This is a genomic window from Vibrio sp. 10N.222.49.A3, assembly GCF_041475145.1.
GTDB classification, from domain to species: domain Bacteria; phylum Pseudomonadota; class Gammaproteobacteria; order Enterobacterales; family Vibrionaceae; genus Vibrio; species Vibrio tasmaniensis_A.
This window is the reverse complement of sequence record NZ_JBFRVM010000030.1, coordinates 1-44,167: the sequence shown is the minus strand read 5'-3', so window position 1 is coordinate 44,167 and position 44,167 is coordinate 1. Positions and strand designations below refer to the sequence as shown.

Genomic DNA, 44,167 nt, shown 5'->3' with positions numbered 1-44,167 from the left:
TTACACGTGTAAGCTTAAATTTTTATGACACCTTTTATGACATTAATGACGCCTGAAATATGTAATGAGGCTAAAACATCCAAAACTAAATAACCAAAGAGTTAATTAAAGGGTTATAGGAACTAAGAGGCGTTATCTAGATATTCAAGTACCATCTTGCCAGCATCTTGTGGTGAGGTATCCAGTGGCACACTCAATTGACGCTGTAGCTTACCAACGCCTAGCAAGCTAGCTAACATGCCTTTTGCACCATCGCGATTTCTATCAATCTCGAACCACAACTTCAGCTCTGTTTCATCACGATGAGCCACCACTTCCAATTCACGCCAACGGCCATGATAAGGACCCGTCGTCGGCACAAACTCAAACTCTTGTACAAACGGCAGTTCAAAGCCTTTGACCGCTTCACATTCCACTTGACGAATACGCAGGCCTTGAGCTTCAAGCTCGTTAAAAATACCATCGAGCAGTGGGTCGGGACGAACCGTTAAGGTGTCTTTATCCGATGGGTCAATCGCCATCGCAATATCCAACCCGGTTTCCAGCCATACCTTTGAATCACCAATCGTAACCGGTGTGTTCAGTGGCACATCAAACTCACATTCAAAGTCACGGGTTTCACCCGGTTGAATCACAAAGGCATACGGCAAGCTCCATTTTGCCAGCGAGTATGTCTGGTGCATTCGGCGTTTATGACCGCCCTCTTGCCCTTGCGAGTTCGCGGTAACTTCTTTGACGTAGCGACAGCATAAGTTGAGATCAATGTTATCGATCTCCTGCGGCTGAGCACCTCCGTAGACATGTACAATAATGCTCGCCTTCTTACCTGGATAAAGCACTTCCTGTTGCAATACAGAATCCACCTTGGCAGATCCAATTCCAAAACTTGCTAACGTTTTCTTTAAGAACGACATATGCACCTCCTTTAAAACATCATCTTAAGCCTGAAAGAGGTTCAAACTCAAATATACTGCTCACACTATTTTAGCTCTAATATCGTTTAATTATCACTCAGGCGTCGATCGATAACTTAGATAGTGATAATCTAACCCTTGATATGCATGCATATCATTATCCTGATTTATTTTTCGGATTGGCGAAAGCCAGACGAGTGACGCTTCAAGCAATTGAGGCGGAGCTCATGATAAATCAGGCCATTAGATTGGCAATGGATATGCCTGACCGTTAGGTAAATTAATGCGCCCAACAGCTGTCAGGTTCTCGCACACCAACCGTAGTGCGATGCGTCGTCGTAGTGGCTTTGTTGCTGCTCCAACGGCTAAGAAATTGGCTCCTACAATGACTCTCGTTGAGAAGGCTGCTTTATTAGCACCGGCTACAACAAAAGTGATTAAAGCCGCTTAACAAAAAGCGCAGTTTTTACTGCGCTTTTTTCTTGCCCGCTCCCATCTTGAAATGTGTTTACACATTGGTATTCCCTACCCGATTTGATACCTTAGCCACAAATCATTATAAAATTTGTGGAGAAATAAAGTATGAAGTGTCACCGCATTGAAGAACTGCTTGAACTGATGGAGCCTGAGTGGCAGAAAGATCAAGAGCTTAACCTGTTAGAGTTCATCATTAAGCTATCAAAAGAAGCGGGCTATCAAGGTAAGCTTGAAGAGCTCACTGACGATGTTCTTATCTACCATCTAAAAATGCGTAATAGCGAAAAAGATGAAATGATCCCAGGCCTTAAAAAAGACCAAGAAGATGATTTCAAAACCGCAATTCTAAAAGCGCGTGGCCTTCTTTAGTCGCCTATTTATTTAGAACTCAATTGCCGTATAGATAAAACACTCAATGTTTAAAAGCGACCACTCGGTCGCTTTTTTGTTTCTGTTCGCTATTTTTTCGTCACAACTGTTATGACTTTTGTTGTTAAAGGTTGATAGCGTTAAAGAAATGAGAACAAGATTGTCGCTATAATCGCCATCCATAAGAATCTTCTAAAATAATAAGAGTGAGTGCGATACCAACAAATGCACCAAGCTCAATTTCTACAGGTTCTCTAAACCATACTTTCAAGTAATGTCGTCATGCCCGAGTTAACCGGGCAAACAAGCCACAAAAAGGATAGTCCATGAGTCAGGATAAAATCGATATCAAAGATGTGACTCCTAAAACCTTTAACCCAAAAACACATAAAGGTAATGGAGATCGATTTAACCCAAGTAACCGAATCTATGTTCGAGAAAGCAAAGGTAAATTCCAACAACTGCGCCGTTATGGCGGTTGGTTCTTACTTTTACTTTTTGCGCTTATCCCATGGATCCCATTTGGTGAGCGACAAGCGATCTTGCTCGATATCGGCAGCCAACAGTTCAACTTCTTTGGTACAACCCTATACCCACAAGATCTAACGCTACTCGCCATCCTATTTATGATTGCTGCTTTTGGCTTATTCTTCATAACCACCTTCTTAGGGCGAGTCTGGTGTGGCTACCTGTGTCCACAAACCGTCTGGACCTTCATGTACATCTGGTTCGAAGAGAAACTGGAAGGTGCTGCCAATAAGCGAAGAAAGCAAGACTCAGGCAAACTGACGAGCAATTTAATTCTCAGAAAAACCATCAAGCACATCGCGTGGTGGGCGATTGCGATTGCGACGGGCTTAACCTTTGTCGGTTACTTCATCCCAATCAAAGAGCTGGTGGTTGGCTTCTTTACCTTTAACTCGACTTTCTGGCCGGTGTTTTGGGTATTGTTCTTTGCTGGGTGTACTTATGCGAATGCAGGATGGATGCGTTCTATTGTTTGTCTGCACATGTGTCCTTACGCGCGTTTCCAATCGGCAATGTTCGATAAAGATACCTTCATCGTGGGTTACGACACTGAACGAGGTGAAAGCCGCGGCCCTCGCTCTCGTAAAGCCGATCCAAAAGAACTTGGTCTAGGCGACTGTATTGACTGTAATTTATGTGTTCAAGTGTGCCCAACGGGTATCGATATCCGTGACGGCCTACAATACGAGTGTATTAACTGTGGCGCGTGTATTGATGCTTGTGACAACACCATGGAACGTATGGGTTATGAGAAAGGTCTGATCAACTACACCACCGAACATAGGCTTGAGGGGCACTCAACCAAGGTGATGCGTCCTAAGCTCTTGGGCTATGGCGTAATACTGATCGTTATGTTGGGGCTGTTTTTCGCACAAATCGCGAGTGTTGATCCTGCAGGCTTAAGCGTTCTGCGCGATAGAAACCAACTATTTAGAATCAATAGCCAAGGGCTTGTCGAAAATACTTACAACTTGAAAGTCATCAACAAGACTCAGCAAGAGCAAGAGTACAAACTTGATGTCAGCGGGCTACCGGATTCTATCTGGTACGGTAAACAAAAGATTACCGTAGACCCAGGTGAGGTTTTAAACCTTCCTATCAGTTTGGGCGTCGATCCAGAAAAACTGAGCTCACCAGTTTCGACAATTCAGTTTATACTCTCGGATAATGAAGAGTTTACGATGAAAGTCGAAAGCCGCTTTATCAAGAAGCTCTGATACCAGTCACCTTAGTGCTAGGTATAACAACCCAATAAATGGAAAAAGGCTCAGTAATGAGCCTTTTTTATTCTATGACGATGCAAGCCTTTAACTTTGATAACCTGACTCCCGACTTCATGTGGTACGCACTGGAGAGTATTGGAGTCCGTGCTGAATCCGGGCTTCTCGCTCTCAACAGTTACGAAAATCGAGTGTATCAATTCACCGATGAAGACCGTAAACGCTACGTCGTTAAGTTTTATCGTCCGCAGCGCTGGAACAAAGCACAGATCCAAGAAGAGCATGACTTCGCACTCGAGCTTATCGAACAAGAGATGCCAGTTGCACCTCCAATGCGAATCAATGGCGCAACCTTACATGAATATCAAGGCTACCTATTTGCCTTATTTGAAAGTGTTGGTGGCAGACAGTACGAAGTCGACAATCTAGACCAATTGGAAGGCGTTGGACGTTTTCTTGGGCGTATTCATAAAGCCAGCGCAGGAAGAACATTCCAGCATCGCCCGACCATCAGCTTAGACGAATACCTTTATCAACCACGTAAAATTCTAGAGAACTCTCAGTTTATCCCGACACACCTAGAGAACGCGTTCTTCAATGATGTCGACCTTCTGATCAAAGAGCTAGAGAGCCAGTGGCCAAGCAATATTGAAAATATCCGCCTGCATGGTGACTGCCACCCTGGCAATATCTTATGGCGTGACGGGCCAATGTTCGTCGATCTTGATGACGCACGTAACGGCCCTGCGATACAAGATTTGTGGATGCTGCTTAACGGCGAGCGTCAAGATAAGCTAATGCAACTGGATATTCTGCTAGAGAGCTATCAAGAATTTTGCGATTTTAATACCGCGCAACTGAAACTAATCGAACCACTACGCGGTCTACGTATGGTGCATTACATGGCATGGTTGGCGAAACGATGGAACGATCCTGCATTTCCTCTAGCCTTCCCATGGTTTAATGATCCAAAATATTGGGAGCAACAAGTACTTGCTTGTAAAGAGCAAATTGCTACCTTGCAAGAGCCACCACTTTCGTTAATGCCTCAGTGGTAACAGCAATCGCAACACAACTAGATAAAAATTCAAACATAATGGAGATTGGATAAATGAAAAAGCTATTCGCATTTTTCTCATTGATCATGTTGAGCCTTTCAGCTCACGCTGCGAAATTTAACGAAGGTGAACACTACAAAGTTCTCGATCTAGAAGCATCAAAAAAACCAATGGTGACAGAGTTCTTCTCTTTCTACTGCCCACACTGTAATAGCTTTGAACCAATCATCCAGCAGCTAAAACAACAGCTACCAAAAGACGCTAAGCTACAGAAGAACCATGTTTCATTCATGGGTGGCAACATGGGTCTGCCAATGAGCAAAGCTTACGCAACCATGATTGCCCTGAAAGTTGAAGATAAAATGGTGCCAGTGATGTTTAACCGTATCCACACCATGAACAAGCCACCACGCGATGAAGAAGAATTGCGTCAAATCTTTCTAGACGAAGGCGTTGATGCTAAGAAATTCGATGCGGCATACAACGGCTTTGCAGTCGACTCTATGGTTCGCCGCTTCGACAAAGCATTCAAAGACAGCGGTCTTTCTGGTGTTCCTGCGGTCGTCGTTAACAACCGCTACCTAGTCGACGCTCAAGGTATCAGCTCTCTCGATGAATACTTCGAGCTCGTTAACTTCCTACTTAAGAAGTAACGTATTGATTAAAGGAAGCTTCGGCTTCCTTTTTTGCACTAGTTCAAAAATATTCATTGATAAACAATCATCCTGAAAACGTTGTGCTTTACTGATATTAATATCCAGTCCTAAGAACTGGTAGGCAAGGAGCCTTTGAATGAAAATAAAAATAACGCTTTTGGCACTGAGCATTGCAGCCTCTCCTGCTTTTGCCAAGCTTGCAGACGAACAAGGTTTCAGTGGTGAAATATCGATTAATACAGGGGTTACCTCTTCCACCTCAAACTTTAATACCGATGCAGATAGCACCATTTCGTCCATTAACCAGAAAGCCTCATCTGAGAGCTCATTTCTTATCGCTCCTTTGGGTAGTATTGCTTACACCTTTGGCGAAAAATTAAATCACCAGGTATACACAGGTACCACTCGTGATGACGTAGCAACAGGTACTGTCGTGCTGGAGGTTGGTTATAAATACCAACTAGAGTCAGGCATGACCATCGACGCTTCACTTTTGCCGACTATCATGTCAGGTGAGACTTGGGCCGATCCGTACAACACCACTTCAGGTCGCACCAAAACGGATGAAACAGGCAATGCCTTTCGTGTGAAACTAAGTAGCATTGTGGGGTCTGCTTTCTCGTTAGACATGGCCTACGCCACCAAAGATGTGGAAGATGATCGGGTTAGAGAAGAATTACAGCGTGATGCCAATACTTTCTACCTGAAAGGTCAGTACCGTCAACCAATCAACCGCACCATGATGTTAGTACCATCATTGATTTACCAATCAAGTTCTGCCGATGGCAAAGCTGCCTCTTATGAACAGTTTGGCGGTGAAGTGAGTTTGTTTGGCGGTATGGGTCGTCACCAATACGCACTAACAGCGGGCTATAACCAACGCTCTTACGATGCAAGCAACCCTATCTACAGCAAGAAGCGCAGCGACGACAACATCAACCTATTTGCCGCGTATGAATATGATCAATTCATGGACTGGGAAAACTGGTCGTTTGTTTCGCTTGCGGGCTACGGCACCAGCGACTCGAACATTACCTTCTACGATGAATCACAATACATCGTCTCAGTTGGCTTGAACTACAAGTTCTAGTTAGGCATCACTGCTCGCTAATAACCATTAGTTCATAACAAGAAAGCCTGCGTAAAAAGCAGGCTTTCTTGTTTTTATACCAATCACAGTAAATAAATGACCCGTTGTTTACTACGATAGGTATGACTACACCGCTTGAGCCGAGAGTTGTTTCAACAGTCGATCCATCGCTCGATAACCAAGAGCCTCTGATAAATGCTTCTTTTCAATCTGCGCATTACCCTCTAGGTCCGCAATAGTTCGTGCTACCTTGATGATTCGATGATAAGCACGAATCGATAAGCCCAGTCGATGCAGTGCCGTTTCTAAAAACTCCGCATCCTCGCGTCGCAATGGGCAATACTTTTCAATTTCTCGGCTGCCTAACAGTGCGTTCGACTTATGGTTTCGAGATAACATCAACTGACGCGCTTGTTTGACTCTTTGCTTTACCACTTGAGTGGTTTCACCACGGTCACCACCTTCGGCTAACATCCCTTTAGGCAACAGAGGGATCTCTAACGACATATCAAATCTATCCAGTAATGGCCCCGATAATCGATTGAGATAGCGTAATATAATCTGCGGATTAGCGCGTGCTTGATTGCCTTCGTAATAGCCAGTCGGGCTTGGGTTCAGCGCACCCACTAATTGAAAGCGTGCTGGGAAACGAGTTTTGCCAGCCACGCGTGAAATAATGATCTCACCTGACTCTAGTGGCTCTCGTAGTGAATCAAGTACCTTACGCTCAAACTCTGGCATCTCATCAAGAAACAATAAGCCATTATGTGCTAAAGAGATCTCACCGGGGCGAGGTATCGAGCCACCACCGACCAATGCTGCCATCGAACTCGAATGGTGTGGAGAACGGAAAGGTCGTTGTTTCCAGTTGTATTGATTGATTTCTTGTTGCGTTAAAGAAGCCACCGAAGCGGTTTCCATCGCCTCGTCATCACTCATCTCAGGTAACAAATCGCGCAATCGAGACGCCAGCATGGTTTTTCCAGTTCCGGGTGGGCCAAGAAAAAGTAAGTTGTGATTGCCAGCTGCGGCGATCTCCAATGCGCGCTTACCTTGTTGCTGGCCAATAATATCTTGTAAGTCACGATTATCAGACACATCGACATGACGATGCTCGGTTCTATATAAACCAAGCTGAGCCTGGCCACACATATCAGCGCAAACCTCCAACAAGGTTTGTGCAGATTTATGCGCTCCCTTGCCAACTAAGGCTGCCTGATCACCATTGTGGTGTGGAACCACTAAGCATCGTTCGACACTATCGGCGGCTAACGTCGCTGGCAACACGCCCTTTACTGAACGCAACTCTCCAGACAACGCCAACTCACCGATAAATTCATGTTGAGCTATTTTTGATGTAGGAAGCTGATCTGACGCCACCAAGATTCCAAGCGCGATTGGCAGATCGAAACGTCCTCCCTCTTTGGGTAAATCTGCAGGCGCAAGGTTGACCGTGATTCTTTTCGATGGAAATTCAAAGCGAGAATTGATGATGGCACTCCTTACTCGATCTTTAGATTCCTTAACCGTCGTTTCAGGTAGACCCACCAGCGTAAAACCGGGCATTCCGTTACTAATATGCACTTCCACAGTCACTTCTGGTGCCTCTACACCCACACTAGCTCGGCTATGAATTATTGCGAGTCCCATAACTTTCCTTTGTCTTTGATTTAAAAGTATTCACTCTGGATATTCATTGCTCACCAAAGCGATAAGGTTGTTATATAGCGTGGTGGAATGGTGTTTTAATGTGAAAAAAGAATGACATTTTCCTTGTCATGCAGCAGATTTGTGTGATAACACTAGAGATGTAGACATTTACTTAAGACAATAAACGAGAAAACTCGAACTTTATGACATTTAACGCTCGCATTTACGCACTGATTAACCTGATTATCGTAGTCATTATTGAGACTGCGCGGGGGCGAGTGGGAAAAAAGTAACCACGAATTAGAAAAAACCCCCGCACTGAAAAGTCCGGGGGTTTTTTCTAATTTAGACATTCGATTTTATATTTTGAAACATTTTCGGCTTTGCCGATTTACAGGAAGAATGGGAGCACAAGATGTGCAGAGACAATGGAAACAATTACCAAAACAAAGGTAATACGGAGGAATTACGATGAAAGGCGCAGAACTGGTCGTATCCGCACTCAAGCAACAAGGCATTGAGACCGTATTTGGTTACCCTGGCGGTGCCATCATGCCAATCTACGATGCACTCTATGACGGCGGGGTTGAACATATCCTATGTCGCCATGAGCAAGGCGCTGCAATGGCCGCTATCGGTATGGCTCGAGCAACGCAAGACGTCGCTGTTTGTATGGCAACCTCAGGCCCGGGTGCAACTAACCTAGTCACAGGTCTTGCTGATGCTTTTATGGATTCCATCCCACTCGTAGCTATCACTGGTCAAGTTGCTAGTTCCCACATTGGTACCGATGCATTCCAAGAAATGGATGTGATTGGTATGTCTCTGTCATGTACTAAACACAGCTACCTTGTTACCGATATTGAAGATCTTGCGCCGACATTGGCTGAAGCATTTATCGTTGCAAAAGCAGGACGTCCCGGTCCGGTTATTGTCGATATCGCTAAAGATGTTCAATTAGCAGAGTCCCCTGTGAAAGTTCTTCCTGAATTTACACCACCAGCCATTCCCGTAGTGACAACGGATGCCATTGAGCAAGCTCAGTACTTCTTGTCTCAAGCGACTCGTCCTGTTTTATACGTAGGTGGTGGCGTTCAACTGGCGAAAGCAACCGATGCAGTTCGTGAGTTTTTACGTCTAAATCCAATGCCTGCAGTAAGCACACTAAAAGGCTTAGGCACCATTGAACGTGACGACCCACACTACCTGGGTATGCTGGGTATGCACGGCACCAAAGCCGCTAACCTAGTGGTTCAAGAAAGTGACCTGTTACTTGTTGTTGGCGCTCGTTTTGATGACCGAGTTACTGGTAAGCTCGACACCTTTGCACCGCACGCTAAAGTTATCCATATTGATATCGATGCGGCAGAGTTCAGTAAACTACGTCTTGCCGATGCACCAATTCGTGGTGACATCAACAAGATCATGCCTCAACTGGAGCTAAGCCAAGACATCTCTTCTTGGGTTCATCACTCCGAAGGCCTTCGTAGCTCATTCAAATGGCGTTACGACCACCCTGGCGACCTTATCTTCGCACCTCTGTTGTTGAAACAACTGTCAGACATGATGCCTGCGAGTTCTATGGTTTCGACCGATGTTGGCCAACATCAGATGTGGGCAGCTCAACACATTCAGCCACGCGATCCACAAAACTTCATCACTTCAGCGGGCTTAGGCACTATGGGCTTTGGCCTACCTGCAGCCATGGGTGCATCGGTTGGTCGTCCTAATGACCAATCTATACTTATCTCTGGTGACGGCTCGTTCATGATGAACATTCAAGAGCTTGGTACGCTGAAGCGTCGCCAAATCCCAGTAAAAATGGTGCTGCTTAACAACTCGCGCTTAGGCATGGTTCGCCAATGGCAATCGCTGTTCTTTGATGGCCGACACAGTGAAACCATCTTGGATGACAACCCGGATTTCGTCATGCTAGCGAAAGCATTTGATATCCCGGGCAAAACCATCACGCGTAAAGAAGAAGTAGAACCAGCACTGAAAGAGATGCTAGAGAGCAAAACCGCTTACCTACTTCATGTTCTTATCGATGAAGAAGAGAACGTATGGCCACTAGTACCGCCAGGTGCTTCAAACAGTGAGATGTTGGAGAACACATAACATGAAAAGATACCTATTAGACATCAAAGCCGATGATAAGCCTGTACTACTAGAGCGTGTTCTTCGTGTTATCCGCCACCGTGGCTTTATTGTTAAGCAAGTAGCTGGCACTCAAAACCACGAAAGCAAAGTGGCGAGTGTTGAGATCATTGTCGACAGTGAGCGTCCGATCTCTTTCTTGGTAAACCAAATCGAAAAGCTGTGGGATGTGCGTACCGTTGACGTTATCTCGATAAGCCGTAATGAATTGCCAAACAACAACTTACAACAAAAGATAAACGCATAAGGAACCGCTAACATGACAGCTAAAACAGCAGACTATATTTGGTTTAACGGTGAAATGGTTCCTTGGGCAGAGGCAAACGTTCACGTCCTGACTCACGCAATGCACTACGGTACTTCGGTGTTTGAAGGTGTTCGTTGTTACAACACGCCAAAGGGTCCGGTTATCTTCCGTCACCCAGAGCATGCAAGACGCCTAAAAGACTCAGCGAAAATCTACCGCTTCCCAATTCCTTACACAGAGGAAGAAATTATGGAAGCGACTCGCGAAACGCTACGCCAAAATAAGCTACAGTCTGCGTACATCCGCCCTCTAGGTTTCGTTGGTAACGTTGGTTTGGGTGTCTGCCCGCCAGAAAACACTGAGATGGATCTGATCATCGCTGCTTTCCCTTGGGGTTCTTACCTAGGCGAAGAAGCGCTAGAAAATGGCGTAGATGCGATGATATCAAGCTGGAATCGTGCAGCGCCAAATACCATCCCAACCGCAGCAAAAGCCGGTGGTAACTACCTATCTTCACTACTGGTTGGTGGTGAAGCTCGTCGTCATGGTTACGATGAAGGTATCGCACTGAGTGTCGATGGTTACCTTTCAGAAGGTGCGGGCGAGAACATCTTCGTGATTCGTAATGGCGTGCTATCAACACCACCAGCAACCAGCGCAATTCTGCCGGGTATTACTCGTGATTCGATCATGACGCTAGCAAAAGACATGGGTTACGAAATCCGTGAAGAGAACATTGCTCGTGAAGCGCTATACCTTGCCGATGAAGTATTCATGACAGGCACAGCAGCAGAAATCGTTCCAGTTCGCAGCGTAGACAAAATTACAGTAGGTGAAGGCAAACGCGGTCCTATCACTGAAAAAGTTCAAGCAGCTTACTTTGGTTTATTCAATGGAACCACTGAAGATAAATGGGGCTGGTTAGATTATGTTTACCCAGAACACCAAACTTCAGCAAACCAAACGCAAACAACTAAGTAAGCAACAGCCAAATATTTTATAAGGATTTAAGCAATGCCAATCTATCGTTCAGCAACGACTACCCACGGACGCAACATGGCTGGTGCGCGCGCTTTATGGCGTGCAACTGGCGTTAAAGATGATGATTTCGGTAAGCCAATCATCGCGGTTGTAAACTCTTTCACTCAATTTGTACCAGGCCATGTTCATCTTAAAGACATGGGTCAGCTGGTTGCGGGTGAAATCGAGAAAGCGGGCGGTATCGCTAAAGAATTCAACACCATCGCTGTGGATGATGGTATCGCAATGGGTCACGGCGGTATGCTGTACTCACTACCATCACGAGAGCTTATCGCAGACTCGGTAGAGTACATGGTCAATGCACACTGTGCAGATGCGATGGTGTGTATCTCTAACTGTGACAAAATCACTCCGGGAATGATGATGGCCGCAATGCGCCTTAACATCCCAGTGATCTTTGTATCAGGCGGCCCAATGGAAGCGGGTAAAACCAAGCTTTCAGATCAAATCATCAAGCTCGACCTTGTTGACGCGATGATTCAGGGTGCCGATCCAACCATTTCTGATGAGCAAAGTGAGCAAGTAGAACGTTCTGCATGTCCAACCTGTGGTTCATGTTCAGGTATGTTCACAGCAAACTCAATGAACTGTCTAACAGAAGCACTGGGTCTATCTCAGCCTGGTAACGGTTCTATGCTGGCGACACACGCAGACCGTGAAGAGCTGTTCATCAATGCCGGTAAGCGCATCGTTGATCTAACCAAGCGTTACTACGAGCAAGACGACGAGTCAGCACTGCCACGCAACATCGCAAACCGCGCTGCTTTCGATAATGCGATGGCGCTTGATATCGCAATGGGTGGTTCTAGTAACACCGTTCTTCACCTTTTAGCAGCCGCTCAAGAAGGCGACATTGATTTCGATATGGATGATATCGATGCGATGTCTCGCCGTGTACCACACCTATGTAAAGTGGCACCTTCAACACCGAAGTACCACATGGAAGACGTTCACCGTGCTGGTGGCGTAATGGCTATCCTTGGTGAACTTGACCGTGCAGGTCTATTGAACAACCAAACTCGCACTGTGCTTGGTCTAAGCATGCAAGAGCAACTTGCTCAGTACGACATCATGCAGACAGAAGACGAAGCCGTGCTTAAGTTCTTCCGTGCTGGTCCTGCGGGCATCCGTACAACTAAAGCTTTCTCACAAGATTGCCGTTGGGATCGCCTTGATGACGATCGCAAAGAAGGTTGTATTCGCACTAAAGAAAACGCATTCAGCCAAGAAGGCGGCCTAGCGGTACTTTCAGGTAACATCGCGGTTGATGGTTGTATCGTTAAGACCGCGGGTGTTGATGAAGAAAACCTTAAATTCCAAGGCCCTGCTATCGTATTCGAAAGCCAAGATACGGCAGTAGACGGCATCTTAGCGGGTAAAGTAAAAGCCGGCGAAGTCGTGGTTATTCGTTACGAAGGTCCTAAAGGTGGTCCGGGCATGCAAGAAATGCTCTACCCAACGACTTACTTGAAATCAATGGGCTTAGGCAAGTCATGTGCTCTACTGACTGATGGTCGCTTCTCTGGTGGTACATCAGGTCTGTCTATCGGTCACGCTTCTCCAGAAGCAGCAAGTGGCGGTGTGATTGGTCTAGTGAACACGGGCGATATTATCACTATCGACATCCCTAGCCGCTCAATCACACTTGATGTGCCAGAAGCAGAGCTTGAAGCACGTCGCGTTAAACAAGATGCACTAGGCTGGAAACCAGAAAACCGTCAGCGTGAAGTGTCTTTCGCACTGAAAGCTTATGCAAGCATGGCGACCAGTGCCGACAAAGGCGCTGTACGTGATAAGTCTAAACTTGAGGGCTAACTATGAGTGATGACACCTCCTGTCCCAAAAAACAAAGTGGCGCAGATTATCTGCGCCAGATCCTGAGAGCGCCGGTTTACGAAGCGGCGATTGTGACACCTCTGCAAGATATGCCACGCTTAAGCGCCCGTATCGGTAATCAGGTTCAGCTTAAACGAGAAGACCGTCAGCCGGTGCACTCGTTCAAGCTACGTGGTGCCTACAACATGGTATCAAGCCTTTCTGAACAACAGAAAGCCGCAGGTGTGATTGCTGCATCGGCAGGTAACCATGCTCAAGGTATGGCGCTGTCCGGTTCTAAGCTTGGTATTCAGACCACGATTGTGATGCCAAAAACGACGCCGGATATCAAGGTTGATGCGGTACGCGGATTTGGTGGTAATGTGGTTCTGCACGGCAGTAATTTCGATGAAGCAAAAGCGGAAGCGGAACGCCTATCGGCTGAACATGGCTTCACCTTTGTACCTCCTTTCGATCACCCACTGGTGATTGCAGGGCAAGGTACTATGGGCATGGAGATGCTGCAGCAAAACGGTCACATGGATTATATCTTTGTGCCGGTTGGTGGTGGTGGCTTAGCCGCTGGTGTTGCAGTGCTTATCAAACAACTGATGCCAGAGATTAAAGTGATTGCGGTAGAGCCTGAAGACTCAGCTTGCTTGAAAGCAGCACTGGATGCGGGTGAACCAGTGGTACTGGATCAGGTCAGCATGTTTGCTGATGGTGTTGCGGTTAAACGCATTGGTGAAGAAACCTTCCGTCTTTGCCAACAGTACATTGATGGTCATATTACAGTCTCTAGCGATGAAATCTGCTCTGCGGTAAAGGACATCTTTGAAGACACCCGTGCAATTGCTGAGCCTTCAGGAGCGCTTGCTCTGGCAGGCCTTAAGAAGTTTTCAGAACAAAACCAACTGCAAAATAAGCAACTAGCAACGGTATTGTCTGGTGCGAACACCAACTTCCACGGTCTGCGTTATGTCTCTGAACGTTGTGAATTGGGTGAGAAGCGAGAAGGTCTACTTGCGGTGACTATTCCAGAGCGACAAGGTGCGTTCCTAGAGTTCTGTAACATTATTGGTGGTCGAGCGGTGACTGAGTTTAACTACCGCCACAACGACGAAAGCCTGGCGAATATCTTCGTTGGTGTACGTCTACAAGGTGGACAAGAAGAACTCGAACACATCATCAATGACCTACGTGAGGGCGGCTACCCAGTTGTCGACTTGTCTGATGACGAGATGGCAAAGCTGCACATTCGTTACATGATTGGCGGCAAACCATCGAAACCATTGAAAGAGCGTCTGTACAGCTTTGAGTTCCCTGAATACCCAGGAGCATTGATTAAATTCCTTGATACCTTAGGGACTCACTGGAATATCAGCTTGTTCAACTATCGTAACCATGGTGCTGACTACGGTCGTGTGCTGTGTGGTTTTGAGCTGGGTGATGACGATTTGGCTCAGTTCTCTACGCATTTAGAAGAACTCGGCTACCAATGCAAAGATGAAACCGATAACCCTTCCTACAAGTTCTTCTTGTCTTAAGAGTTAACGACCGAATCAAAAAAGAGCGAGTATTTACTCGCTCTTTTTATTGGTGCTGATTCAGTTCAAGCTTGAAAAGGATCTTCTTGTAAATAGATCATTAGATCGCCTTGCGATGATCCAACCAATCTTGGTGAAGTTGCTCACTCGATCCTAGGTACTTCACCATCCATTCGATCAATTTATGGTTATCGTCTTTTCGCCATACCAAACAACAATGACTCTGCGGGCTTGGCTCGGGCAATATTTTTTCTACCAGCAAACCTTGCTCAATAATAGGTGCGGCGATATGCCTTGGCATGTAACCCACCCCAACACCATTTTTAAGACACTCTATTGCGCTGTACCAGTTAGGTAATAGAAGACGTCTCTGACTTGCATAATGGCCAGTGTGACGCTTAGGCAGCACACTAGAGGTATCATCTAAACAGATCGCTGGGTATTGACTAACAAAGGCTTCATTAAGGTTTTGCTCTCGCACACAAGGATGACTGGGTGACATGACAAATGCCCAATCTAACCGCCCCATATCTTTAACTTCAAAGTCACCACCAACCGGAATCGCCGAGGTTGCACCAATCACGACATCCGCCCTGCCCTGTGCAATGGCTTCCCAAGAGCCGTTAAACACTTCCATGTTAATCTGCAGTTCAGCGAACTCAAAGGTTTGATAAAACTCTTCAATCATCGGCTTCATCTTGTCGAGCTTAACCACGTTATCAAGCGTTAAGCGCAAGGTTTTCTTCCAACCACGCGCAGCTCGGCGAGTCTGGGCACTGAGTTCTTCCATCTGTCTCAGCAGTTGACGAGCCTCTTCAATAAACAACTCACCCGCAGGTGTCAGCTCTACTTTTCTTGGTAAGCGTCTGAAAAGTAGAACATCAAGCTCTTGCTCTACCTGCCTAACCCCATAGCTGATCGCTGAGGGCACTTTGTGCAATTGTTCTGCCGCCGCAGTAAAACTGCCTAAGCGAGCAACAGTATCGAGCATTTCTAAAGAGGATTTAGAGAACATAAGCCTTCAAATTTTTTGATTGATAACCACATATTTTAGCGTTTTATTTTATCAGGTCTGAAAAATAGAATGTCAGCACAAATAAACAGGGGCTTTCACTTCTGTATATCAAACAATTTTTTTGATGATAAAAACATCACTACCTTTAGCTTAATGGCATCTTATGAATATTTCTAAATTTCAATTGGTCTACCTTGCAGTACTTTCAATGCTTGGCTTTATTGCGACCGATATGTACCTTCCTGCATTTAAGGCAATGGAAGTTGATTTCGCAACCGGTCCAGAGCAGATTGCTCTGTCTCTAACTGTATTCCTTGGCGGTATGGCAATGGGTCAGCTTCTTTGGGGTCTGGCGAGTGACAAGTATGGTCACCGCAACACACTAGCGGTTGGTCTTGTTATCTTTACGGCAGCGTCATTCGGCTTGGCATTCAGCACCGAGGTATGGCACCTACTAACACTGCGCTTCATTCAAGCGATCGGTGTGTGTGCGCCTGCGGTAATCTGGCAAGCAATGGTTATCAAGCGTTACTCACAAAGCAGTAGCCAGCAAATTTTTGCTACTATCATGCCTCTAGTAGCGCTATCTCCAGCACTAGCACCTCAACTGGGTGTGTTGCTAGCAAACAGCTTTGGCTGGCACAGTATCTTCATTACATTGACTTTGATGGGCGCACTACTAATTGCAACAACAATGGCTCAACCAAAAGAAGCGCCTGAAGTAAAGCAGACATCGATTAAGACAGACATCAAGATGTTGATAAAATCAAAGCCTTACATGGGTAATGTTTTAATGTTTGCTTCGGCATCTGCAGCGTTCTTCGCTTACCTAACGGGTATGCCAGAGATAATGGCTCAGCTAGGTTATGAAGCAAAAGACATCGGCTTGAGCTTTATCCCACAGACAATCGCGTTCATGGCGGGTGGTTATTTCGGTAAGCAAGCGGTGAAGAAATATGGTGATGGCGTTGTACTAAGAAATCTTATCGGTTTGTTCAGCGTTGCAGCGATGCTTATCTTCATTGCATCACAGTGGGAACTGACGTCAATCTGGCCTCTGCTTGCGCCTTTCTGTTTGATTGCAGTAGCAAACGGTGCACTTTACCCAATAGTAGTAAACCGTGCTCTATCAAGTGCTAAGCAAAGCCCAGCAACAGCTGCTGGCCTACAAAACAGCCTGCAAATCAGTATCAGTGGCCTATCAAGTGCATTGGTCGCGGCAATGGCTAGCCAAGCACTAAGCGCAACGGGTATCGCGGTTGTGATTTGTTTGGGTGCATTGTGGGTTGGCTATATTGTTTCAAACAAAGAGCTTTCTGAACACTTCGCGACACCAGACAACTCTCGAGTGGTCGCTGACGAGAAACAAGACAAGTTTCTAGGTTAAAGAAAACAAAAAAGAGCGAGATTAATCGCTCTTTTTTTATATCTAGATATCTAAGAAAAACCAATAGCAGTGCTATTAGCTCTATCGCAGTCATCTGATTTATAGTTGAGACTACTTTTTCTTAGTCGGACGCTGCCAGTTGGCAATTTTACGTTCTTTCGCACGACTAATAACAAGCTCGTTCTCAGCAACATCACGAGTCACCGTTGAGCCCGCACCGACAGTTGCGCCGTTGCCAATAGTAACAGGTGCGATTAATTGGCTGTCTGAGCCAACAAATACGTCATCGCCAATGATGGTCTTAAACTTGTTCGCGCCATCGTAGTTACAAGTGATAGCACCCGCACCCACATTTACACGTTGACCGATCTCAGCATCACCTAGGTAAGTAAGGTGATTAGCTTTAGAACCCTCACCAAGACGAGTGTTCTTCACTTCAACAAAGTTACCTACATGCGAATTGTTACGCATGTCAGCTCCAGGACGTAAGCGAGTGAATGGACCAACCGTACAGTCTTCACCAATTGTCGCACCTTCGATTACGCTGTATGGGCGAACGATAGTGTTGTCATCAATCTCACAGTCTTTCAATACACAACCGGTGCCGATAACCACGTTATCACCAATGCTTACGCTGCCTTCGATGATAACGTTGGTATCAATCTCAACATCCATACCACACTGCAATTCACCACGTAGATCAAAGCGGCTTGGGTCGCGTAACATTACGCCTTGCTTCAATAGCTTGTCTGCTTGTTCAGCTTGGTAAGCGCGCTCTAGACGAGCCAGTTGTGAGCGGTCGTTCACGCCTTCAACTTCAATTGGACTTACTGGATGTACAGCCTCAACCGCACGCCCTTCATCGTGAGCCGCTGCAATAACGTCAGTCAGGTAGTATTCACCTTGTGCGTTATCGTTGCTTAAGCCAGACAACCAACGCTTCAGATCGCCACCAGTAGCCACCATAACGCCAGTATTAATCTCTTTGATAAGCTTCTGCTCATCGGTTGCATCTTTTTGCTCAACGATAGCGACAACCGGGCCATTGCGACGAATGATACGACCGTAGCCCATCGGGTTGTCTAACACGACCGTTAGTAGTGCGATACCACCGTTTGGTTGAGCGTCTAATAGGTTTTCAATGGTTTCTGGCGAGATAAGCGGAACATCACCGTATAGCACCAATACTTTTTCATCATCAGCAAAATGTGCAGATGCTTGATCTACAGCGTGACCAGTACCTAGCTGCTCAGCTTGCAGTGCCCAATTTACAGATTCTTCAGCTAGAGTAGCCTTCATCTGATCACCACCGTGGCCGTAAACCAGGTTGATATTTTGAGCGCCTAAACCATTACATGTATCGATAACATGCTTCACCATTGGCTTACCCGCAAGCGTGTGCAGAACCTTTGGTGTGTTTGAATACATGCGAGTGCCTTTGCCCGCCGCGAGAATCACTGCGCTAAACTTCATTGTAAACCTATCCAACAGTATTTTTATTAAGCCGATATTGTAACCGTTTTTGGCCAAAAAATTAAATCACAATAACCATTTAACCATTTAACCATTTAACCATTTAACCAGTAGTGATGCTTAAAAGATGCATTTTTCAGAACCTAAAAATGCAAAAAGGCGACCCTTAGGTCGCCTTTATCTCAGAGTCTATAATCTTAAAAAGATTAACGACGCTGCTTTGTCAGTTCGATAACTCGTAACTGAGCAATGGCTTTAGCCAGTTCACCGGCCGCTTGTGCGAAGTCTATGTCGCCATGCTGATTTTGGATATTCTCCACAGCCTTGCGTTTAGCTTCTTCCGCCTTTGCTGCGTCTAGCTCTTCACCACGGATAGCTGTATCAGCCAGTACAGTCGCTGTACCAGGCTGAACTTCTACCATACCACCAGAAACATAAATAATTTCTTCGTGGCCGTGCTGCTTAACAATACGCACCATACCAGGCTTGATAGCGGTCAGCAGTGGAGTGTGACCATGGAAAATACCAAGCTCACCCTCACTACCGGTCACCTGAAACGTCTCAACAAGACCAGAGAAAATTTGTTTCTCGGCACTTACAACGTCTAGGTGAAAGGTTATTGCTGCCATATCGCCTCCTAGTTAGCCTTATAGCTTCTTAGCATTCTCGATAGCTTCGTCAATTGCACCACAGTACATGAACGCTTGCTCTGGAATGTCATCGTATTCACCAGATAGAAGACCTTGGAAGCCACGTAGAGTCTCTTTAAGAGGTACGTAAACGCCTGGGTCACCTGTAAATACTTCCGCTACGTGGTAAGGCTGAGTTAGGAACTTCTCAATCTTACGAGCACGAGATACAACTTGCTTATCTTCTTCAGATAGCTCGTCCATACCTAGGATAGCAATGATATCTTTCAGCTCTTTATAGCGCTGAAGAGTAGACTGAACGCCACGAGCGATGTCGTAGTGTTCTTGTCCAACTACCAATGGATCCAGTTGACGTGAAGTAGAATCTAGCGGGTCGATCGCTGGGTATAGACCCATAGATGCGATGTTACGGTTAAGTACAACCGTTGCATCCAAGTGAGCGAACGTTGTTGCTGGAGACGGGTCAGTCAAGTCATCCGCAGGTACGTATACCGCCTGTACAGACGTGATAGAACCAGCTTTAGTTGACGTGATACGCTCTTGTAGAACACCCATTTCTTCAGCTAGTGTAGGTTGGTAACCTACCGCAGAAGGCATACGACCTAGAAGTGCTGATACTTCAGTACCTGCTAGTGTGTAACGGTAGATGTTATCAACAAACAGTAGAACGTCACGACCTTCGTCACGGAAACGCTCTGCCATTGTTAGACCAGTCAGTGCAACACGTAGACGGTTACCTGGTGGCTCGTTCATCTGGCCGTAAACCATCGCTACTTTTGATTCTTCAGGTTTTTCGATGTTTACAACACCTGCTTCCTGCATCTCAAAGTAGAAATCGTTACCTTCACGAGTACGCTCACCTACACCTGCAAATACAGATAGGCCTGAGTGTTGAAGTGCGATGTTGTTGATAAGTTCCATCATGTTAACGGTCTTACCTACACCAGCACCACCGAATAGACCGATTTTACCACCCTTAGCGAATGGACAAATCAAGTCGATTACTTTAACACCAGTTTCTAGAAGAGCTGTCTCGTTAGACTGCTCTTCGTAGCTTGGAGCTTCACGGTGAATGGCGTAATGCTCTTCAGCACCAATCTCGCCACACTCATCAATCGCGTCACCTAGGACATTCATGATACGACCCAATGTCTTAGTACCTACTGGTACTGAGATTGGAGCGCCAGTATTTTCAACTGTCAAACCACGACGTAAACCATCAGAGCTACCCATTACGATTGCGCGAACTACGCCACCGCCAAGTTGTTGCTGAACTTCAAGAACTAGACGCTCTTTCACTTCATTAACATTCAGAGCATCGTATACACGAGGTACTTCGCCCTGTGGGAACTCTACGTCGACTACCGCACCGATGATCTGTACGATCTTACCTGTAGCCATCGTTAATCCTCTAACTATTTAGTTTTACCTAAGCTTAAACCGCAGCTGCGCCTGAAACGATCTCAGAAAGTTCTTGTGTAATCGCCGATTGACGGGCTTTGTTATACACAAGTTCTAAGTCATCAATAATGTCACCAGCATTATCTGTTGCTGATTTCATTGCAATCATTCGAGCCGCTTGCTCACAAGCAAGGTTCTCGACCACACCTTGGTACACTTGAGATTCGACATAGCGAACCAATAGTGCATCTAGTAGTGGCTTTGGCTCGGGCTCATAAATGTAGTCCCAAGAATGACTGCGTTTCATTTCTTCGCTGTCTGATTTAGGCAAAGGAAGTAATTGATCGATCGTTGGTTCTTGAACCATAGTGTTTTCAAACTTGTTGAACACTACGAACAGGCGATCTAGTTCGCCTTCATCATATTTCTTCAGCATAACGCTCACAGAGCCAATCAAGTCTTCAAGGCTTGGACGATCGCCCAGACCAGAAACTTGAGCTGCTACTTTCGCGCCGCTGTTGTTGAAAAATGCTGTTGCTTTAGAGCCTACAATTGCAAGCTCAACATCAGCACCTTTCTCAGACCAATCTTTCATGTCGTTCATGGCTTTCTTGAACAAGTTAATGTTCAAACCACCACAAAGACCACGGTCTGTAGAAACGATGATGTAACCAACACGTTTGGCTTCACGTTCCTCAAGATAAGGATGCTTATACTCGAGGCTACCATTAGCCAAATGACCGATCACTTTACGCATTGTTTCTGCATATGGACGAGTAGCTTCCATTGCGTCTTGAGAACGACGCATTTTTGAAGCTGCTACCATTTCCATTGCTTTCGTAATCTTCTGTGTGCTTTTAACACTACCGATTTTATTACGTATCTCTTTTGCGCCGGCCATCGTTACTCTCCGTTAATGGTATGAGGTGGCCCTAAGACCACCTACCAATTACCAGGTCTGGGTTGCCTTGAAATCGTCAACAAGCTTCTTCAGCTCAGCTTCGATTTCTTTGTTGAAAGCACCCGTTGCGTCGATCTGTGTTACTAGATCAGCGTATTGACCACGAGCAAACGACAGTAAAGCAGCTTCAAAGTCTAGAACTTTAGAAAGTTCAACGTCTTGAAGGTATCCACGCTCTGCAGCGAAGATTACTAGAGCTTGGTCAAATACAGACATAGGAGCGTATTGCTTCTGCTTCATCAGTTCTGTAACTTTTTGACCGTGGTCTAGCTGCTTCTTAGTCGCTTCATCAAGATCCGAAGAGAACTGAGCAAATGCTGCAAGTTCACGGTATTGAGCTAGAGCAGTACGGATACCGCCAGATAGTTTCTTGATGATTTTAGTCTGCGCCGAACCACCTACACGAGAAACTGAGATACCTGGGTCAACAGCTGGACGTACGCCCGCGTTGAATAGCTCAGTTTGTAGGAAGATCTGACCATCAGTAATCGAGATTACGTTCGTTGGTACGAATGCAGATACGTCACCAGCTTGCGTTTCGATGATAGGAAGAGCTGTTAAAGAACCAGTCTTGCCTGTCACTTCGCCGTTAGTGAATTTTTCTACGTATGCTTCGCTTACACGAGCTGCACGCTCTAGTAGACGAGAGTGAAGGTAGAAAACATCACCTGGGAACGCTTCACGACCTGGTGGACGCTTAAGTAGTAGCGAGATTTGACGGTAAGCGACAGCTTGCTTAGATAGATCATCATAAACAATCAGTGCATCTTCACCGCGATCACGGAAGTATTCGCCCATCGCACATCCAGCATACGGTGCAAGGTATTGCAGCGCTGCAGATTCAGAAGCAGATGCAACAACAACAACAGTGTTTGCTAGTGCGCCGTGCTCTTCTAGTTTGCGAACTACGTTAGCAATAGTCGACGCTTTTTGGCCGATAGCTACGTAGATAGAGAAAATACCAGAATCTTTTTGGTTAATAATCGCATCGATCGCCATTGCTGTTTTACCAGTCTGACGGTCACCGATTACTAGCTCACGTTGACCACGACCGATAGGGATCATTGAGTCAACAGACTTGTAACCAGTTTGAACAGGTTGATCTACCGATTTACGGTCGATTACACCTGGTGCGATAATTTCTACAGGCGAAGTCAATTTAGCTTCGATTGGACCTTTACCATCAATTGGCTCACCTAGCGTGTTTACAACACGACCAAGCATTTCAGGACCTACTGGTACTTCTAGAATACGACCAGTACCTGTAACTTTCATGCCTTCCTGTAGGTCAGCATACGGGCCCATTACAACAGCACCAACCGAATCACGGTTCAAGTTTAGTGCTAGAGCGTAACGGCCACCCGGTAGTTCGATCATTTCACCTTGCATCACGTCCGCTAGGCCGTGGATGCTAAGGATGCCATCGCTTACAGAAACGATAGTACCTTCATTGCGAGCTTCACTAACAACGTCGAAAGATTCAATACGTTGTTTAATTAGATCGCTAATTTCAGTGGAATTAAGTTGCATGCTCCAATCCCCATTAAGACTGCAATGCATCGCTCAGGCGGTCTAAACGACTGCGCGCTGAGTTATCGATGACTAGGTCTCCGGCTCGAATAATAACTCCACTAAGTAGAGTCTCATCTATACTGCAATTCAGCTGAACTTTGCGCGCTAAGCGCTGTTCCAATTTGCTGCTGATCTCTGCACGTTGTTCTTCAGAAAGTTCTACCGCTGAAGTTACTTCAACGTCGATCTCTTTCTCATACTCTTTTTTGAGTATAAAGAACTCTTTACAAACATCAGGAAAAGCCATTAAGCGGCCATTCTCTGCCATCACTTTAATTAAGTTCTGACCGAATTCATCAAATTGTTCGCCACAAATTACAATGAATACTTCAGCTAATTTTTCAGCAGTCATAGAACCGCTTAATAAATTGTGAACATCATCATTTTGTGCCACTTCGGCAGCAAAAGTAAGCATTTGACCCCATTGGTCTAGCTCACCTTTATCTACCGCAAAGTCAAACGCTGCTTTAGCATAGGGGCGTGCGATTGTAGTCAAATCAGACATATACAGCCCCTTGCTTTAAAGTTTTGCAGTAATGTTGTTAAGAAGATCATCGTGTACATCTTTATCGATTGTACGTTCAAGGATTTTCTCAGCACCAGCTATAGCCAGAGTTGCGACTTGTTTGCGCAGGTCATCACGGGCACGTGTACGCTCTGCTTCAATTTCTGCTTCAGCTTGCGCTAAGATCTTCTGGCGTTCTGCCTGAGCCTCTTCGCGTGCTTCATCAATAATTTGAGCTTTACGTTTGTTTGCCTGATCAATAACCTCAGTTGCAGTGCGCTTTGCTTCTTTCATTTGCTCAGAAGCGTTGGCTTGTGCCAGGTTCAAGTCTTTAGCAGCGCGTTCAGCGGCTACTAGACCGTCAGCAATTTTTTTCTGACGTTCTTCAATTGCTTGCATGATTGGTGGCCATACATATTTCATGCAGAACCAAACAAACAGTGAAAAAGCAATTGCTTGACCTAGCAGAGTTGCGTTCATATTCACAACAGCTACCCCTCGTTAAGAATCAACTACAAAAATTTAATTAACTATTTAGAAGTTAATTAGCCTGCTAGTTGACCAACAAATGGGTTAGCAAACGTGAATAGTAGTGCGATTACGATACCGATCATTGGAACAGCATCCAATAGACCAGCGATGATGAACATCTTAACTTGTAGCATTGGAGCCATTTCAGGTTGACGCGCAGCGCCTTCTAGGAATTTACCACCAAGAATAGCAAAACCAATTGCAGTACCTACGGCACAAAGACCAACAATGATAGCAACAGCGATTGCTGAAAAACTTAGTACAGTTTCCATTTACGTTCTCCGATTAACATTAATAGTTAGAATAAAGCTTAAAAATTTTTTAGTGATCACTATCTTCATGAGCCATTGATAAGTAAACGATTGTCAACATCATGAAAACAAACGCTTGAATCAAAATAACCAAGATATGGAAGATAGCCCAAGGTAGTGCACCTACCCATTGTAAGTACCACGGTAGCATTGCCGCGATAAGAATAAACACCACCTCACCCGCAAACATATTACCAAATAAACGCATACCTAGAGATAGTGGCTTCGCTAATAACGAAATTACCTCAAGTACCAAGTTAAATGGAATCATGATTGGGTGATTAAATGGATGCAGTGCCAATTCTTTAGCAAATCCGCCTAGACCTTTCACTTTGATGCTGTAGTAGATCATCAGAGCAAAAACACCTAAAGCCATTGCCATTGTTATATTAACATCAGCTGTAGGAACCACTTTCAAGTAAGGGATACCTAGCCAATGCTCTGCAGGATATGGTAAGAAATCGATAGGCACTAAGTCCATCAAGTTCATAATGATAATCCAGCAGAATATAGTCAGTGCTAGTGGGGCAATCAGAGGGTTGCGGCCATGGAAAGTTTCTTTAACGTTGTCACCAACGAATTCCACTACCATTTCAACAAAACACTGAAGCTTACCAGGTACACCTACTGTTGCTTTCTTAGCGACTGAGCGAAAAACCCAAAGGAATAACATCCCTGTCAACACCGAAAAAAACAGACTGTCTATATGTACGTTCCAGAAACTTGTCTCCTCTACAAGACCAAACTTAGCTAAAGAAAGGTTTTGTAAATGGTGTTCAATGTATCCGGATGCTGTTGGCGCAGCCATAACTCATCCTATTTTTTATTGTTAATGAAAAGCACTGGCGCAAAGATATTAATACCTAGAACCAGTAAATAGGTCAGTTTGAGGGGAATTAATTCCACCTGCATATACATGTAGACGATAGAGAATAGTAGAACTGTGATTAAGATTTTGAGCGCTTCACCTGCATAGAACGACGCCGCAACTAACTTAGTTGCGCGAGCTCCACAAAATAGAAAAGCACACACACAAAAAACTACATTCGCGATGACAAAAATACCGCCACCGATTAATGCAGCAAAACCCCAATCAGGATTAACAGCTAAACCTAACCCTATCGCCACTAATATAACCGCGCTAAGCTCGATCAATAACATTTGCTTTGCAAGCACTCGTCCTGGTCTTGCTAACGCCGCTACCATGTATTCGTTCCTCTTTTAAGCCTACTTTGATACTCGCTTAAAAGCGTGCTGATAAATTGGCGAAAATTATACGTTCAGCCAAATTGATTGCAATAAGAATGCAGCAATCATTTACATTTTTGTATACAAACCGACAACTTTTGTACGAAATCACTTGTTCATTACATAATTGACCTAAATCAATTATCTCACTTAGTACTCTAATTTAGCAATAAGTTGATCTAATTTGTGAGGCTCATCAAGAGTAATTGTCACTTTTGACTTCCCACTAACAGAACGAGTAACTGAAACGTTTGCTTGCAATTTTTCCGTGAGTCTTCGTGAAAGTTCGATAGCTTCAGTGTCTTCTTGCTTCGATTCTGATTCAACGTCTGGCTTTAAGCACTTTTTAACAAGCTGCTCAGTTTGACGCACGGTCATTTTTTTGGTTGCTGCAGTGTTTGCTGCCTCAACCTGGGTATCGCCTTCGAGCGCAAGCAATGCTCTAGCATGCCCCATTTCCAGGTGTTTGTTGGAAACTAAACCTTTTACTTCATTTTCGAGCTGATTTAGACGTAATAAGTTACTAACCGTTGCTCTCGATTTACCGATCACTTCAGCAACTTGTTGATGTGTCAGCTCAAATTCGTTCTGCAAGCGCTCTAACGCTTGTGCTTCTTCGATAGCATTCAAGTCTTCACGCTGAATGTTCTCGATCAATGCCATCGCAATCGCGGCCTTGTCTTCGACTCTCTTAATTAGACATGGCACTTGCTTAAGGCCAGCTTGACGAGCAGCTCTCCAACGACGTTCGCCAGCAATAATCTCAAACTGGTCGTGTGCTAAGGGACGTACAACGATTGGCTGAATAATACCTTGAGATTGGATTGATGCTGCCAGCTCTTCTAGCGCTTCCGGCGCAATATCCTTACGCGGTTGATATACACCTGGCTTTAAGCAACCAACAGCCAATTCGATAAGCTCACCATCAGCCGACAACGCCTGACTATAAGAAGCAACTTGCTGCTTTTCACGAGCTAATGAGCTAGTTGCAAGCAATGCATCTAGCCCCTTTCCTAAACCACGCTTAGACATTGAGCGAATTCCTTTGGTTGGACCTATACTGGGACTTCTTCACGACGTAACATTTCGCCAGCAAGAGCAAGATATGCCTTAGCTCCTGCAGAATATTTGTCGTAGTACATTGCTGGCTTGCCATGACTCGGCGCTTCTGCCAGACGCACATTTCTAGGGATCACAGTTCGATAGACTTTGCTACCGAAGTGCTTTTTGAGTTGATCAGATACTTCGTTCGATAAGCGGTTACGAGGATCGTACATAGTACGCAGAAGACCTTCAATCTTCAGGTTCTCATTTACCACCGCAGCGAGCTTGCTAATGGTATCCATCAACGCAGTCAAACCTTCCAGAGCAAAGTATTCACATTGCATAGGAACCAATACGGAATCGGCCGCAGCCATCGCATTAATTGTAAGAAGATTTAATGACGGTGGGCAATCGATAAAGATGAAATCATAGTTATTACGAATGGATGCCAACGCGTTCTTTAGACGAACTTCACGAGCAAACACTTCCATCAATTTGATTTCTGCCGCTGTAACATCACCATTTGCGGCGATAAGGTCATAGTTGCCAGATGTACTTCGGCAAACTACCTCATCAAATGGGGTGTCTTCAACCAACAAATCGTAAGCAGTTGCTTCAACCTGATACTTGTCAACACCGCTCGCCATCGTGGCATTACCTTGAGGATCGAGGTCAACAACCAATATCTTGCGCTTTGTTGCCGCCATTGATGCTGCCAAGTTAATGCAAGTTGTTGTTTTTCCTACGCCACCCTTCTGGTTGGCAATTGCTACGATTTTACCCACTATGGCCTCGCTGATTATCCCTGACGCGATAAAGTAACTAGATGACGCTCTCCATCAAGCTCTGGCACTTGCAAAGCTTTAATGTCTGTCACTGAACACCATTCAGGTAACAGGTCGATTTCGTCTCTAGGGTGTTGTCCCTTAAGAGCCAAAAATACACCGGATTGCTCTTTAGGTAAATGATGACACCACTCTACCATGTCTGTCATTGATGCAAATGCGCGACTGAGCACGGCATCAAACTTTTCTTCTGGTTGAAATTCTTCAACGCGACTTTGAATCGGCACCACGTTGTCGATACCCAGCTCATGAATCACTTGCTTGATAAAACGAATACGCTTACCCAAGCTGTCTAGCAAGTAAAACTCGCAGTCAGGATTCATGATTGAGAGCGGAATCCCAGGAAGACCAGGGCCTGTGCCAACGTCAATAAAGCGCTTGCCTTGTAAGTGAGTGCTAACAATGATGCTATCTAAGATATGTTTCACCATCATTTCTTGCGGATCACGAACTGACGTCAGATTGTATGCTTTGTTCCACTTGTTTAGTAACTCAACGTAGCCAACCAATTGGCTGCGTTGCTTTTCAGATACTTCAAGTTCAGTCTGGCCAATCAGGTGATCCAGTTTTTCGCGTAATGCGCTCATTATGCTTCCTCACCTTTTTTCAACAGGCCGTGTTTTTTCAAGTAAACCAACAGAATTGAAATTGCAGCAGGTGTGATACCTGAGATTCGCGATGCAATACCAATTGAGTCTGGTTTAGCGGTAGTTAGTTTAAGAACCACTTCGTTAGAAAGCCCTTTTACCTTACTGTAATCGATGTCAGCCGGCAGTTTGGTGTTTTCATGACGCAGTGATTTTTCAATTTCATCTTGTTGACGTTGGATATAGCCATCGTACTTCACTTGGATCTCAACTTGCTCAGACGCTTGTTGATCTTCCAGTGCAGGACCAAAACGATCCAACGACGTTAGCTGTGAATAAGTCATTTCAGGACGACGAAGAAGATCTTCACCACTCGCTTCACGAGACATTGGTGTTTTCAGGATCTGGTTCAATTGATCAATATCTTCAGATTTTGGATTAATCCATGTTTCTTTAAGACGTTGACGCTCTTTCTCCATATTTTCCATCTTCTCGTTGAATCGCGTCCAACGAGCATCGTCGACCAAGCCAAGTTCACGAGACTTTTCAGTCAAACGGATATCAGCGTTGTCTTCACGAAGCAACAAGCGGTACTCCGCGCGAGATGTAAACATTCGGTACGGTTCTTTAGTACCCATCGTCGACAAGTCATCGATAAGTACACCCATGTAAGCTTGATCGCGGCGTGGGCTCCAGCCCTCTTTGCCTTGCGTAAACAAACTCGCATTCAAACCGGCCATTAAGCCTTGTGCTGCAGCTTCTTCGTAGCCAGTGGTGCCATTGATTTGCCCCGCAAAGAACAACCCCTTAATAAACTTGGTCTCGTAAGTCAGTTTAAGATCGCGAGGGTCAAAGAAGTCGTACTCAATCGCGTAGCCAGGACGGACGATGTGTGCGTTCTCAAAACCTTTCATTGAGTGAACGATTTTTACCTGAACATCAAACGGTAAACTGGTTGAAATACCATTCGGGTATAACTCGTGCGTCGTTAGGCCTTCAGGCTCAATGAAAATTTGGTGACTGTTTTTATCAGCAAAGCGCATCACTTTGTCTTCAATCGACGGACAGTAACGAGGGCCAATACCTTCAATCACACCAGCGTACATCGGGCTGCGATCGAGGTTGGCACGAATAACGTCATGCGTATTTTCGTTAGTGTGCGTGATGTAACATGGAATCTGACGCGGCTGCTGAGCTCGGTTACCCATGAATGAGAAAACCGGAGTCGGATTATCGCCGTGTTGAACCTCAAGCTCAGAAAAATCAACGCTGCGTGCATCGATGCGAGGAGGTGTACCCGTTTTTAGGCGATCAACACGAAATGGAAGATCACGAAGACGGTCAGCGAGCGCGATCGATGGTGGATCACCCGCACGTCCACCCGATGAACTTTCCATACCAATATGAATCTTACCGCCTAGGAATGTGCCTACCGTTAAGACCACAGCATTAGCGCGGAATTTGAGGCCCATTTGCGTAACCACACCCACCACTTGATCTTGTTCAACGATCAAGTCATCAACCGACTGTTGGAACAGAGTTAGGTTTGGTGTGTTTTCAAGAACATTACGGACAAAGGCTTTGTAAAGTGCGCGGTCAGCTTGTGCACGAGTTGCACGTACCGCAGGGCCTTTTGATGCGTTTAATGTTCTGAACTGAATACCTGCATGATCAATAGCTTGCGCCATTAATCCACCCATAGCATCGACCTCTTTTACCAAGTGGCCCTTACCGATCCCGCCAATGGCTGGGTTACAAGACATCTGTCCCAACGTATCGATATTATGAGTTAGTAATAACGTACTTTGACCAGTACGTGCAGATGCGAGTGCGGCTTCCGTTCCTGCATGGCCACCACCAACAACGATGACGTCAAATTTTTCGTGATAAAGCATGAACCGACCTCAGGTACTCAAACGTTTCTAGATTGATAAAAAGGAGCGATATTCTACCTGTTTTCATAGCTTGAGAAAACGTTTTTGGAATTTTTCGAAAAAGCTGTTTTTAATTAATATAGATAAGATCTTTAGAGAGATCTTTTATTAGATCTATTATTAGGATCGAGGGTGTCTGTGGATAAGTAGAAAATGATCAACAAGATCATGGATCTTTTTTGGATCAAAGGGTGTGATCTAACTTTGATCATAATGAGGATTAGCTGGGATCAAAATGGCTACTTATACACAAGGGGGAATTACCTAGAAAGTTGTTATTTGGATAACTATAGGTTGATCACCGTATATGTATGATCTTATCCACAGAGAAAATTGAAAAAAGGACATGTATTTCGATTTATTTTCAAAAAAGTTATTCACAATCACGATTTTCAGAGACAAAAAAAGCGGCATAAGCCGCTTTTTAGAAGATTGGGGTGTTAAAACTGGTCACTATGATCGTTAAACCATTCCCCTGCAGCATCTTCTGGGACCGGTGTTTCAAGAACATCGATGGTAAAACAAGCAGAAATCGCTTGAGCACCGAGCTCTTTTAGTTGGCTGTGGACTGATTTACCTGCCAAACAGAAGGTATCGTAGCTCGAATCTCCAAGCGCCACTACAGCAAAGCGAACCTGGCTTAAATCTGGAGATTGCTGGGTCAATGCGTCGATAAACGGCTTAATATTATCTGGAAATTCACCGGCACCATGAGTTGAAGTGACCAACAACCAAAAGCCTTGTTGGGGGATATCATCGTATTCAGGCTGATTATGAAGGGTTATTTCATGACCTTGCTCTTCAAGAAGATCATTAAGGTGATCGCCAACGTACTCTGCACCACCTAAGGTGCTACCTGTAATAATGTGGATCATTAAGCTGTCCTTACTAAAGAAGAAGGCCAGCATGAACTGGCCTTTTAAGGTTATTTACCAATACAGAATGAAGAGAAGATGCGACCTAAAAGATCGTCTGAACTGAACTCACCCATGATCTCATTGAGGTGCTGCTGAGTAATTCGAAGCTCTTCCGCTAAAATCTCACCCGCCATGTAGCCTTCAAGCTGCTGTTGGCCGATATCTAGGTGTTCTGATGCTCGTTCTAGGGCATCTAAGTGACGACGACGTGCCATAAAGCCACCTTCATGACCACCAGCAAAGCCCATACAATCCTTTAGATGACTACGCAGAGCGTCGACACCTTGGCCTGTTTTGGCTGATAAGCGAATCAGGGTTGGATCGTTAACATGACAAATGCCTAACTCTTCACTGGTTTGATCCGCTTTATTACGAATTACCGTCATTCCGATGTTGTCTGGTAGACGATCAACGAAATCTGGCCAGATATCTTTCGGGTCGGTTGCGTCTGTTGTTGTGCCATCAACCATAAATAAAACTCGGTCTGCCTGAGCTATTTCTTCCCAAGCACGTTCAATACCTATCTTTTCTACTTCATCAGAGGCCTCACGTAGGCCTGCGGTATCAATAATATGCAGTGGCATGCCATCAATATGGATATGTTCACGCAGTACATCACGCGTAGTGCCGGCAATATCAGTCACAATGGCAGATTCTTTGCCTGACAATGCATTTAATAGGCTCGATTTACCCGCATTTGGGCGACCTGCAATCACGACTTTCATACCTTCACGCATGATGGCACCTTGATTGGCTTCTTGGCGCACAGCTTCGAGATTGTCGATGATAGCCTGTAAGTCAGCACTTACTTTACCGTCAGCAAGGAAATCAATTTCTTCTTCAGGGAAGTCGATAGCCGCTTCAACGTAGATTCTTAGGTAAATCAGGGAATCTACCAGTGTATTAATACGCTTTGAGAATTCACCTTGCAGGGATTGTAGTGCAGATTTCGCCGCTTCTTCTGAGCTTGCGTCAATCAGGTCAGCAATCGCTTCGGCTTGAGTTAAATCCATCTTGTCGTTTAAGAAGGCACGCTCTGAAAACTCACCTGGACGCGCAGCACGCACGCCTGAGATCGCGAGGATTCGTTTGATTAGCATATCCATCACCACCGGACCGCCGTGGCCTTGCAGCTCTAACACGTCTTCGCCAGTAAACGAATGTGGGTTAGGGAAGAAAAGCGCGATACCTTGGTCGAGTTCGATGCCATCGTGAGATTTAAACGGGAGGTACTCAGCGTAGCGAGGCTTAAGTGTTTTTCCTGTTACTTCTAGGGCAACCTGAGTCGCCAATGGGCCGGAAACGCGGATAATACCGACGCCACCACGGCCTGGCGCGGTCGCTTGAGCAACAATCGTATCTGTAGTCATAGGTGTGCCTGCTAGCATGTGAAAGCCAAAGAGGGCATTCACGATTAATCAATTAGCTGAATTGTAATCAGCTAAAAACAAAAAGGCGACCTTTTGGTCGCCTTTCTTTATCTCTTTCTATTATCGAACTTACTTAGAATGTAAGCCTTTCTTTTCCAGTGCGCGGTAGATAAGCGTTTGCTGAATTAGAGTTACGATGTTCGATACTAGCCAGTAAAGAACCAGACCTGAAGGGAAGAACAGGAAGAAGAATGTGAACATAACCGGCATAAAGGTCATGATCTTCTGCTGCATTGGATCCGTTACAGTTGTCGGGCTCATCTTCTGGATTAGGAACATTGAAGCACCCATCAGAAGTGGCAAGATGTAGTATGGGTCTTGTGCTGAAAGGTCAGTAATCCAACCGAAGAACGGTGAGTGACGCAGTTCAACAGACTCCATTAGTGCCCAGTATAGCGAAATGAAGATAGGCATTTGAAGAAGAATAGGTAAACAGCCACCTAGTGGGTTTACTTTCTCTTTCTTGTAAAGCTCCATCATTTCTTGACTCATGCGTTGACGGTCGTCGCCAATACGCTCACGCATTGCAGTCAGCTTAGGCTGAAGCATACGCATTTTCGCCATAGACGTGTACTGAGCTTTCGTTAGTGGGTACATAGCACCACGAACGATGAAAGTTAGACAGATGATTGCCAGACCCCAGTTCACAACGATGCCTTGAATGAACGAAAGCAGAGTATGAAGTGGTTTAGCAATGAACCATAACCAACCGTAGTCAACTACTAGGTCTAGGTTCGGTGCAACAGCAGCCATTTGATCTTGAAGTTTAGGACCAACCCAAAGCGTTGCTTTGAAGCTTGCTTCGTCGCCAGTAGCAATGGTCTTGTTCGGCATACGAACACCGATATCGCCAAGGTTACCTATTACACGAGTGTAAAGGTTGCTGCCTGCTTCGTCGCGTGGAATCCAAGCACTTGCAAAGTAGTGCTGAATCATCGCTGCCCACCCTTGACCGTTTGCTAGGTTAAGAGACAGGTTGCGATCTTGCATGTCGTCGAAGCTGTATTTTTTGTAACGCGTATCTTCCGTAGAGTAAGCACCACCACGGTAAGTTGGCATTGTTAGGCTACCGCCGTCATCCATTACGTTCTGACGTAGGTGAGCGTACATGCCGAATGTCGCGTTGTTACCAGAGTTGTTGACTACATCGTATTCAACATCCATTGCGTAGCTGCCACGCTTAAGGATGAATGTTTTCGTGTAATCAAGGCCGTTCGCTTGGTAAGTCATCGGGATGCGTAGTTCATCCTGACCATCAGCAAGCGTGAAGCTGTCTGCTGAAACTGTGTAGCTTGGGCGGTTTGTGCTGCTTAAATCGATACCTTGAGGACCCACTAGACCGCTTTGTGCGATAAATTGGTGACCTGGTTCGTTTTTAAGAAGAACAAACGTATCTTCAGAATCGAACTCAGCAGAGTAATCGTTTAGGTTTGCTTTAACGACATCACCACCAACCGTATCAATTGACAGAGTCAGTACATCAGTTGTTACTGTGATAGTTTTAGCAGAAGAAGCAACTTGACCAGGAGCCGGGTCTAGATCATCTGCATAAGATGGCGCTGGTAGGGTGCTGCCAGATTGTGCCTGCTCAACCGCTTGTGGTGCTGGATTCTGAGCTACGTTCCATTGTTGGAACAGTAGGAAAGAAACCAAAGCCAATGCGATTAACAGGATATTACGTTGAGAATCCATCGTTATTTATCTCTGTCTTGTTTTTGGACTGGTGGAACGGGGTCAAAGCCCCCTTCGTTCAAAGGATGGCATTTTAATAGACGTTTGCCTGATAACCAACACCCTTTTACAAAACCGTGAGCTTTCAACGCTTCTATCGCATATAAAGAGCAGGTTGGAGTAAATCGGCAGCGTGGGCCGATGAGTGGACTAATAAACCATCTATAAAAATAGATGGGTATTAGCGCTATCCACGCGAAGGGCGAGACAGGCGAAGCCATAATTTGTCGAGTAGCTTGAACATTTCTTCATTGCTTAAATCTTGCGCGCTCTTCTTAGCGATTACAACAAAATCTTTGTTAGGAAGTTTGTGTTGAGTGTTACGAAAGCTTTCACGAGTAAGACGCTTGAATCGGTTACGACCCACGGCGGTTTTAATCTGCTTTTTCGGAACGGCTAATCCAAGACGAGGATTTGAAAGAGAGTTATTTCGGGCAATGATGGTGAAATGAGGGGAGCCAGCTCGATGAGCTTGCTTGAAGACATTTTGATAATGTTCGGGAGTTAACAAGCGTAACTCCCGACCGAAGGCTAGCTTATTCAAAATAATCAAAGATTACTTAGAAAGACGCTTACGGCCTTTTGCACGACGTGCATTGATTGTTGCGCGACCGTTCTTAGTAGCCATGCGAGCACGGAAACCGTGAGTACGCTTACGCTTTAGAACTGTAGGTTGAAAAGTGCGTTTCATTGTAATTACCTTACTGATCAGTAGTTTTAGGTTTTTGTTAAACCCGGCGTGGGCATTTTTTCTCTTCTTTATATAAGAAAGGAAAACCGACGCCTCTCAACAAAGAGGCGGAATTGTAATCACTGTCACAAAAAGTGTCAATGATTGGGTTAACTAAAATTCCGGTCGGGGGATTATACGTAGAATAACTAAAATCACAAGGATCCTTAGTCGATCCCAACCTTATTTAAGAATTTTTTTAATTTAGGATCCTGTGGATTACCAAAAATATCCTGTGGAGATCCCTGCTCGACAATATGACCGTCAGCCATGAAGATCACTCGGTCTGCGACCTCTCTAGCGAACTGCATTTCATGGGTAACCACCAGCATGGTTTGATGCTGATTTGCCAGTTTTTTCATTAGGTTAAGCACTTCGCCAACCCACTCAGGATCGAGCGCTGAAGTCGGCTCATCAAACAGTAAAAGCTCGGGTTGTAGTGCCATTGCACGGCCAATACCCACCCGTTGTTGCTGGCCACCAGAGAGCGCGGCTGGGTAGCTATCACCTTTGTCACCTAAGCCAATATCATCAAGTATTTGTTGTGCTTTTTCATGGGCTTGCTGCTTTTTCCAACCACGAACGGTAATTAAACCTTCAGCAATATTCTGTCTCGCGGTTTGGTGAGCGAACAGTGCATAGTTTTGGAACACAAAACCGGTCTTACGACGCAGTGCAAGCACCTCTGCCTTAGTGTGTTTCTGAGTATCAACCTTGATATCATCAATCGAAATTGTGCCTTGATCGGCTTGCTCTAGAAAATTCACACAACGCAGTAGGGTAGACTTACCCGTACCACTTGAACCTATGATGACAATTATCTCACCTTGTTTGATTTCTAGGTCGATCCCTTTCAAAACTTCGGTGTCACCAAACTGCTTGTGGATATTTTGTAATTTGATCATCGTACATACGCCTTATTCAGTTTCACTTCGGCCCAAATTTGAATACGAGTGAGGATAACCACCACGCCCCAGTAAATCAGCGCTACCGCTAAGAAAGCCTCGAAGAAGCGGAAACTTGAAGAAGCCTCCATCTGAGCTTTAGCCATGATTTCGGCGACACCTAAGGTGAAAGCAAGTGAAGTCGATTTGATCATGTCGATGAAGTAGTTCATCAATGACGGCAGTGCCACGCGAGTTGCTTGCGGCAAGATCACTCGGCGCATCGCTTGGCTGGTTGTCATACCGACCGAAAGGCTGGCTTCCATCTGGCTGCGATCAATACCGATAATCGCGGCACGAATACTTTCTGCCATATACGCGGCAAAGTGCAGGGTTAAGCCAATCACAGCGGCGCTGAAGGCATCCAACCCAACCATCCACGGGAAGACTTGTGGTAAGCCGTAATAAAGGAGGAACAGCTGCACCAACAGTGGGGTGCCTCGGAAGAAGCTAATGTACAGCTGGCTCAGTTGGTCGAGTACTGGGATTTTGAATACACGAATATTCGCCAGTATCAGAGACAGAATTAGAGCAAAGAACAAGCCCCAAGTCGCCATCTCCATCGTGGTGCCTAAATACTTCAGTAGTATCGGCAACAGCTCTAGCATGTAATTAAAGTCAAATCCCATAATCTATCTCGTATTTTTATTGGCAGTGTTGTTCTATATGTAAGTACTGTTCTATCAGGTTTTTTAATCAGTGCACAAAAGCAAAAAGCCCACCGCTGTATAAAGCAGTGGGCCTTGAATGGAGAAAGTGAGTAATTACTTCTGAGTAATGTCCGCACCAAACCATTTCTGAGAGATACTTTCTAGCGTACCATCTGCGCGCATTGCTGCTAATGCTTCATTTACTTCTGCTTGCAGTTTTTTGCCGTTATCGTTGTCGACGAAAGGCCAAGCGTTTTCAATGGTTTCGAATGGCTGACCCGCCAGTTGTAATGGTAGACCAGTCTTCTTGATAAGCTCTAGTGCTGATAGGCGATCCATTACGAATGCATCGGCACGGCCCAGTGCCACATCATGTTCAATACCTGTATCGTAGGTTTTTACATTGATCTTGCCATCTTTGTCGTAGCTGCGAAGCAGTTGTTCAAAGTTTGAACCTAGGTTTACCGCAACTGTCTTGCCATTAAGGTCTTCGATACCTTTAATGCTGTCATTACCTTTACGAACGGTAATTTGTGCGCCGTCTACTACGTATGGGTCTGCGAATAGGTATTTCGCTTTACGTGCATCCGTCATTGTAATTTGGTTTGAAATGGTATCGATGCGACCCGTTTCAAGAAGACCAAACAGACCAGAGAAGTTTGCCGTTACGTATTCAACCTTGTAATCGTTACGCTTACCGATCTCATCCCATAAATCCACTTCAAAACCTTGTAGCTGGTCTTGTTTAACGAATGTAAACGGGAAATAGCGACCAGACATGCCGACTTTAACTTCAGTCGCAGCTTGAACAGTAGCAGCAGAGAGTGCGATAGCCGCAATTGCAGCCTTAATCCAGTTATTCATTTGGTAACTCCTTATATTTATGGGTTTGGATGTTACTGGGAAAATGCTCACTAGAATAAATAACCAGATGTTATTAACCATAACCAGATTGAATTCCCGATTTGGGGATAACTAGCAAGGATCCGGGCATAAGTGGATCATTGTGTGAGTAAATTAGGGGCAAGATGTGTGGATCCACCGATAAATTACAAATTTATTGTGAATAACTTGGATCTTATTCACTGGATCTGTGATCAATTGCTGGTGATCTGACTTATCAACAGGTAAAATTAGCGGTCATTTCATATTACTTTAAATAGAGTGAGGGCACCGTGTCATCTTCGCTTTGGTTGCAGTGTTTGCAACAGCTTCAAGAAGAGTTACCAGCTACAGAATTCAGTATGTGGGTTCGTCCGTTACAAGCGGAACTCAATGACAATACTCTAACTCTATTTGCACCGAACCGTTTCGTACTCGATTGGGTTCGTGATAAGTATCTAAATAGCATTAACCGTTTGCTACAAGAATATTGTGGTAATGATATCCCGCATCTTCATTTTGAAATTGGGAACAAACGAGTTACTGCTCCAAAATCTGAGACTATCGCCCCAGCTCGTACCCGTACAGCCGCTGATGTGGCTGCTGAATCGTCAGCACCTGCGCAGTTACAAGCTCGTAAGCCTGTTCACAATATCTGGCGTGATGAAGAGCCTGTAGCGGTTGATCTTAACCACCGTTCAAACGTAAACCCAAAACATAAGTTCAATAACTTTGTTGAGGGTAAATCAAACCAATTGGGTTTGGCGGCGGCACGTCAGGTTTCTGATAATCCAGGAACAGCTTATAACCCGTTGTTTTTATACGGTGGCACTGGTTTAGGTAAGACGCACTTGTTGCATGCGGTGGGTAATGCCATTGTTGACAACAAACCGAATGCGAAAGTGGTTTACATGCATTCTGAGCGCTTTGTTCAGGATATGGTGAAGGCGCTACAAAATAACGCGATTGAAGAATTTAAGCGCTACTACCGTAGTGTTGATGCTTTGCTTATCGATGATATCCAATTTTTCGCGAATAAAGAGCGCTCTCAAGAAGAGTTCTTCCATACCTTTAATGCGCTGCTTGAAGGCAACCAACAGATCATCCTAACCTCTGACCGTTATCCAAAAGAGATCAACGGGGTAGAGGATCGTCTTAAATCTCGCTTCGGCTGGGGTTTGACGGTAGCGATTGAGCCACCAGAGCTTGAGACTCGTGTTGCGATCTTAATGAAGAAAGCCGAAGACCACCAAATTCACCTTGCGGATGAAGTGGCATTCTTTATTGCTAAGCGTTTACGCTCTAACGTTCGTGAGCTAGAAGGCGCATTGAACCGTGTTATTGCGAATGCAAACTTCACTGGCCGTCCGATCACGATCGATTTCGTGCGTGAAGCACTGCGTGACTTGCTTGCTCTGCAAGAAAAACTCGTCACCATTGATAACATTCAAAAGACAGTCGCTGAATACTACAAAATCAAAGTTGCTGATCTATTATCTAAACGCCGTTCTCGTTCTGTTGCTCGTCCACGCCAACTGGCGATGGCACTGGCTAAAGAGTTAACTAACCACAGCTTGCCTGAGATTGGCGATGCATTCGGTGGCCGTGACCACACGACCGTACTGCATGCTTGTCGTAAGATTGCTCAGTTGCGTGAAGAGAGCCACGACATTAAAGAAGATTATTCGAACTTGATTCGTACCCTTTCTTCTTAATACACAGTATTCTTAACCTTAATAAGCAGAATCTTGGCCACGTACTATTACGCAGTGCCATTTAGACCGTAAGAGCAAGATATGAAATTTACCATTGAACGTAGTCACCTGATAAAGCCATTACAACAAGTATCTGGCGCACTCGGTGGCAGGCCAACGCTTCCAATTCTAGGAAATCTACTGATTAAAGTAGAAGATGACGTGTTGTCGATGACAGCAACGGATCTAGAAGTTGAACTGATCAGCCGTGTAACGCTTGAAGGTGATTTCGAAGCGGGCAGCATTACTGTACCTTCACGTAAATTCCTAGATATCTGTCGTGGCTTGCCAGACAGCTCAGTGATCACTGTGGTATTGGATGGCGACCGTATTCAGGTTCGTTCTGGTCGTAGCCGCTTCTCATTAGCAACATTACCTGCGGCAGATTTTCCAAACATTGAAGACTGGAGCAGTGAAGTTGAAGTGTCAGTGACACAAGCTGAGCTACGTGGTCTTATCGAGAAAACCCAATTCTCAATGGCGAACCAAGATGTTCGTTATTACCTCAACGGCATGTTGTTTGAGATTGAAGGTTCAATCCTACGAAGTGTCGCAACTGATGGTCACCGTATGGCGGTATCTCAAGCACAATTGGGTGCCGATTTTGCTCAGAAGCAGATCATTGTTCCTCGTAAAGGTGTGCAAGAGTTAGTGAAGCTACTGGATGCACCAGAGCAACCGGTAACGCTGCAGATTGGTAACTCTAATGTGCGTGCTGAAGTGAACAACTATGTCTTCACTTCTAAGCTGGTTGATGGTCGTTTCCCTGATTATCGCCGCGTAATGCCGCAAAATACTACCAAGACACTTGAAGCTGGTTGTGATGAATTACGTTCAGCATTTTCTCGTGCTGCGATTCTGTCGAATGAAAAATTCCGTGGTGTTCGCGTTAATCTTGTAGATAGCGAGATGCGTATTACCGCGAACAACCCAGAGCAAGAAGAAGCGGAAGAAGTGCTAGACGTAACCTTTGATGGTGATGCACTAGAGATTGGTTTCAACGTAAGCTACGTGTTGGATGTTCTGAACACACTACGTTGTGAGCAAGTTCGCATCTCAATGTCAGACGCCAATGCGAGTGCTCTTATCGAGAACGCACAAGACGACAGCGCGATGTACGTTGTTATGCCTATTCGCTTATAAGCGTTGTTTGTGATGTTTACTGATCAACAACGTTTACCTATCGAGTCGTGATTGAAGATTAATATGAAGACGTTATGCCTTTATCGCGCTTAATCGTTAAGCAGTTTAGAAATATAGAAGCCTGTGACATTCAACCGTCATCAGGCTTTAACTTTCTTATAGGGGCTAACGGGAGCGGAAAAACCAGTGTCCTTGAAGCGGTATATCTGCTCGGACATGGTCGCTCATTTAAGAGTTCACTCACCGGCCGTATCATACAAAACGAGTGCAGTGAGCTGTTTGTACATGGCCGTTTTATGACCTCGGATCAATTTGAGCTGCCAATTGGCATTAATAAGCAGCGCGATGGCACAACAGAGGTTAAAATAAGCGGTCAAACTGGGCAAAAATTGGCTCAGTTAGCTCAGGTTTTACCTTTGCAGTTGATTCACCCGGAAGGGTTTGATTTACTAACCGATGGACCTAAGCATCGCCGCGCATTTATTGATTGGGGAGTCTTCCACAGTGAGTCCGGCTTTTATGATGCATGGGGCAGGGTAAAGCGCCTCAATAAGCAGCGAAACGCCTTATTGAAAACGGCAACACACTATCGAGAACTGAGCTATTGGGACCAAGAATTGGCCCGTTTAGCGGAAAGTATCAGCCAGTGGCGTGCCACTTACGTTGAACAGCTTAAAGAAGTCGCCGAAGAAATCTGTGCGACCTTCCTTCCTGAGTTTGAGATAAAGATTAACTATTATCGTGGTTGGGACAAAGACACCCCATATGCCGATATTTTAGAAAAGAATTTTGAAAGGGATCAGCAGCTTGGTTACACCTTTAGTGGGCCAAACAAAGCGGATCTGAAGATAAAAGTGAACGGCACTCCAGTGGAAGATGTCTTGTCACGAGGTCAATTGAAGTTGATGGTGTGCGCGCTGCGAGTAGCACAAGGGCAACACCTCACTCAAATGACAGGTAAGCAGTGCATCTATTTGATAGATGACTTTGCTTCCGAATTAGATAGCCAACGCCGAGCACGTCTTGCTGAGTGTTTAAAGGCGACCCAGGCTCAAGTTTTTGTAAGCTCTATTACCGCTGATCAGATTGCAGATATGCATGACGAAAATAGCAGGATGTTTCATGTGGAACATGGCAAAATAGAGCAAGGATAATTAGTCAGAGAGTAACTATGTCAGATAATTACGATTCATCGAGTATTAAAGTACTGAAGGGTCTGGATGCGGTACGTAAGCGTCCTGGAATGTACATTGGCGACACGGATGATGGTACCGGTCTGCACCACATGGTTTTTGAGGTGGTAGATAACTCTATTGATGAAGCGCTAGCTGGTCACTGTAATGACATCATTGTAACTATCCATGAAGATAGCTCAGTGTCTGTAAGCGATGACGGCCGTGGTATTCCAACAGAATTGCACCCAGAAGAAAAAGTATCAGCAGCAGAAGTAATCATGACGGTTCTTCACGCTGGTGGTAAGTTCGATGATAACTCGTACAAGGTATCTGGTGGTCTGCACGGTGTTGGTGTTTCAGTAGTTAACGCACTTTCTAAGCAAGTTACTCTTACTATCCACCGCGGTGGCAAAATCCACACTCAAACCTACAGCCACGGTGAGCCTCAAGCGCCACTAGCGGTTATCGGTGATACGGATAAAACCGGTACAGAGATTCGTTTCTGGCCGAGTGAAGAAACCTTCACTAACATCGAGTTCCATTACGACATTTTAGCTAAGCGTCTACGTGAGTTATCATTCTTGAACTCAGGTGTATCAATTAAGCTAATTGATAAGCGTGAAGAAGACAAAATGGATCACTTCGAATACGAAGGCGGTATCCAAGCGTTTGTTGAACACCTTAATACCAATAAAACACCAATCATCCAAAAGATTTTCCACTTTGATTCAGAGCGTGATGACGGCATTACCGTTGAAGTTGCAATGCAGTGGAACGATGGTTACCAAGAGAACATCTACTGTTTCACCAACAACATCCCTCAACGCGATGGTGGTGCTCACTTAGCGGGTTTCCGTGCTGCACTAACGCGTACTCTGAACAGCTTCATGGATAAAGAAGGCTTCTCGAAGAAAGCGAAGACTTCAACATCAGGTGATGATGCTCGTGAAGGTTTGACGGCGATTGTTTCGGTGAAAGTGCCAGATCCTAAGTTCTCAAGCCAAACGAAAGACAAGCTGGTTTCTTCAGAAGTGAAGTCTGCCGTTGAGTCTACGATGGGTGAGAAGCTATCTGAGTTCCTAATTGAGAACCCAGGTGAAGCGAAAATCGTTTGTTCTAAAATTATCGATGCAGCGCGTGCTCGTGATGCAGCGCGTAAAGCTCGTGAGATGACACGTCGTAAAGGCGCATTAGATTTAGCCGGTCTTCCAGGTAAACTAGCTGACTGTCAGGAAAAAGATCCTGCACAGTCTGAACTATATATTGTGGAAGGAGACTCTGCTGGCGGATCAGCTAAGCAGGGGCGTAACCGTAAGAACCAAGCAATCCTACCGCTTAAAGGTAAAATCCTTAACGTAGAGAAAGCGCGTTTCGATAAAATGCTGTCTTCTCAAGAAGTCGCAACGCTAATCACAGCCCTTGGTTGTGGTATTGGCCGTGATGAATACAACCCAGATAAACTGCGTTACCACAACATCATCATCATGACCGATGCCGATGTCGATGGTTCTCACATCCGTACACTGCTACTGACGTTCTTCTACCGTCAAATGCCTGAGCTGATTGAACGTGGTTACATCTACATTGCTCAACCGCCACTTTACAAAGTGAAGAAGGGTAAGCAAGAGCAGTACATCAAAGATGAAGATGCGATGAACCAGTATCAAGTATCTTTGGCTTTAGACAATGCAGAACTGCACGTAAATCCTGAAGCACCTGCGTTTGCCGGTGAAGGCTTAGAGAAGCTTGTTCAGCAATACAATGCAGGCATCAAGCTCGTTGATCGTATGAGCCGCCGCTACCCACGCGCATTGGTTCACGAACTGATTTACGTTCCTCGCCTAACCGCTGAGCAGTGTCATGATGATGCGGTGGTTGAAGCTTGGGGTAAGCAGCTAGTAGAGCAGCTAAACGGTAAAGAAGCGGGTGCAAGCCAATACAGCCTTGAAGTTGAAAAGCACGAAGAGCTAGGTTTAAGCGTTCCTAAGATTGTGGTTCGTACTCATGGTGTAACTCATGAGCACGTGCTGAGCATTGATCTGATTAACTCGAAAGAGTTTGGCAAGCTAGCGGATCTTTCTGAAGCACTTGATGGCCTGATTGAAGAAGGTGCTTACATTAAGCGTGGCGAGCGTACTCAAGAAGTGTCTAGTTTCGTTGAAGCTCTGAACTGGTTAGTGAAAGAGTCTCGTCGTGGCCTAAGCCTACAACGATACAAAGGTCTAGGTGAGATGAACCCTGATCAACTTTGGGAAACGACAATGGATCCTGAAACTCGTCGTATGATGCAAGTAACGATTGAAGATGCTGTTGGTGCTGATCTGTTGTTTACAACATTGATGGGCGACCAAGTAGAACCGCGTCGTAACTTCATCGAAGAAAACGCACTTAAAGTAGCAAATCTAGACGTTTAGTATCTTTGATACTTCGCTCTTTCGCTTAATTTCTGTGTCAGAGGTGCTCACATACATTCGTATGCTCCGCGCCTCTTCTTTGAACTAAAACGAAATAGCTTCGTCTCAAAAAACTAAATTTGTTGTTAAAAAGACTGCCAAAAATGGCTAATGCCGTTCACTTA

At 45.2% G+C, this 44,167-nt stretch carries 42 protein-coding genes; 16 read left to right on the top strand and 26 right to left on the bottom strand.

The window, feature by feature from the left end; all coding sequences use genetic code 11:
• Positions 1-122 precede the first annotated feature (122 nt).
• On the bottom strand, positions 123-914 hold the full coding sequence (locus tag AB4589_RS05885; RefSeq protein ID WP_009848102.1) for a sporulation protein: 792 nt from the start codon (positions 912-914) through the stop codon (positions 123-125).
• A gap of 283 nt (positions 915-1,197) precedes the next feature.
• Here AB4589_RS05885 and AB4589_RS05880 point away from each other — a divergent pair, with 283 nt between their 5' ends.
• The 6 genes from AB4589_RS05880 (at position 1,198) to AB4589_RS05855 (ending at position 6,312) form a co-directional block, all read left to right on the top strand.
• On the top strand, positions 1,198-1,365 hold the full coding sequence (locus AB4589_RS05880; protein WP_012605092.1) for a hypothetical protein: 168 nt from the start codon (positions 1,198-1,200) through the stop codon (positions 1,363-1,365).
• Between the two features lie 131 nt (positions 1,366-1,496).
• Positions 1,497-1,760, top strand: coding sequence for a YihD family protein (locus tag AB4589_RS05875; RefSeq protein WP_009848104.1), 264 nt, complete (start codon positions 1,497-1,499; stop codon positions 1,758-1,760).
• A 326-nt stretch (positions 1,761-2,086) separates the two neighbouring features.
• The gene (gene ccoG / locus AB4589_RS05870; RefSeq protein ID WP_009848106.1) at positions 2,087-3,505 is read left to right on the top strand and encodes a cytochrome c oxidase accessory protein CcoG; all 1,419 of its coding nucleotides are present in this window, start codon (positions 2,087-2,089) and stop codon (positions 3,503-3,505) included.
• 74 nt (positions 3,506-3,579) lie between these two features.
• Entirely contained in the window at positions 3,580-4,566 is a 987-nt protein-coding gene (locus AB4589_RS05865) for a serine/threonine protein kinase (RefSeq protein WP_009848107.1), read from the top strand.
• Positions 4,567-4,619: 53 nt separating this feature from the next.
• Complete coding sequence (locus AB4589_RS05860) at positions 4,620-5,219, top strand: thiol:disulfide interchange protein DsbA/DsbL (RefSeq protein WP_009848108.1); 600 nt, start codon at positions 4,620-4,622, stop codon at positions 5,217-5,219.
• A 139-nt stretch (positions 5,220-5,358) separates the two neighbouring features.
• Entirely contained in the window at positions 5,359-6,312 is a 954-nt protein-coding gene (locus AB4589_RS05855) for a DUF2860 domain-containing protein (protein WP_372099728.1), read from the top strand.
• A gap of 126 nt (positions 6,313-6,438) precedes the next feature.
• On the opposite strand, the gene AB4589_RS05850 is transcribed toward AB4589_RS05855, so the two are convergent.
• Positions 6,439-7,962, bottom strand: coding sequence for a YifB family Mg chelatase-like AAA ATPase (locus AB4589_RS05850; RefSeq protein ID WP_372099726.1), 1,524 nt, complete (start codon positions 7,960-7,962; stop codon positions 6,439-6,441).
• A gap of 471 nt (positions 7,963-8,433) precedes the next feature.
• On the opposite strand from AB4589_RS05850, the gene ilvG reads away from it, so the two are divergent.
• The 5 genes from ilvG to ilvA are packed head-to-tail and all read left to right on the top strand — an operon-like array spanning position 8,434 to position 14,769.
• Positions 8,434-10,080: an acetolactate synthase 2 catalytic subunit gene (gene ilvG / locus AB4589_RS05845; RefSeq protein ID WP_372099724.1), complete on the top strand. Its 1,647-nt coding sequence runs from the start codon at positions 8,434-8,436 to the stop codon at positions 10,078-10,080.
• Position 10,081: 1 nt separating this feature from the next.
• Complete coding sequence (gene ilvM, locus AB4589_RS05840) at positions 10,082-10,366, top strand: acetolactate synthase 2 small subunit (RefSeq protein ID WP_009848112.1); 285 nt, start codon at positions 10,082-10,084, stop codon at positions 10,364-10,366.
• 12 nt (positions 10,367-10,378) lie between these two features.
• Complete coding sequence (locus tag AB4589_RS05835; protein ID WP_371695396.1) at positions 10,379-11,347, top strand: branched-chain amino acid transaminase; 969 nt, start codon at positions 10,379-10,381, stop codon at positions 11,345-11,347.
• 33 nt (positions 11,348-11,380) lie between these two features.
• Positions 11,381-13,222 carry a dihydroxy-acid dehydratase gene (gene ilvD / locus AB4589_RS05830; RefSeq protein WP_009848114.1) on the top strand — a complete coding sequence of 614 codons (1,842 nt, stop codon included), beginning with the start codon at positions 11,381-11,383 and terminating at the stop codon, positions 13,220-13,222.
• 2 nt (positions 13,223-13,224) lie between these two features.
• Entirely contained in the window at positions 13,225-14,769 is a 1,545-nt protein-coding gene (gene ilvA, locus AB4589_RS05825; RefSeq protein ID WP_372099722.1) for a threonine ammonia-lyase, biosynthetic, read from the top strand.
• 100 nt (positions 14,770-14,869) lie between these two features.
• Here the strand turns inward: ilvA and punR are convergent, their stop codons facing one another.
• Entirely contained in the window at positions 14,870-15,784 is a 915-nt protein-coding gene (punR, locus tag AB4589_RS05820; RefSeq protein ID WP_012605101.1) for a DNA-binding transcriptional activator PunR, read from the bottom strand.
• A 163-nt stretch (positions 15,785-15,947) separates the two neighbouring features.
• Between punR and punC the strand changes: the two genes are divergently transcribed.
• Complete coding sequence (punC, locus tag AB4589_RS05815; protein ID WP_372099720.1) at positions 15,948-17,171, top strand: purine nucleoside transporter PunC; 1,224 nt, start codon at positions 15,948-15,950, stop codon at positions 17,169-17,171.
• Positions 17,172-17,282: 111 nt separating this feature from the next.
• Here the strand turns inward: punC and glmU are convergent, their stop codons facing one another.
• The 23 genes from glmU to AB4589_RS05700 form a co-directional block, all read right to left on the bottom strand.
• Complete coding sequence (gene glmU / locus AB4589_RS05810) at positions 17,283-18,644, bottom strand: bifunctional UDP-N-acetylglucosamine diphosphorylase/glucosamine-1-phosphate N-acetyltransferase GlmU (protein ID WP_029223764.1); 1,362 nt, start codon at positions 18,642-18,644, stop codon at positions 17,283-17,285.
• A gap of 206 nt (positions 18,645-18,850) precedes the next feature.
• The gene (locus AB4589_RS05805; RefSeq protein ID WP_004735742.1) at positions 18,851-19,273 is read right to left on the bottom strand and encodes a F0F1 ATP synthase subunit epsilon; all 423 of its coding nucleotides are present in this window, start codon (positions 19,271-19,273) and stop codon (positions 18,851-18,853) included.
• An 18-nt stretch (positions 19,274-19,291) separates the two neighbouring features.
• On the bottom strand, positions 19,292-20,695 hold the full coding sequence (gene atpD / locus AB4589_RS05800; protein ID WP_009848119.1) for a F0F1 ATP synthase subunit beta: 1,404 nt from the start codon (positions 20,693-20,695) through the stop codon (positions 19,292-19,294).
• A gap of 34 nt (positions 20,696-20,729) precedes the next feature.
• Complete coding sequence (atpG, locus tag AB4589_RS05795) at positions 20,730-21,596, bottom strand: F0F1 ATP synthase subunit gamma (RefSeq protein WP_009848120.1); 867 nt, start codon at positions 21,594-21,596, stop codon at positions 20,730-20,732.
• 48 nt (positions 21,597-21,644) lie between these two features.
• A complete protein-coding gene (atpA, locus tag AB4589_RS05790) occupies positions 21,645-23,186 on the bottom strand; it encodes a F0F1 ATP synthase subunit alpha (RefSeq protein ID WP_009848121.1) in 1,542 nt (513 codons plus the stop codon).
• 13 nt (positions 23,187-23,199) lie between these two features.
• Positions 23,200-23,733, bottom strand: coding sequence for a F0F1 ATP synthase subunit delta (gene atpH / locus AB4589_RS05785; RefSeq protein WP_009848122.1), 534 nt, complete (start codon positions 23,731-23,733; stop codon positions 23,200-23,202).
• A 15-nt stretch (positions 23,734-23,748) separates the two neighbouring features.
• Positions 23,749-24,219 carry a F0F1 ATP synthase subunit B gene (gene atpF / locus AB4589_RS05780; protein WP_010433231.1) on the bottom strand — a complete coding sequence of 157 codons (471 nt, stop codon included), beginning with the start codon at positions 24,217-24,219 and terminating at the stop codon, positions 23,749-23,751.
• Positions 24,220-24,278: 59 nt separating this feature from the next.
• Positions 24,279-24,536 carry a F0F1 ATP synthase subunit C gene (atpE, locus tag AB4589_RS05775; RefSeq protein WP_004411110.1) on the bottom strand — a complete coding sequence of 86 codons (258 nt, stop codon included), beginning with the start codon at positions 24,534-24,536 and terminating at the stop codon, positions 24,279-24,281.
• A 49-nt stretch (positions 24,537-24,585) separates the two neighbouring features.
• Complete coding sequence (atpB, locus tag AB4589_RS05770; RefSeq protein WP_009848124.1) at positions 24,586-25,383, bottom strand: F0F1 ATP synthase subunit A; 798 nt, start codon at positions 25,381-25,383, stop codon at positions 24,586-24,588.
• A gap of 8 nt (positions 25,384-25,391) precedes the next feature.
• Complete coding sequence (locus AB4589_RS05765) at positions 25,392-25,781, bottom strand: F0F1 ATP synthase subunit I (protein WP_008221392.1); 390 nt, start codon at positions 25,779-25,781, stop codon at positions 25,392-25,394.
• 192 nt (positions 25,782-25,973) lie between these two features.
• Positions 25,974-26,855, bottom strand: coding sequence for a ParB/RepB/Spo0J family partition protein (locus AB4589_RS05760; protein WP_012605105.1), 882 nt, complete (start codon positions 26,853-26,855; stop codon positions 25,974-25,976).
• Between the two features lie 23 nt (positions 26,856-26,878).
• The gene (locus AB4589_RS05755; protein WP_009848126.1) at positions 26,879-27,652 is read right to left on the bottom strand and encodes a ParA family protein; all 774 of its coding nucleotides are present in this window, start codon (positions 27,650-27,652) and stop codon (positions 26,879-26,881) included.
• A 14-nt stretch (positions 27,653-27,666) separates the two neighbouring features.
• Positions 27,667-28,299: a 16S rRNA (guanine(527)-N(7))-methyltransferase RsmG gene (gene rsmG / locus AB4589_RS05750; protein ID WP_009848127.1), complete on the bottom strand. Its 633-nt coding sequence runs from the start codon at positions 28,297-28,299 to the stop codon at positions 27,667-27,669.
• Positions 28,299-30,194: a tRNA uridine-5-carboxymethylaminomethyl(34) synthesis enzyme MnmG gene (gene mnmG / locus AB4589_RS05745; protein ID WP_012605106.1), complete on the bottom strand. Its 1,896-nt coding sequence runs from the start codon at positions 30,192-30,194 to the stop codon at positions 28,299-28,301. Before mnmG ends, rsmG begins: the two co-directional genes overlap by 1 nt.
• 479 nt (positions 30,195-30,673) lie before the next feature.
• Entirely contained in the window at positions 30,674-31,108 is a 435-nt protein-coding gene (gene mioC / locus AB4589_RS05740) for an FMN-binding protein MioC (protein ID WP_371709750.1), read from the bottom strand.
• Positions 31,109-31,158: 50 nt separating this feature from the next.
• Positions 31,159-32,520 (bottom strand): tRNA uridine-5-carboxymethylaminomethyl(34) synthesis GTPase MnmE, encoded by a 1,362-nt coding sequence (gene mnmE, locus AB4589_RS05735; RefSeq protein ID WP_372099718.1) that lies wholly within the window; start codon positions 32,518-32,520, stop codon positions 31,159-31,161.
• Positions 32,521-32,649: 129 nt separating this feature from the next.
• Complete coding sequence (gene yidC, locus AB4589_RS05730) at positions 32,650-34,272, bottom strand: membrane protein insertase YidC (protein ID WP_048610831.1); 1,623 nt, start codon at positions 34,270-34,272, stop codon at positions 32,650-32,652.
• Positions 34,273-34,274: 2 nt separating this feature from the next.
• Positions 34,275-34,532 (bottom strand): membrane protein insertion efficiency factor YidD, encoded by a 258-nt coding sequence (gene yidD / locus AB4589_RS05725; RefSeq protein ID WP_004735802.1) that lies wholly within the window; start codon positions 34,530-34,532, stop codon positions 34,275-34,277.
• Positions 34,499-34,822, bottom strand: a complete 324-nt coding sequence (rnpA, locus tag AB4589_RS05720; protein ID WP_017055478.1) for a ribonuclease P protein component — start codon at positions 34,820-34,822, stop codon at positions 34,499-34,501. Before rnpA ends, yidD begins: the two co-directional genes overlap by 34 nt.
• A 45-nt stretch (positions 34,823-34,867) precedes the next feature.
• Complete coding sequence (gene rpmH, locus AB4589_RS05715) at positions 34,868-35,002, bottom strand: 50S ribosomal protein L34 (protein ID WP_004735800.1); 135 nt, start codon at positions 35,000-35,002, stop codon at positions 34,868-34,870.
• A gap of 206 nt (positions 35,003-35,208) precedes the next feature.
• Positions 35,209-35,946, bottom strand: a complete 738-nt coding sequence (locus tag AB4589_RS05710) for an amino acid ABC transporter ATP-binding protein (RefSeq protein ID WP_048610829.1) — start codon at positions 35,944-35,946, stop codon at positions 35,209-35,211.
• Positions 35,943-36,614 carry an amino acid ABC transporter permease gene (locus AB4589_RS05705; protein ID WP_009848134.1) on the bottom strand — a complete coding sequence of 224 codons (672 nt, stop codon included), beginning with the start codon at positions 36,612-36,614 and terminating at the stop codon, positions 35,943-35,945. The genes AB4589_RS05710 and AB4589_RS05705 overlap by 4 nt, the downstream gene beginning before the upstream one ends.
• Positions 36,615-36,749: 135 nt before the next feature.
• A complete protein-coding gene (locus AB4589_RS05700; RefSeq protein ID WP_050649810.1) occupies positions 36,750-37,499 on the bottom strand; it encodes an amino acid ABC transporter substrate-binding protein in 750 nt (249 codons plus the stop codon).
• A 311-nt stretch (positions 37,500-37,810) separates the two neighbouring features.
• Here AB4589_RS05700 and dnaA point away from each other — a divergent pair, with 311 nt between their 5' ends.
• The 4 genes from dnaA to gyrB all read left to right on the top strand — a co-directional run bounded on the left by dnaA (position 37,811) and on the right by gyrB (position 44,003).
• Positions 37,811-39,232, top strand: a complete 1,422-nt coding sequence (dnaA, locus tag AB4589_RS05695; protein WP_372099715.1) for a chromosomal replication initiator protein DnaA — start codon at positions 37,811-37,813, stop codon at positions 39,230-39,232.
• A gap of 81 nt (positions 39,233-39,313) precedes the next feature.
• Complete coding sequence (dnaN, locus tag AB4589_RS05690) at positions 39,314-40,414, top strand: DNA polymerase III subunit beta (protein WP_371709752.1); 1,101 nt, start codon at positions 39,314-39,316, stop codon at positions 40,412-40,414.
• A 74-nt stretch (positions 40,415-40,488) separates the two neighbouring features.
• Positions 40,489-41,568 carry a DNA replication/repair protein RecF gene (gene recF / locus AB4589_RS05685; protein WP_371709753.1) on the top strand — a complete coding sequence of 360 codons (1,080 nt, stop codon included), beginning with the start codon at positions 40,489-40,491 and terminating at the stop codon, positions 41,566-41,568.
• Between the two features lie 17 nt (positions 41,569-41,585).
• A complete protein-coding gene (gyrB, locus tag AB4589_RS05680) occupies positions 41,586-44,003 on the top strand; it encodes a DNA topoisomerase (ATP-hydrolyzing) subunit B (RefSeq protein ID WP_009848139.1) in 2,418 nt (805 codons plus the stop codon).
• The last annotated feature ends 164 nt before the right edge of the window (positions 44,004-44,167 follow it).

Coding starts and splice junctions, on each gene's coding strand:
- atpA (WP_009848121.1), bottom strand. CDS start 23,186: ATGCAACTTAATTCCACTGAAATTAGCGATCTAATTAAACAACGTATT.
- atpD (WP_009848119.1), bottom strand. CDS start 20,695: ATGGCTACAGGTAAGATCGTACAGATCATCGGTGCGGTAGTCGACGTA.
- yidD (WP_004735802.1), bottom strand. CDS start 34,532: ATGGCTTCGCCTGTCTCGCCCTTCGCGTGGATAGCGCTAATACCCATC.
- dnaN (WP_371709752.1), top strand. CDS start 39,314: ATGAAATTTACCATTGAACGTAGTCACCTGATAAAGCCATTACAACAA.
- mnmG (WP_012605106.1), bottom strand. CDS start 30,194: ATGCTTTATCACGAAAAATTTGACGTCATCGTTGTTGGTGGTGGCCAT.
- ccoG (WP_009848106.1), top strand. CDS start 2,087: ATGAGTCAGGATAAAATCGATATCAAAGATGTGACTCCTAAAACCTTT.
- atpB (WP_009848124.1), bottom strand. CDS start 25,383: ATGGCTGCGCCAACAGCATCCGGATACATTGAACACCATTTACAAAAC.
- AB4589_RS05805 (WP_004735742.1), bottom strand. CDS start 19,273: ATGGCAGCAATAACCTTTCACCTAGACGTTGTAAGTGCCGAGAAACAA.
- punC (WP_372099720.1), top strand. CDS start 15,948: ATGAATATTTCTAAATTTCAATTGGTCTACCTTGCAGTACTTTCAATG.
- mioC (WP_371709750.1), bottom strand. CDS start 31,108: ATGATCCACATTATTACAGGTAGCACCTTAGGTGGTGCAGAGTACGTT.
- AB4589_RS05705 (WP_009848134.1), bottom strand. CDS start 36,614: ATGGGATTTGACTTTAATTACATGCTAGAGCTGTTGCCGATACTACTG.
- AB4589_RS05875 (WP_009848104.1), top strand. CDS start 1,497: ATGAAGTGTCACCGCATTGAAGAACTGCTTGAACTGATGGAGCCTGAG.
- AB4589_RS05860 (WP_009848108.1), top strand. CDS start 4,620: ATGAAAAAGCTATTCGCATTTTTCTCATTGATCATGTTGAGCCTTTCA.
- AB4589_RS05865 (WP_009848107.1), top strand. CDS start 3,580: ATGACGATGCAAGCCTTTAACTTTGATAACCTGACTCCCGACTTCATG.
- glmU (WP_029223764.1), bottom strand. CDS start 18,644: ATGAAGTTTAGCGCAGTGATTCTCGCGGCGGGCAAAGGCACTCGCATG.
- AB4589_RS05710 (WP_048610829.1), bottom strand. CDS start 35,946: ATGATCAAATTACAAAATATCCACAAGCAGTTTGGTGACACCGAAGTT.
- ilvM (WP_009848112.1), top strand. CDS start 10,082: ATGAAAAGATACCTATTAGACATCAAAGCCGATGATAAGCCTGTACTA.
- yidC (WP_048610831.1), bottom strand. CDS start 34,272: ATGGATTCTCAACGTAATATCCTGTTAATCGCATTGGCTTTGGTTTCT.
- atpG (WP_009848120.1), bottom strand. CDS start 21,596: ATGGCCGGCGCAAAAGAGATACGTAATAAAATCGGTAGTGTTAAAAGC.
- AB4589_RS05760 (WP_012605105.1), bottom strand. CDS start 26,855: ATGTCTAAGCGTGGTTTAGGAAAGGGGCTAGATGCATTGCTTGCAACT.
- ilvG (WP_372099724.1), top strand. CDS start 8,434: ATGAAAGGCGCAGAACTGGTCGTATCCGCACTCAAGCAACAAGGCATT.
- rpmH (WP_004735800.1), bottom strand. CDS start 35,002: ATGAAACGCACTTTTCAACCTACAGTTCTAAAGCGTAAGCGTACTCAC.
- AB4589_RS05880 (WP_012605092.1), top strand. CDS start 1,198: ATGCGCCCAACAGCTGTCAGGTTCTCGCACACCAACCGTAGTGCGATG.
- gyrB (WP_009848139.1), top strand. CDS start 41,586: ATGTCAGATAATTACGATTCATCGAGTATTAAAGTACTGAAGGGTCTG.
- AB4589_RS05855 (WP_372099728.1), top strand. CDS start 5,359: ATGAAAATAAAAATAACGCTTTTGGCACTGAGCATTGCAGCCTCTCCT.
- recF (WP_371709753.1), top strand. CDS start 40,489: ATGCCTTTATCGCGCTTAATCGTTAAGCAGTTTAGAAATATAGAAGCC.
- rsmG (WP_009848127.1), bottom strand. CDS start 28,299: ATGAGCGCATTACGCGAAAAACTGGATCACCTGATTGGCCAGACTGAA.
- AB4589_RS05700 (WP_050649810.1), bottom strand. CDS start 37,499: ATGAATAACTGGATTAAGGCTGCAATTGCGGCTATCGCACTCTCTGCT.
- AB4589_RS05765 (WP_008221392.1), bottom strand. CDS start 25,781: ATGGTAGCGGCGTTAGCAAGACCAGGACGAGTGCTTGCAAAGCAAATG.
- AB4589_RS05885 (WP_009848102.1), bottom strand. CDS start 914: ATGTCGTTCTTAAAGAAAACGTTAGCAAGTTTTGGAATTGGATCTGCC.
- ilvA (WP_372099722.1), top strand. CDS start 13,225: ATGAGTGATGACACCTCCTGTCCCAAAAAACAAAGTGGCGCAGATTAT.
- AB4589_RS05835 (WP_371695396.1), top strand. CDS start 10,379: ATGACAGCTAAAACAGCAGACTATATTTGGTTTAACGGTGAAATGGTT.
- AB4589_RS05850 (WP_372099726.1), bottom strand. CDS start 7,962: ATGGGACTCGCAATAATTCATAGCCGAGCTAGTGTGGGTGTAGAGGCA.
- mnmE (WP_372099718.1), bottom strand. CDS start 32,520: ATGACTACAGATACGATTGTTGCTCAAGCGACCGCGCCAGGCCGTGGT.
- atpE (WP_004411110.1), bottom strand. CDS start 24,536: ATGGAAACTGTACTAAGTTTTTCAGCAATCGCTGTTGCTATCATTGTT.
- ilvD (WP_009848114.1), top strand. CDS start 11,381: ATGCCAATCTATCGTTCAGCAACGACTACCCACGGACGCAACATGGCT.
- punR (WP_012605101.1), bottom strand. CDS start 15,784: ATGTTCTCTAAATCCTCTTTAGAAATGCTCGATACTGTTGCTCGCTTA.
- atpH (WP_009848122.1), bottom strand. CDS start 23,733: ATGTCTGATTTGACTACAATCGCACGCCCCTATGCTAAAGCAGCGTTT.